This window comes from Litorivivens sp. (assembly GCF_057445395.1).
In genome coordinates this window covers 1-57,671 of record NZ_JBVBUV010000002.1, presented here as the reverse complement: position 1 = coordinate 57,671, position 57,671 = coordinate 1, and the positions used below count along the sequence as shown (strand labels likewise).

54 protein-coding genes (1 of these 54 running past the window's edge) are annotated in these 57,671 nt (G+C 55.0%); 33 read left to right on the top strand and 21 right to left on the bottom strand.

The annotated features are described in order from the left end of the window. A protein-coding gene (locus AC222A_RS01065; RefSeq protein WP_372747810.1) for a glutathione S-transferase family protein crosses the window boundary here: on the top strand, positions 1–480 show its 3' portion. The gene continues 147 nt to the left of window position 1, outside the view; the window shows 480 of its 627 coding nt (coding positions 148–627); the start codon falls outside the window, past its left edge; the stop codon is at positions 478–480. 142 nt (positions 481–622) lie between these two features. On the opposite strand, the gene AC222A_RS01060 is transcribed toward AC222A_RS01065, so the two are convergent. Further along, positions 623–961 carry a hypothetical protein gene (locus tag AC222A_RS01060; RefSeq protein ID WP_372747809.1) on the bottom strand — a complete coding sequence of 113 codons (339 nt, stop codon included), beginning with the start codon at positions 959–961 and terminating at the stop codon, positions 623–625. A gap of 194 nt (positions 962–1,155) precedes the next feature. Between AC222A_RS01060 and AC222A_RS01055 the strand changes: the two genes are divergently transcribed. The 3 genes from AC222A_RS01055 to AC222A_RS01045 are packed head-to-tail and all read left to right on the top strand — an operon-like array spanning position 1,156 to position 5,045. Beyond that, entirely contained in the window at positions 1,156–3,123 is a 1,968-nt protein-coding gene (locus tag AC222A_RS01055) for a DUF3604 domain-containing protein (RefSeq protein ID WP_372747808.1), read from the top strand. 6 nt (positions 3,124–3,129) lie between these two features. Further along, positions 3,130–4,059, top strand: a complete 930-nt coding sequence (locus AC222A_RS01050) for a peptidyl-prolyl cis-trans isomerase (RefSeq protein WP_372747807.1) — start codon at positions 3,130–3,132, stop codon at positions 4,057–4,059. After that, positions 4,056–5,045, top strand: coding sequence for a HupE/UreJ family protein (locus tag AC222A_RS01045; protein ID WP_372747806.1), 990 nt, complete (start codon positions 4,056–4,058; stop codon positions 5,043–5,045). Before AC222A_RS01050 ends, AC222A_RS01045 begins: the two co-directional genes overlap by 4 nt. Here AC222A_RS01045 and AC222A_RS01040 read toward each other — a convergent pair. Then, positions 5,019–6,056, bottom strand: a complete 1,038-nt coding sequence (locus AC222A_RS01040; RefSeq protein ID WP_486774558.1) for a hypothetical protein — start codon at positions 6,054–6,056, stop codon at positions 5,019–5,021. The genes AC222A_RS01045 and AC222A_RS01040 overlap by 27 nt on opposite strands. Before the next feature lie 85 nt (positions 6,057–6,141). On the opposite strand from AC222A_RS01040, the gene AC222A_RS01035 reads away from it, so the two are divergent. Next, a complete protein-coding gene (locus tag AC222A_RS01035; protein ID WP_372747804.1) occupies positions 6,142–6,906 on the top strand; it encodes an alpha/beta fold hydrolase in 765 nt (254 codons plus the stop codon). On the opposite strand, the gene AC222A_RS01030 is transcribed toward AC222A_RS01035, so the two are convergent. Further along, a complete protein-coding gene (locus tag AC222A_RS01030) occupies positions 6,903–7,535 on the bottom strand; it encodes a TetR/AcrR family transcriptional regulator (RefSeq protein ID WP_372747803.1) in 633 nt (210 codons plus the stop codon). The two genes, AC222A_RS01035 and AC222A_RS01030, sit on opposite strands and share 4 nt — an antisense overlap. Positions 7,536–7,644: 109 nt before the next feature. On the opposite strand from AC222A_RS01030, the gene AC222A_RS01025 reads away from it, so the two are divergent. Then, positions 7,645–8,664, top strand: coding sequence for a TIGR03617 family F420-dependent LLM class oxidoreductase (locus AC222A_RS01025; RefSeq protein ID WP_372781061.1), 1,020 nt, complete (start codon positions 7,645–7,647; stop codon positions 8,662–8,664). Between the two features lie 41 nt (positions 8,665–8,705). Here the strand turns inward: AC222A_RS01025 and AC222A_RS01020 are convergent, their stop codons facing one another. From AC222A_RS01020 to AC222A_RS01010, 3 genes are all read right to left on the bottom strand, one after another. Beyond that, on the bottom strand, positions 8,706–9,281 hold the full coding sequence (locus tag AC222A_RS01020; RefSeq protein WP_372809371.1) for an outer membrane beta-barrel protein: 576 nt from the start codon (positions 9,279–9,281) through the stop codon (positions 8,706–8,708). 207 nt (positions 9,282–9,488) lie between these two features. After that, positions 9,489–10,937, bottom strand: coding sequence for a coniferyl aldehyde dehydrogenase (locus AC222A_RS01015; RefSeq protein ID WP_372781057.1), 1,449 nt, complete (start codon positions 10,935–10,937; stop codon positions 9,489–9,491). Positions 10,938–10,942: 5 nt separating this feature from the next. Next, positions 10,943–12,538 carry a GMC family oxidoreductase gene (locus AC222A_RS01010; protein ID WP_486774557.1) on the bottom strand — a complete coding sequence of 532 codons (1,596 nt, stop codon included), beginning with the start codon at positions 12,536–12,538 and terminating at the stop codon, positions 10,943–10,945. A gap of 174 nt (positions 12,539–12,712) precedes the next feature. On the opposite strand from AC222A_RS01010, the gene AC222A_RS01005 reads away from it, so the two are divergent. Next, entirely contained in the window at positions 12,713–13,225 is a 513-nt protein-coding gene (locus tag AC222A_RS01005) for an SRPBCC family protein (RefSeq protein ID WP_486774556.1), read from the top strand. 51 nt (positions 13,226–13,276) lie between these two features. Here the strand turns inward: AC222A_RS01005 and AC222A_RS01000 are convergent, their stop codons facing one another. The 7 genes from AC222A_RS01000 to bioA all read right to left on the bottom strand — a co-directional run bounded on the left by AC222A_RS01000 (position 13,277) and on the right by bioA (position 19,638). Further along, positions 13,277–13,843 carry a YtfJ family protein gene (locus AC222A_RS01000; protein WP_372763615.1) on the bottom strand — a complete coding sequence of 189 codons (567 nt, stop codon included), beginning with the start codon at positions 13,841–13,843 and terminating at the stop codon, positions 13,277–13,279. Positions 13,844–13,972: 129 nt separating this feature from the next. Next, on the bottom strand, positions 13,973–14,380 hold the full coding sequence (locus tag AC222A_RS00995; protein WP_372760271.1) for a secondary thiamine-phosphate synthase enzyme YjbQ: 408 nt from the start codon (positions 14,378–14,380) through the stop codon (positions 13,973–13,975). A gap of 50 nt (positions 14,381–14,430) precedes the next feature. Beyond that, positions 14,431–15,591, bottom strand: a complete 1,161-nt coding sequence (locus AC222A_RS00990; protein WP_372748999.1) for a thrombospondin type 3 repeat-containing protein — start codon at positions 15,589–15,591, stop codon at positions 14,431–14,433. Between the two features lie 12 nt (positions 15,592–15,603). After that, complete coding sequence (locus AC222A_RS00985) at positions 15,604–16,689, bottom strand: OmpA family protein (RefSeq protein WP_372748998.1); 1,086 nt, start codon at positions 16,687–16,689, stop codon at positions 15,604–15,606. Between the two features lie 51 nt (positions 16,690–16,740). Further along, positions 16,741–17,532, bottom strand: coding sequence for a dioxygenase family protein (locus AC222A_RS00980; RefSeq protein WP_372759077.1), 792 nt, complete (start codon positions 17,530–17,532; stop codon positions 16,741–16,743). Then, on the bottom strand, positions 17,529–18,338 hold the full coding sequence (locus AC222A_RS00975; protein ID WP_372748996.1) for an ion transporter: 810 nt from the start codon (positions 18,336–18,338) through the stop codon (positions 17,529–17,531). The genes AC222A_RS00980 and AC222A_RS00975 overlap by 4 nt, the downstream gene beginning before the upstream one ends. 10 nt (positions 18,339–18,348) lie before the next feature. Further along, positions 18,349–19,638, bottom strand: coding sequence for an adenosylmethionine--8-amino-7-oxononanoate transaminase (gene bioA, locus AC222A_RS00970; RefSeq protein ID WP_372759076.1), 1,290 nt, complete (start codon positions 19,636–19,638; stop codon positions 18,349–18,351). Positions 19,639–19,786: 148 nt separating this feature from the next. Here bioA and AC222A_RS00965 point away from each other — a divergent pair, with 148 nt between their 5' ends. Next, positions 19,787–20,041 (top strand): hypothetical protein, encoded by a 255-nt coding sequence (locus AC222A_RS00965; RefSeq protein ID WP_372750310.1) that lies wholly within the window; start codon positions 19,787–19,789, stop codon positions 20,039–20,041. 21 nt (positions 20,042–20,062) lie between these two features. Here the strand turns inward: AC222A_RS00965 and AC222A_RS00960 are convergent, their stop codons facing one another. Both AC222A_RS00960 and AC222A_RS00955 read right to left on the bottom strand, forming a co-directional pair. Next, on the bottom strand, positions 20,063–20,821 hold the full coding sequence (locus AC222A_RS00960) for an SDR family oxidoreductase (RefSeq protein ID WP_372750309.1): 759 nt from the start codon (positions 20,819–20,821) through the stop codon (positions 20,063–20,065). Positions 20,822–20,837: 16 nt separating this feature from the next. After that, positions 20,838–21,758 (bottom strand): sterol desaturase family protein, encoded by a 921-nt coding sequence (locus AC222A_RS00955; RefSeq protein WP_372758433.1) that lies wholly within the window; start codon positions 21,756–21,758, stop codon positions 20,838–20,840. 28 nt (positions 21,759–21,786) lie between these two features. On the opposite strand from AC222A_RS00955, the gene AC222A_RS00950 reads away from it, so the two are divergent. The 3 genes from AC222A_RS00950 to AC222A_RS00940 all read left to right on the top strand — a co-directional run bounded on the left by AC222A_RS00950 (position 21,787) and on the right by AC222A_RS00940 (position 24,848). Next, positions 21,787–22,860, top strand: coding sequence for an AraC family transcriptional regulator (locus AC222A_RS00950; RefSeq protein WP_372758432.1), 1,074 nt, complete (start codon positions 21,787–21,789; stop codon positions 22,858–22,860). A 99-nt stretch (positions 22,861–22,959) separates the two neighbouring features. Further along, on the top strand, positions 22,960–23,433 hold the full coding sequence (locus AC222A_RS00945; protein WP_372758431.1) for a TM2 domain-containing protein: 474 nt from the start codon (positions 22,960–22,962) through the stop codon (positions 23,431–23,433). Between the two features lie 44 nt (positions 23,434–23,477). Next, a complete protein-coding gene (locus AC222A_RS00940) occupies positions 23,478–24,848 on the top strand; it encodes a class II fumarate hydratase (RefSeq protein WP_372748987.1) in 1,371 nt (456 codons plus the stop codon). A gap of 17 nt (positions 24,849–24,865) precedes the next feature. Here AC222A_RS00940 and AC222A_RS00935 read toward each other — a convergent pair whose 3' ends face one another. The 3 genes from AC222A_RS00935 to AC222A_RS00925 form a co-directional block, all read right to left on the bottom strand. Then, entirely contained in the window at positions 24,866–25,876 is a 1,011-nt protein-coding gene (locus AC222A_RS00935) for a hypothetical protein (protein WP_372748986.1), read from the bottom strand. 93 nt (positions 25,877–25,969) lie between these two features. Next, complete coding sequence (locus AC222A_RS00930; RefSeq protein WP_372748985.1) at positions 25,970–26,449, bottom strand: YbhB/YbcL family Raf kinase inhibitor-like protein; 480 nt, start codon at positions 26,447–26,449, stop codon at positions 25,970–25,972. Positions 26,450–26,473: 24 nt separating this feature from the next. Further along, on the bottom strand, positions 26,474–27,769 hold the full coding sequence (locus tag AC222A_RS00925; protein ID WP_372748984.1) for a S8 family peptidase: 1,296 nt from the start codon (positions 27,767–27,769) through the stop codon (positions 26,474–26,476). Between the two features lie 247 nt (positions 27,770–28,016). Here AC222A_RS00925 and AC222A_RS00920 point away from each other — a divergent pair, with 247 nt between their 5' ends. From AC222A_RS00920 to AC222A_RS00910, 3 genes are all read left to right on the top strand, one after another. After that, positions 28,017–29,843, top strand: a complete 1,827-nt coding sequence (locus tag AC222A_RS00920; RefSeq protein WP_372748983.1) for a sensor histidine kinase — start codon at positions 28,017–28,019, stop codon at positions 29,841–29,843. A 354-nt stretch (positions 29,844–30,197) separates the two neighbouring features. Further along, a complete protein-coding gene (locus AC222A_RS00915; protein ID WP_486774555.1) occupies positions 30,198–32,363 on the top strand; it encodes a CFI-box-CTERM domain-containing protein in 2,166 nt (721 codons plus the stop codon). Between the two features lie 19 nt (positions 32,364–32,382). Beyond that, positions 32,383–33,738 carry an alkaline phosphatase PhoX gene (locus AC222A_RS00910; RefSeq protein ID WP_372759465.1) on the top strand — a complete coding sequence of 452 codons (1,356 nt, stop codon included), beginning with the start codon at positions 32,383–32,385 and terminating at the stop codon, positions 33,736–33,738. Here AC222A_RS00910 and AC222A_RS00905 read toward each other — a convergent pair. Then, the gene (locus tag AC222A_RS00905) at positions 33,719–34,603 is read right to left on the bottom strand and encodes a mechanosensitive ion channel family protein (protein WP_372750243.1); all 885 of its coding nucleotides are present in this window, start codon (positions 34,601–34,603) and stop codon (positions 33,719–33,721) included. The genes AC222A_RS00910 and AC222A_RS00905 overlap by 20 nt on opposite strands. A 210-nt stretch (positions 34,604–34,813) precedes the next feature. Between AC222A_RS00905 and AC222A_RS00900 the strand changes: the two genes are divergently transcribed. The 7 genes from AC222A_RS00900 (at position 34,814) to AC222A_RS00870 (ending at position 41,498) form a co-directional block, all read left to right on the top strand. Continuing rightward, a complete protein-coding gene (locus AC222A_RS00900; RefSeq protein WP_372750242.1) occupies positions 34,814–35,323 on the top strand; it encodes a (2Fe-2S)-binding protein in 510 nt (169 codons plus the stop codon). Then, positions 35,320–37,488: a xanthine dehydrogenase family protein molybdopterin-binding subunit gene (locus AC222A_RS00895; protein WP_372759205.1), complete on the top strand. Its 2,169-nt coding sequence runs from the start codon at positions 35,320–35,322 to the stop codon at positions 37,486–37,488. The genes AC222A_RS00900 and AC222A_RS00895 overlap by 4 nt, the downstream gene beginning before the upstream one ends. A 23-nt stretch (positions 37,489–37,511) precedes the next feature. Next, the gene (locus AC222A_RS00890) at positions 37,512–38,600 is read left to right on the top strand and encodes an MBL fold metallo-hydrolase (RefSeq protein ID WP_372763725.1); all 1,089 of its coding nucleotides are present in this window, start codon (positions 37,512–37,514) and stop codon (positions 38,598–38,600) included. Continuing rightward, on the top strand, positions 38,601–39,029 hold the full coding sequence (locus AC222A_RS00885; RefSeq protein ID WP_372759207.1) for an HIT family protein: 429 nt from the start codon (positions 38,601–38,603) through the stop codon (positions 39,027–39,029). After that, positions 39,026–39,490, top strand: a complete 465-nt coding sequence (locus AC222A_RS00880) for a pyridoxamine 5'-phosphate oxidase family protein (protein WP_372747659.1) — start codon at positions 39,026–39,028, stop codon at positions 39,488–39,490. Before AC222A_RS00885 ends, AC222A_RS00880 begins: the two co-directional genes overlap by 4 nt. A gap of 74 nt (positions 39,491–39,564) precedes the next feature. Continuing rightward, positions 39,565–40,485, top strand: coding sequence for a GGDEF domain-containing response regulator (locus AC222A_RS00875; RefSeq protein WP_372747658.1), 921 nt, complete (start codon positions 39,565–39,567; stop codon positions 40,483–40,485). Positions 40,486–40,625: 140 nt separating this feature from the next. Beyond that, positions 40,626–41,498 carry an amidohydrolase family protein gene (locus tag AC222A_RS00870; RefSeq protein ID WP_372747657.1) on the top strand — a complete coding sequence of 291 codons (873 nt, stop codon included), beginning with the start codon at positions 40,626–40,628 and terminating at the stop codon, positions 41,496–41,498. 57 nt (positions 41,499–41,555) lie between these two features. Here the strand turns inward: AC222A_RS00870 and AC222A_RS00865 are convergent, their stop codons facing one another. Next, the gene (locus tag AC222A_RS00865; protein WP_372747656.1) at positions 41,556–42,335 is read right to left on the bottom strand and encodes an SDR family oxidoreductase; all 780 of its coding nucleotides are present in this window, start codon (positions 42,333–42,335) and stop codon (positions 41,556–41,558) included. Between the two features lie 310 nt (positions 42,336–42,645). Between AC222A_RS00865 and npdG the strand changes: the two genes are divergently transcribed. The 6 genes from npdG to AC222A_RS00835 all read left to right on the top strand — a co-directional run bounded on the left by npdG (position 42,646) and on the right by AC222A_RS00835 (position 48,869). Continuing rightward, on the top strand, positions 42,646–43,323 hold the full coding sequence (gene npdG, locus AC222A_RS00860) for an NADPH-dependent F420 reductase (protein ID WP_372747655.1): 678 nt from the start codon (positions 42,646–42,648) through the stop codon (positions 43,321–43,323). Further along, entirely contained in the window at positions 43,320–44,087 is a 768-nt protein-coding gene (cofE, locus tag AC222A_RS00855; RefSeq protein ID WP_372809414.1) for a coenzyme F420-0:L-glutamate ligase, read from the top strand. Before npdG ends, cofE begins: the two co-directional genes overlap by 4 nt. 7 nt (positions 44,088–44,094) lie before the next feature. Beyond that, on the top strand, positions 44,095–45,060 hold the full coding sequence (gene cofD, locus AC222A_RS00850) for a 2-phospho-L-lactate transferase (RefSeq protein WP_372747653.1): 966 nt from the start codon (positions 44,095–44,097) through the stop codon (positions 45,058–45,060). An 11-nt stretch (positions 45,061–45,071) separates the two neighbouring features. After that, complete coding sequence (cofC, locus tag AC222A_RS00845) at positions 45,072–45,797, top strand: 2-phospho-L-lactate guanylyltransferase (protein WP_372782514.1); 726 nt, start codon at positions 45,072–45,074, stop codon at positions 45,795–45,797. Then, complete coding sequence (gene cofH, locus AC222A_RS00840) at positions 45,797–48,286, top strand: 5-amino-6-(D-ribitylamino)uracil--L-tyrosine 4-hydroxyphenyl transferase CofH (RefSeq protein ID WP_372747651.1); 2,490 nt, start codon at positions 45,797–45,799, stop codon at positions 48,284–48,286. Before cofC ends, cofH begins: the two co-directional genes overlap by 1 nt. Before the next feature lie 145 nt (positions 48,287–48,431). Then, on the top strand, positions 48,432–48,869 hold the full coding sequence (locus AC222A_RS00835; RefSeq protein WP_372747650.1) for a nuclear transport factor 2 family protein: 438 nt from the start codon (positions 48,432–48,434) through the stop codon (positions 48,867–48,869). Between the two features lie 70 nt (positions 48,870–48,939). On the opposite strand, the gene AC222A_RS00830 is transcribed toward AC222A_RS00835, so the two are convergent. Next, the gene (locus AC222A_RS00830) at positions 48,940–50,220 is read right to left on the bottom strand and encodes a citrate synthase (protein ID WP_372747649.1); all 1,281 of its coding nucleotides are present in this window, start codon (positions 50,218–50,220) and stop codon (positions 48,940–48,942) included. A 481-nt stretch (positions 50,221–50,701) separates the two neighbouring features. Here AC222A_RS00830 and sdhC point away from each other — a divergent pair, with 481 nt between their 5' ends. From sdhC to AC222A_RS00800, 6 genes are all read left to right on the top strand, one after another. Further along, positions 50,702–51,076, top strand: coding sequence for a succinate dehydrogenase, cytochrome b556 subunit (sdhC, locus tag AC222A_RS00825; protein ID WP_372747648.1), 375 nt, complete (start codon positions 50,702–50,704; stop codon positions 51,074–51,076). After that, a complete protein-coding gene (gene sdhD / locus AC222A_RS00820; protein WP_372747647.1) occupies positions 51,070–51,435 on the top strand; it encodes a succinate dehydrogenase, hydrophobic membrane anchor protein in 366 nt (121 codons plus the stop codon). Before sdhC ends, sdhD begins: the two co-directional genes overlap by 7 nt. Positions 51,436–51,438: 3 nt before the next feature. Further along, on the top strand, positions 51,439–53,211 hold the full coding sequence (sdhA, locus tag AC222A_RS00815) for a succinate dehydrogenase flavoprotein subunit (protein ID WP_372758201.1): 1,773 nt from the start codon (positions 51,439–51,441) through the stop codon (positions 53,209–53,211). Between the two features lie 17 nt (positions 53,212–53,228). Then, positions 53,229–53,936 carry a succinate dehydrogenase iron-sulfur subunit gene (locus tag AC222A_RS00810; protein ID WP_372747884.1) on the top strand — a complete coding sequence of 236 codons (708 nt, stop codon included), beginning with the start codon at positions 53,229–53,231 and terminating at the stop codon, positions 53,934–53,936. Between the two features lie 275 nt (positions 53,937–54,211). Beyond that, positions 54,212–57,055, top strand: a complete 2,844-nt coding sequence (locus AC222A_RS00805) for a 2-oxoglutarate dehydrogenase E1 component (RefSeq protein WP_486774554.1) — start codon at positions 54,212–54,214, stop codon at positions 57,053–57,055. 30 nt (positions 57,056–57,085) lie between these two features. After that, the coding region (locus tag AC222A_RS00800; protein ID WP_486774553.1) for a biotin/lipoyl-containing protein at positions 57,086–57,671 on the top strand (586 nt) is incomplete at its 3' end.

Genomic DNA, 57,671 nt, shown 5'->3' with positions numbered 1-57,671 from the left:
TGTTCGGTACCTGCGCTGGCTCTCGATAGCGGTGACTGTCTGGTCGATGTGGTGGCGATCTGTAGCTATCTCGAAGGGGTGCATCCCGACAAGCCGCTATTGGGTGCCGATAATCTGAAACGCGCGCAGGTACTGGGCTGGATGCATCGCCTGTATTTGAGCGGTTTTATGGCGGTGGCGGATATGCTGCGAAATCAGGGTGATATGTTCAAGGATCGGGCGCTGCCTGGGCCCGACAAAGTAGAGCAAATTCCCGCGCTGGTCAGTCGCGGGCGCGATCGTTTGGCAGGGTTTTTCAGGCAGATGAACAGCATCTGCGAAACGCGCGACTACCTGGTTGGCGACAGTTTGACGCAAGCCGATATCGATCTGCTGGTAGTCTGCGAATTTGCTGCGTGGGTGAAGGAAACCGTCCCGGAATCTTGCGCTGCATTGCTGGCGCACATGGCACGCGTGCGAGCTGCGCTGCCTGCGAGCTAGGTTGATGATAAGGTTTGCTGCTTTCTGAAACCGTTGCTAGGAAAAAGGCCCCGCACTGGCCGGCGGGGCAGCGTTTGGCTCAGGTGAAGCCTGAGCCAGGGAGAACTAAGCCCATCGCATCGCGGCAGGGTTGTGCATGCCTCTAGAACCGCACATTCAGGCTACCGCTCAGCCCATGATTTACCCGCACTCGGGTAGTACTGCGCTCATAGTGATGCTTGCGACGGTATTGATGGGGTCGCTCGTAATAATGATAGCTGTACGAGTAGTGGGGCCGGCTGTGATAGGTATACGTCACGTGACTGCTGTGCCTGTCGTGGCTGTGCGAATGATAGCTGTGGCTGCCATGATAGGTGTGGGTGTTGTGATAATGACGGCCGCTTTCGTGACATACGTATTCGGTGTGGGTGTCGTGCGCTAACGCCCGTTCAGCACCCAGACCCAGAGCTGCAAGGCCACACAGTGCGATGAGGTTTTTCATGCTGTTCTCCAGTGAACGAGTTCCCAGTGTTGATCGCAGTTTGGCATGCGTAAACTGAACAGAAGCTGAAGGCCTGGGCGAAGCCATAATAATTGTGCGCCAATGTCGGCTTGAGCGGGTGACAACATAATGGAATATCCCTATCATTCTGGGCAGTTTTAAAACAGCTGTTTTTATTTGGGGGCAATCGAATAGTGAGATGGGTCTGGATAGTCTGGTGGCTGCTGCTGGCCTTGCCGGCATGGTCGGCGCCGCCGAGTTTCGAGCGCACCGAGGAGCGGCAGCCTTGTCGCCATTACAACGCACTTAAAATCCCGCTGTTTGGCGATACCCACGTGCATACCCGTTACTCGCTCGACGCCAGTACCCAGGATACGCGTACCACGCCCCAGCAGGCCTACCGTTTTGCGCGTGGGGAGCGCATCGGTATTCAACCCTGGAATGACGAGGGAAAAGCGCTCCGTAGCCTGAAACTGGCGCGCCCGCTGGATTTTGCCGTTGTCACCGATCACGCAGAGCTGATTGGTGAAGTGAGCATGTGCAACAGCCCTTCCGTAGACGGCTATAACGCTTGGCAGTGCAAGGTTTATCGCCGGTGGCCGCGGGCGGCTTTCTTTCTGTTTAATACGCGGGCGTCAGCCGGTGGCAGGCTGGGTTTGTGTGGCGACGATGGCAATCGCTGTCTGACCGCTGCGCTGGCGCCGTGGCAGGAAATGCGTGAGGCTGCCGAGCAAAGTTATGATCGCAGTGACAATTGTGATTTCACGAGTTTTGTGGGCTATGAGTGGACCGGGGCCTCGGAAAATCTAGCGAACTTGCATCGCAATGTGATTTTTCGCAACGCAGTGGTACCGGATTTGCCATTCAGTTTTGTCGATAATCCCACGGCGCGAGGGCTATGGCAAAACCTTGAAAGCAGTTGTCTGGATGCCGGCACCGGCTGTGATGCGTTGGTGATTCCGCACAATTCAAACCTGAGCGACGGCTACATGTTCAGTCCGCAGGACGCCGACGGCGTGCTGCTGACAGCAGAAGATCAGGCTAAGCGAAGTCGTCTTGAGCGGCTTGTGGAAGTCATGCAACACAAAGGCAGTTCTGAATGTTTTTTCGGCCCCGGGCAAATGGAGGACGAGCTGTGTGCGTTTGAACAGCTTCCCTATGATAAATTCTCCGGCAAATTCATGAATCTGACCCGGTCGGCGCCAGCAGCGGACGATGGGTTTTTACGCGATGTACTGAATGATGGCCTTAAGCTGAAAAAAGAGCTCGGCTTCAACCCCTACCAAATGGGCTTTATCGCCAGTACAGATACTCATCTCGGTGCGCCGGGGGCTGTGTCTGAAACTGACTTTCCCGGGCATGGCGGGGCAGGGGAGCCAGCGGCAGCCAATAACAAAGGGTTACCGGATGACCTGGAGTTCAACCCTGGTGGGGTGGCGGTTGTCTGGGCCGAGGAAAACAGCCGCGATGCGATTTTCGCCGCCATGCAGCGCCGCGAAACCTATGGTACCAGCGGGCCGCGTATGTCCGTTCGATTTTTTGGCGGCTGGGATCTGGATCGCGAGTTGTGCGAGGCCCCGGATTTTGTTGAACGCTCCTACCTGGGTGGCGTGCCTATGGGCGGGCAGTTGCCGTCCGTGGCGAACCCGGAAGACCCGCGCTTTATCGTCTCTGCGCTGATGGATCCGGGCACCCTTGATTCACCGGGGACAGCACTGCAGCGAATCCAGATCATCAAAGGCTGGATAGATGGCGCAGGTAACAAGCGCCAGCGTGTCTATGAAGTGGCAGGCGATGCCAATAATGGCGCATCGGTTAACCCGCTCACCTGCGAACAATCGGGCGATGGTTTTAAACATCTTTGCCGAGTGTGGACCGATCCCCATTTCGATCCGGCCGAAGATGCGTACTATTACGCGCGTGTGGTGGAGAATCCGAGCTGTCGCTGGAGTCAGCAGATTTGTGTCGCCAATGGGGTTAACTGCGCAAACCCTGGCACAATTCCCCGCGGGCTGGAAGCCTGTTGCAGCGACACGCATCGCCCGGTGATTCAGGAGCGAGCTTGGACCTCTCCCATTTGGTACTCCCCAAACACGGATTCTCTAGCCGGTGACACGCTAAATAATGACACCCCGAGCGAAAAACACTCGAACAAGGATTAGTACGTAATGCGGTTTCTACGGCAGCCATTGCTGCATTTTCTGGTGATTGGAATCGCGCTTTTTGCGCTACAAATGTATCGGGACGCAACTGCGCCGATTGATATTGAAGGGCTTGACGCCGAAACCCGTCTCCAATTACGAGATGATTTCGTGCGACAGACCGGCAGAATGCCGACTCAGATACAGATTGTCGCACTGGAGCGTCAGGAGCTGGATAGCCGTATTTTGTACGCTGAAGCGCTGCGTCGAAATTTTCACCGCGATGATGCGGTCGTGCTGCAGCGACTGCTTCGCGACGCTAACTTCCTCGGCATCGAAGGCAGCGACGACGAAAAGATTCGCACTGCCATCGCGCTGGGCGTGCACGAATCGGATGAGGTGATTCGACGGCGGATGATTCAGCGTATGGAGCGTCTTGGGCGTGGCACGTCCTCGGCTTCACCGACGCGAGATGACCTTGAACAAATCTATGAGAGTGAAACTGACCGCTGGCAAGTGCCGGCCCGTTTGAGTTTTCAGCATGTTTTTTTTAGCGCCGACCGCGACGCAGACCCCGAAGGTCGGGCACAGCAAGCGCTAGAGGAATTGCGGAGCGGAGCCGACTCCGCCGGTTTCGGAGATCCCTTTTTGCACGGACGTGCCTTCCGCGATAAATCCTATCGCGATATGACTTACATGTTTGGCTCTGAATTTAGTGATGCACTGGCGGCGCAACCACCGACTGTGGGGCAGTGGAGTGAACCGGTGCCGTCTGCCTATGGAATGCATCTGGTGCGTGTCACTGATATCGTGCCGGCGACAATCCGCAGTATTGACGATGTTGCTGCCAAGCTGGAACAACTCTGGCGCGATGATCACGAACGTCAGGCCTTGCAGGCTTTTATTGAACAACTGCGACAACGCTACAACGTCGTGGCGCCGGGAGATGACGTATGAAACATCTGTGGTTATTGATGCTGTTCATCTCGTTTAGCCCGGCATGGGGCCATAAATTGGCGCCATCATTGCTCGAGATCGACGGTGAGAGTACGACGACGTTTAACGTATTGTGGCGAACCCCGGCCTTAAGCGCGCAGGTTAGCCCAGAGCCGATTTTCCCCGAGACGTGCACAATGGCCCAGGCGGCACAGCAAGCCGTGGGTACGTCGGTAGAATGGCGCTGGCACATGACGTGTGCCGAAGGCCTTGAAGGTCAAACCCTGCAGGTTCGCGGGTTGACGGCCAGTCGTACTGCCGCGCTGTTGAAAATATCCCTGGTCGATAATCGTCAGTACAGCCAGTTGATGCGGCGCGACAGTCAGACCTTTGAGATTCCCCGCGTACCTTCCACCTGGGCGGTGGTCGGACAGTATTTTGTGCTGGGCGTTGAGCACATACTTATCGGTATAGATCACCTGTTGTTCGTCACCGGTCTGTTACTGCTGGCGGCTTCCTGGCGGCAGCTGCTGGTGACAGTAACAGCTTTCACAGTAGGTCACAGTGTGACGCTGGTGCTGGTGAGCCTCAGAATTATTCCCGAAGTGGCGGTTTGGGTGGAGCTTGCGATTGCAGCCACGATTTTGTATTTGGCTGTTGAGCTGAGCTACAAGGCTTTTGCACAGCGCAGTGGGCGCGTGCGTTGGCCGCTAATCGCCGTGTTTGGGCTGGTACATGGTCTGGGCTTCGCCAGTGTGCTTGAAGAGCTGGGGTTGCCCCAGGGGGATGTTCTGGCGGGTCTGGTAGCCTTTAATGTGGGAATTGAAGCTGGGCAGCTCGTGTTTGTCGCAACGCTAGCCTTGCTGTTCTGGATGTTGCGCTCGCTATCGGCCTCACTGGCGCCGTTGATGCGCACTGCCGCCATCTACACGATGGGTGGGATGGCGGTGTTCTGGTGCCTGGAGCGCAGTTACGCGTTGTTACTCAGCAGCGTCTACTTTTTCTGACGTGCTTTGCGCCGCAGCGTCGCGCTCATTTTTGGGCGTGTCGCTTGTCTTCTCAGCACCGTCGGGTTGGTCGGTGCTATTTTCCTTTTTTGCATTTTCAGTCTCGCCGGCTTCTAAAGGTACTTCTGTGCCAGCGTCGCCGTCGGAACCTTTGTTTTCAGGTTTGTCAGCATCTTCGCGCTTGTCTGACTCTTCGGATTTGTCAGAACTTTTCTCTGCGTCGTCTGCTTCTTCCTCTTTGTCACCTTTTTTCTTGCCGGGGTAGCGATCCATGGGGATCAACGGGTGCAGCGCCAGCGCGACACCCTCTTCAATAAAGCTGGTGTTTTTGAGTACCTTGTCGCGTCTCACAAAGCCCAGATGTGGCTTGCGCATATCGATGGCAGATAGGGTGTCGATGCCACCGCGGCTGGCAAACAGCGGTCGGCCGTTAAGGTCATAGATGGTGACGATCAGGCTTGCTGCCTTGACCGGCTGCGACCAGTTAAAATCTACGGGGACCCCAGAGCCGGCACCTTGCGTGGCAGGCTTACGAGTTACCCCGTACCAGCGCGCGTAATGGTTCATACCGGAGCTGTGTTGTACGTCATGCGCAATCAAGTCGGTAAAAACGACTGCGTCAACACCACCAACCACTTTCAGTGTGGATAGCGTGTTGGCCATGACGGCCTGCCAGTTACGACGGTCAACCTTGCCGGATGTGGGGTCGTAAAAATCACCGTAGGTGTACAGTGCCTGGTTCCAGGCGTTATCAAACAGATGGGTGGGTGCTATCTTGTAGCCCTGACTCTTGAGCCTGTCGAGTACTTCTTCATCGATTTTTGGGGCTGCTTTCCGTAACATTGACAGGGTCGGCTCGCCACTGACATTCACACTGGCGAGTAGCAGCGTTTTGGGCGGGTTTGCCTCTAAAGCCTCCTCATCCATGTGGTAGGGGTAAACGGTTGGGTTGTAAGAAACCGTTGAACAGGCAGCGAGAAGCGCACAGAGCGCCAGCCAGATAAATCGCACAGTGAACTCCCGGTTGAAAAATTAACAGGGGGCGATTCTACCAACCGCCTTGCGCTGTGAGAAGCAAAGGCGGCAAGAGGCAGTTATGCAATTGAATTATAAAGTTTCCGGTGATGGCGACAATGTCGTTTTTCTGTTACATGGACTGTTTGGTTCGGCGAGCAACCTTACGCAGTTGGCCAACGCTATTGAGGGGCGTTTTCGTGTCTATCGCATTGATCTACGCAACCATGGCGAATCATTTCATTTTGATACGATGTCGCTATCAGAGATGGCTGACGATGTTCGACGCCTTGCAGATGCGGAAAACGTTGAAAAATTGGCCTTAGTCGGACATTCGCTGGGCGGCAAGGTGGCAATGCAGTTTGCACTGAGCAATCCAGAACGGGTTTCACATCTGGTGGTTGCCGACATCGCGCCGGTTGCCTATAAACCGCATCACAACGAGACTTTAGCGGCCCTGCGTGCAATCGATCTGCGCGCTCTGAAAAGCCGTGGTGAGGCCGATGGGGTGCTGGCGAAGGTAGAAAGCGAGCTGGGTGTACGGCAATTTTTACTTAAAAATCTCGCTCGGACTGACAGTGGGAGTTGGCGCTGGAAGTTAAATCTGGAAGCTATTGCTCACTGCTACGACGATTTGTGCCAGGCACCGGAAGGGCCCGGCTTTGATGGCGAAACCCTGTTTATCAAGGGGGAGCTGTCAGCCTACATTCAGGACAAGCATCGCGGTGACATATTCCGCTTGTTTCCCCGCGCCGAGCTGGAGGTAATATCCGAAACCGGTCATTGGCTGCATGCGGAGAAACCGGAGGCATTTAATGAATTGGTGGCGCGCTTTCTGGATCGTTAGCGCGGTCTCAGCATCTCCAGTAGCAGGTCTACTGTAGTATCGAGAGATTCATCACTGGTCAGCTTTATGCCGGTGGCGCGTTTAGTGAGTGGCGCCACCAGCAGCAGATACGTCAATGCGCCGGAAATAATATGCAGGATGTGCAATGGCGGACCTGCGGGCAGCAGGCCATGAGCCTGCGCCAGCTCAACAAACCGGGTGCCTTCCTCTATGTCCTTTCGCAAGTGTTGTTCTACCAACCAGTCTAGACGAGGTCCCGGTGTGGAGGCCTCGCGAAACATAATGCCAACCCAATCGGGGTGGTCTTTGGCAAAGCGAATGATTGCGCGGAACACGTCGCGCAGCATTTCTCTCTCCTGCGCCGGTGTGCGTTCGTTGTTCAGGCGGGGTAATTGCGCTTCAAGGCTGTGTAACTGTGCCCAGAGGTGATTGACCGCCTCCTGCCACAATTTGAGTTTGGTTTCGAAATGGTATTGCACGAGGGCCTTTTTCAAGCCTGCGTGACTGGCAATACTGCCCATGGAGGCGGCATCGAAACCCAGCTCAGCAAATACCCTGACAGCCGATTGCAAAATCTTCAGGCGCGTGCGTTCGCGGCGTTGAGCGCGCAGATTACTGGCTTCCGGCAACGGTCTCTCCTCATAGTTCAATAGCAGACTCTACTGTCTAATTGGTAATTTGACAATACGGTTGCATAGTGAAATTATCCTGCCAACCTCGACGCTCAGGAAAATGACAATGAAAATTGACGGCCCATTCTACGCCGATATGGAAAACGCTGTGACTGAGGCGCAACGCTGTGCTGAAGCTGGCTACGATGGGATCTATACATTAGAGGGCAGTCGCGACCCATTTTTTCCGCTGGTGTTGGCCTCGCAGGCCTGTCCCGAGCTCGATATTGCCACGGGGATTGCCGTCGCATTCCCTCGAAACCCTTCGCATATCGCCTACCAGGCCTTTGATCTGCAGCGTTTTTCAAAAGGAAAGTTTCTGTTGGGTATTGGGCCGCAGATAAAAACCCATATCGAAAAGCGTTTCGGCCTTGATTTTGATCCGCCGGCGCCGCGTATGCGGGAGTACATTCAGGCGGTCAAGGCAATCTTTAATTGTTGGCAAAACGGCGAGCGGCTCAATTTCCAGGGAAAGTACTATCGACATACCCTAATGACGCCGATGTTTAACCCAGGGCCGCTGGAGGCTGGTGTGCCGCCGATTTTGCTTGGCGCCTTGGGTCCTAAAATGACGGAAGTGGCGGGTGAAGTTGCCGACGGCCTCATCGTCCATCCATTCAACACACTGCCTTTTGTGCACGACCGACAGTTGCCGGCTGTACAGCGCGGTCTCGAAAAATCGGGCCGTTCGCGCGATGATTTTATCCTGCAGGTGGCAGCCATTTGCGTTACCGGCGCTAATGAAGAGGAGTTTGCCGCTGCGAAAGCGACGGTGAAAGGGCTGTTGGCGTTCTATGGTTCCACGCCGGCTTATGTTCCGCCGATGGAAGCTGTGGGTTGTGCAGATTTACACCCGGAGCTTAATCGCATGTCCAAGCAGGGGCAGTGGCAGGAAATGTCGGAACTAATAGATGACGATTTTCTCAATCATTTCGCGGTGGTAGGGGAACCCGATACCATAGCCCGGCAGCTATATGACAAGTACGGTGCTGACGCGGATCGTCTGAGTATTTATGCGCCGTATCAATCGTCTCCCCACGTGTGGAAAGATATCATCAGCGAGTTGAAATCGTTAAGCGGCCGCTAGGGCCGCTCCGGGGTGATCGCCGTTGGTTTGAGGCCGGTGGCCTAGAGGGTCAGTTCCATAACCACAGACGCCACGTCGTAATCACCAATGTCGGCATCATCTTCTTCATTGGATAGTTTCATCCTGTCGTACTGCAGACGTATTGCGATCTGCTCGCTGATTTCGCCGCGTATGCCTGCGCCATACATCACATCGGTACCATTGGCGTCATCGCGGTCACGCGGCCCAAATACATTGCTGTGGGTTTCTACGTTCCAGTGGTGAAAACCAGCGCGCCCAAAAATACTAAAGCGCTCAGTGAGCGGCAGACCCGCCAGCGCAGAGAGCGAAAGCGAGCGGGTTTCGCCATCTAATGTCGTCAGGCCGTTACTGATGCTGAATTCACCAAGATCGTGATAGCCAAGCTGAAATGCCAGCCCGTCTCCTGCCCGGTAACCGATGAAAGCGTTTGTTGTCGTGTCTTCATCGTCGGTGTCGGCATTGCTGAAATTGCTGCCTTCGTCGAGTTTGAGCTCGCCCTTGCCGGCACCCAGTCCAAGCATCAAGCCGTCCTTAGCCCATGCGCCGGATGCAGCGCCACCGATAATCAGCAAACTCAAAAGCAGTTTTTGTTTCATCGCGAACACTCCTGTTGATTAGGGATTTTCGCGATCATAGTGAGGAGGTGAAGAATGGGGCAATGCAGTTTTGCCAAAAGCTCTCGGTAAAACTGGTGTTAATGCTGTTGTCGAAAGATTGTGGGAAGCTGTTCTCAGGTGATTTTCACAACTGTCGGCCTATCCGTACTGCTGTGCCGCCCTCTCACGCGGCACAGTAGGGTTCTGTTATTTTTTTATCTGTTGAGCCATCATGTTGTCGACTTTTTCACTATAGGGCGGCAAGGTACCAGCCAGCTTCGCCAAATTGACAAAACCCTGCTGATAAACCGCCTTGGCATGGCTGAAGGTGCGGAACCCTTCGAAGCCCCGGTAGTTACCGATGCCGCTGTTACCCACTCCGCCAAAGGGTAGATCGTCACACGACACATGCATGGCGATATCATTGACTGTGACGCCACCGGCAATTGAATTGGCAAGCACGTGTTCACGTTCGATCTTGTCGGTGCCAAAGTAGTACATCGCCAGCGGGCGCGGCCGCTGATTGATAAAATTCAAACACTCGTCAACGGTGCGGTAGGGTTTGATATTCAGGATTGGACCGAAAATTTCATCCTGCATGCAGGTGAGGTCGTCGGCTGGGTCGACAATCAGGTGTAGTGGAATTCGGTGGCGGCTGCGATCGCTCCAATCCTCGTTGGCGGGATTCAGAGCTTCCACGCGTGCACCGGCTTCGCGCGCTTCGTCTATATAGCCTTTGACCCGATCAAAGTGTCGCTCGTTGATAACGGACACAAAATCAGGGTTGTCGTTGATCGTTGGGTAGAGCTCGTTGATCGTATTTTTACAGGCGGTGATGAATGCTTCCAGGCGGCTGGCCGGGACAAAGCAGTAGTCCGGAGAGATGCACAATTGCCCGGCGTTCATGCCTTTACCCGCAATAATTTTCTCGGCGTACTCTTCGATATTCCCGCTGTCCGACACAATCACGGGAGACTTTCCGCCCAGCTCCAGGGTAACCGGAGTGAGATTTTCTGCGGCCGCTTTCATCACCAGTTTGCCGATGCTGGTAGCGCCAGTAAAAATGAGGTGGTCAAAGCGCAGGCTGCTAAACGCTGCGCCTACTTCGGCGCCACCGGTAACAATGCAGATCTCGCTGTCCTCAAAGTATTCTCTGAACAGTCGCTGCATGAGTTCCGCCGTTTTGGGTGTGAACTCGGATGGCTTGATCATTACCCGGTTACCGGCGCCGATGGCATCGGCGAGGGGGCTGAAAATCATGTTCACGGGTACATTCCATGGCGTCATGATGCCGATGACACCTTTAGGCTGGTAGTGCACCCGTGCTTTGGCCCCAAACAGGTTCATGGGGACAGGAACTTTGCGTTTTTCGCCTTTGATCCATTTCTTGAGATTTTTCCGCACAAACTTGAGCGAGCCTACCGAAGTAAAAATGTCGGTCATCAAGGTAACGTGACGGGAGCGTCCGCCAAAGTCTTCGTCTACGGCGGCGCAGATTTCTTTCTGATGGTCTACCAGCATGGCGATGCAACGATTGAGGCGGTCGACGCGGGTTTCCAGTGCGACTTCACCTTCGCGTAAAAACGCATCGCGCTGGGTTTGCAGCGTTTGCTGCAGAGGCTCTATGACGGAGTCCAGAGAGGGTTGCGTGCTCATGATTGTCACTCCTTGTTCAAGATAAAGTCGGCGCAGCGTTCGCCGATCAAAACACAGGTGGCATTGGTATTGCCGGAAAGTATGGTTGGCATAATGGAACCATCGGCGATGCGCAGGTTTTCTACGCCATGGACGCGTAGCCGATCATCGACTACTGCCAGTTCGTCGTGTCCCATCTTGCAAGTGCCCACCGGGTGATAGACTGATTCAGAAATATTGCGGATGTATTCAAGCAGCTTTTCGTCGTTATCAACGTCCGGGCCGGGCATCAATTCGCCACGATGGTATTTTTTTAGGCTCGGTGCTTTAAATATATCGCGTGTCTTCTGCACTGCGGCCAGTGTGTGTTTTACGTCGTGCTCGGTGGACAGGTAATTGGCACGAATCAGAGGGTGAGTTTCCGGATTACGGGCACGCAAGTGAACAGATCCGCGGCTTGTGGGCCGTAGATAGCACACGGTGGCCGTCGTGCCGGGAAGGGGGTTGATCCGACCTTTTTCATCGGGCTCGCCCGCAGCGGGAGTAAAGTGAATCTGAGCGTCCGGGCGCTCAACCTCGTCGGTTGTGCGGAAGAACGCGCCAACTTGCGATGCAGGGTGAATCAGTAACCCTTTGCGTTTGAAGGCGAGCTTGGCAAGGTTTTTCACCATGCCCAGTGGTTTGAGCTCGTCGTGAAATGTCGTGACATCGGTCAGCGAACATTGGGTATTGACGGTGAGGTGATCTTGCAGGTTTTCACCCACACCCGGTAAATGGTGAACGGTCTTGATGCCCATTTTCTGCAGGAACTCACCATCGCCGATGCCCGATAGTTCAAGTAACTGAGGGGAGTTGATCGTGCCGCCACACAGAATGATCTCGCCGCGACATTCGGCGCGCATTTCTTTACCTTTCTGGCGGTATTTGATGGCCGTTGCTTTCTTGCCGTCGAATTCGATGCGAGTGGTCAGGGCATGGGTTTGCAAGTCGAGATTGGGGCGATCAATGCACTGTTTCAGAAAGGTTTTTGCGCTGCTTTGGCGCAGGCCATCCTTGATATTGAGCTGGTAGTAGCCGATGCCTTCTTGGCGTTCGCCGTTGAAATCTTCGTTGTAGGGGATTCCAGATTCAATGCCCGCCTGGATATAAAGCTGGGCGAGCTCCATTTTGTCGGTCGGTTCGTCGACCCAGAGTCCGCCGCCAATGCCGTGATATCGGCTGGCGCCGCGTACGTTGTGTTCCGATCGACGAAAATAGGGCAGCAGATCGTCGTAGCCCCAGCCGCGATTGCCCGCTTTGGCCCAGGCATCGTAATCCTCTTTTTGACCCCGGATGTATACCATGCCATTGATCGAGCTGGAGCCACCCAGGACCTTGCCCCGAGGCCAATCGAGCTCGCGATCATTGAGATGGGGCTCAGGTTCTGTCTTGTAGCACCAGCTTGTTTTGGGGTCTTTCATGGTAAAAGCAAAGCCCAGCGGAATATGCACCATGGGGTTGCTGTCTTTGCCGCCGGCTTCAAGCAGAAGAACGCGGCGGCTGGCTTCCCGGCTTAGGCGATTGGCCAGGGCACAACCTGCCGAACCGGCGCCGACGATGATGTAGTCGTATATCTGGGTCATGGTGCTATCCGAATAGTGATGATTGCAGGTGGGCTCGGGCTGCAGTGTTCAATAGTGCAGGAGCCGGCAATGAATGCGGCATATGGTCGTTAATTACTATACGCTTGTAAAGTGAAATGGGGCGGTGGTAGATTGAATACCCTATTAAATTTTCGACATAAAAACGGGGTTCCCATGACATCTCAAATTCCCTGTACGGCGGTCGGCATGGATTTTTTCGACCAGGCGCCATACTGCTTTACGGCTACCGAGACGGTTAAAGCCACGCCAGAGGCCATTTTTGCGGTATTTGAGGACGCCGATTCCTGGCCCGCCTGGGCCGATCCCATCCAGCATGTAGAGTGGACCTCGCCGCAACCCTTTGGGTTGGGGACAACCCGTACGGTTTCGATGATGGGTGGCTTGATAGGTTGGGAAGAGTTCATTGCCTGGGAGCGGGGCAAGCGCATGGCTTTCTGCTTTACCCACGTAGCGAAAGATAATATCGAATCGTTTGCCGAAGATTATGTCGTTGAAGATCGTGGCGATGGCACGTGTCAGGTGAGTTGGCGCATGGCAATGGCGCCGAAGGGCGCGAGTAAGGTGTTTATGCCCCTGTTCTCACCCGTCATGGGGTTTATGGTGCGGCGAATGTTTCGAAAGTTTCGTCAGTACACCGAAGCGCAAGCGCTTAAGGCTGCGCTGTGATTGCAAGGCGAACCGGCCGTGGCGCCGGTTCGTGCATCGTGTGAGCGGGTGTTATTGCTGCCGTTTGGCTATTTCGCTGTCAATGAGCTTGAGCGTTGACTCGATTTCTTTTTTGTTGAGCTTGCCGTCTTTCAGGTAAAGGATATTGCCATCGCCGCCCAGAACAATCAGCGCTGAGCTCTTCGCAGTCAGGTTCCAAAGCTGAAGACCGTGTCCTTTCATGTCGGCGACCATCGCCGAGGTGGCGTACTCACGCTTGTTCTTTTCCAGCTCCGAGAGTGCCCAGCTGGACATGCCAAAAGTCACATCATCCAGGTTCACAACGGTGGTGACGTGAATCAGCTCTTCGGGAAAACCGGCTTCTTCCAGTCGATCCGTAAAGGGGCGAATCTGCTTTTCCGCCGAGGGGCGTGCAGCCATGTACTGAATAATCTGTACCTCGCCTTTGGTGTCGAGGTTTTTGGTGCTCCAGGGCACATAAACAATGTCGTTCTGGGCGTCGAGTGTCAGCTCGCCCTTGTCCTGGATCATCAGTTCCGGCAGTGGCTGACCAGCACTCAGTGCCAAAGCCTGCAGGGAATAGAAAACTGAAAAAAGTACCGCAACTGGTCGTAACATATTGAGCATCCTGTCTTTTTATGGAGCACCTAAAGAGGCGTTCCGAATGGTATCACAGCCGTTTGGTCAGTGAAGGCCCATTATGTTGCTATCAGATGAATTTAAGCTGAACGGTAATGCGGCGATTCTTTACGATCCGATATGCACGATGACACGGCGCTCGCCGGCAAAGTGCCGGTGTTCCCAGAGATAGATGCCCTGCCATTGCCCCAGTGCGAGCTGCCCGCTCAGTATGGGTATGCCGAGGCTGGTGGCAGTCAACGCGGCTTTGATGTGAGCCGGCATGTCGTCGGGGCCTTCCAGTGTGTGGGTGTAGAGCGGGTCGTTTTCCGGCACCAGTCGATTCAGCCAGTTTTCCAGGTCATATTGGGCGGAAGAGTCGTAGTTTTCCTGAATCAGCAAACTCGCGGAAGTGTGCTGGATAAAAAGGGTGCATAGGCCTTCCTGAATTTTGGCCTCGCGTACCAGCTTCTGCACATGCCCAGTGAAGCTATGCAGCCCCTGGCCGGGTATATTCAATGTCAGTGTTTCTATCATGCTAAACCTAAAAGGGCAGCCGCAGCTGCCCTTGAGTTGTATGACTGCGGCTACGGCTCCTGATTATCAGGGCAACCGTTGTCATTGAGGTCGATGAGGCCTTGAGGGATAGTCGGACAGGCGTCTTCACCATCATTTTTGTTATCGCCGTCCGTGTTGGTGTTGTTTGGGTCGCTCCCCAGACGGGCTTCGTCACCATCACTGAGGCCATCGCCGTCTGAATCCGGGTTGTTGGGATTCGTACCATTAGTGATTTCGTCGCCATCATTGACGCCGTCATCATCCGAATCACTGTCTGCCGGATTGGTCTTAGGTTCAACCGTTACTTCTTCACCATCACTGCGACCATCGGCGTCGGTGTCCGTCTGGTTCGGGTCAGTACCGAAGGCGGCTTCATCGGCATCGCTTAAGCCGTCGCCGTCACTGTCGTCACAGGCGTCGCCTTCGTCATCGGGGCCGCCAACAGTATTGCTCTGATCACTGTTGGGAACCAGCGGGCAGTTGTCGGATTCGTTGGGAACACCGTCGCCGTCTGCGTCACTGTCGCAGGCTTCACCGAAACCATCGCCATCCGTGTCGGCCTGGTTCGGGTTGGGCGTAAACTGACAGTTATCATCGCAGCTGCTGGTGTTGCCACCGGCGCAGAGCGAAAGACGCGCGCCATCGCCGTCACCATCGTCGAGTATATTGTCATTGTCGTCGTCGGGGTCGCAGGCATCGCCCTGACCATCGAGGTCAGTATCACGCTGGTCGGGGTTCAGGATGATTGGACAGTTGTCGACGTCGTCTAGAACCGTGTCTTGATCAGTGTCTTCGCAGGCGTCGCCTTTAGACGTGCCAAAATTGTTTTCTTGCTTGGGATTGGGCGTCACCGGACAGTTGTCGTCGCAGTTCGTGGTGACGCCGTTGGGGCAGGGGGTAAACACCGATTCACTGCCGTCACCTTTGGCTGTCAGGATGCCATCGTTATCAAAATCATCTTCGCAGGCATCACCAACACCGTCATTGTTAACATCGGTCTGGCTATGGTTAGGAGTCCACAGACAGTTGTCGTTGGCGTCCAGCACACCGTCATCATCCCGATCGGGGCCCTCTGGTGAGAGCAGCTCTGCAATGGTGGTGTCGCCCTCGTCAGACTTGCAGCCTTGCAAGGAAAGGGCGAGGCAAAGCGCCAAAAGCAGTGTTATCCAGTTTGCTTTTTTGTGAAGCATTCTACAGTTCCCTTATCTTTGAATTCGAAATTCCACGCGGCGGTTCATGGCGCGTCCAGAGGCCGTACTGTTGGTGGCAACTGGATCGGTTTCACCGTAGCCTCGGGTGCGCATGCGGCTAGCGTCGATGCCGGCACGAACGAGGAAGCTTTTTACGGAGTCTGCGCGCTTCTGTGAGAGATCCATATTGAAGCGTGCCCCGCCCGACGAGTCGGTGTGGCCGGCGATTTCCAGGCGAATTTCTGGTTGGTTCTTGAGGAATGAGGCAATATCGGTGAGGCTCTCAACGGAGTCGCCGGTCAGGTCGGCAGAGCCACTTTTGAAGGTGATGCCCTGCAGGCGCACAACCTGAGCTTTTACAACACAGCCGTATTCGTCAACTTTTGCACTGCGCAGCGTATTGGGGCAGCGGTCAATGCTGTCGACCACACCGTCAAAGTCTGAGTCTGTCGGGGCTACCGGAATTTCGCGAACCACTTCCTTTACTTGGACAACGGTGCGAACAGTTTCCTTGTGACCCAGCGGGATTTCGAAACCCAAGCTCACGTGGGCATCGTTGTAATCTTCCTCAAATTCGCTCGCGACGTAGCGCGCGTCAATGCGAAATTTGAGGCCGATGTCAAACAGCTCAGGTGTTACCAGACCTAAACCCGCGTTGTAAAAAAAGCTGGTGTCGTCGTCGCGGGGAATGCCGGGCAGATCATACACGTCGTCATGCACCGCGCCGATGCCAAGCAAAATAAATGGGCGAAGCTGATCTTTGCCACGAAAGCGATACGCTATGTCAAGGCCGAGATGGCTTTGGTAGTAATCCGTGTAACCACCGATACCGTTTTCCAGCGCGTTGTGTGCGAGGTTTCCTTCCCAGTACCAGCCATCGCGAATTTCACGACCAAACCCCAGGCGAAAGCCGCCACCATCGTCGTCGAATAAGGCACGCTCTGAATCCTGATCTACATAGTAGCCCTGACTAAAAAAGTAGAGCTCGGGTTGGCTGGTATTGCTGTGCGGGGCGCCGGATTTCTCCGCCTGTGCGTTAGAAAGTCCGGCTGTTCCTAACAAAAATGCGGCCAAAGTGGCCCCCATGCGACTTGGCATCGCTGCACTCCTTCTTCAGGTTATTTTGATTCGGCCAAATGGTATCAGTTATTAGTGTCTAGTAGTACTTTCCGAAGTAGACACAAAGGCAAAGGAACGCATGCTGCAGTTTTCGAGAGAAATGGGCGGGTATTCAGTCATTTGTAGTTTGTCGCTGGGGGCAGACATGCCTGCGATGACCAGCGCAGGCAAAAAGTGTTCCGGTGTGGGTACCGCGAGTTCAGCGCCGGGCAACGTTGTGTAATTGGCCAGTGCCGTGAAATCGCGATTTTCCAGCGCATTTGTTGCGGCGCGATCAAAGGCGCGGGCCCAGTCGAAGGGGCCGCCCGGATCACGCATCCATTGTCGAATGTTGTGCACCATGTTGCCACTGCCAATGACTAGCACGGCGTCATCGCGCAGCCAGCGCAGCGAGCGTCCCAGCGCGAGAAATTCTGCTGGGGATTTGCCGCGATCTAGGCTCAGTTGCAGCACAGGAATATTTGCGTTGGGAAATAAATGTACCAATATTGACCAGACGCCGTGATCTAGCCCCCGGTCCGAATTGGGCTCAATGTCGCCCGATGAGTGGTGACAGATGTGATTGGCGAGTTCGGGTTCGCCGGGGCAGGGGTAGCGTATTTCACTCAGTGACTGTGGAAAGCCGGAAAAATCGTGGATTGTGCGGGGATGGTCGGAAGCGGTAATGAACGTGCCAAACGTTTCCCAGTGGGCCGAGATCACTAAAATGGCGCGCGGCGGATGCCTGTCGGCAATAAAACGACGCCAGTCATCGGTAAACTGATTGCCCCTGAGCGCGTTCATGGGGGTGCCATGGGCCAAAAACAGCACGGGTTGGGTCATACCGACTCCGGAAGTTTTGCACTGCAATACTTGCAGTATAGCGCATCTGTTTCGTGTCCTCCCCGGCCGCAGTTGCTGCAGCGAGACGGGCGCCGACTGCGCTGTGATTCCTGAATCAGTTCGGCGCTAAAGATGCCGGTGGGAATGGCAATGATGGCATAGCTGGTGAACATGGCGATGCCGGCGACGAACTGGCCGAGAGGGCTCTGCGGCGTGATATCGCCGTAGCCTACAGTCGTGATGGTGACAATAGCCCAGTAGATGCTCTTGGGGAGGCTGGTAAAGCCGTTTTCTGGGCCTTCTATCAAATACATCAGGGAGCCAAAAATCACGACAACGGTGATTACACTGAAACCGAAAATAATGATTTTGCGTTTGGCGGCTCGCAGGGTTCGGATCAGCAGGTTCGCGTCAGCGAGGTAGCGCAGTAGTTTTAGTACACGGAAGATGCGCAGAACCCGCAACAGACGGATCACCAGCAGCTGCTGTGCGCCGGGAATGAACAGTGCAAGGTAGGTGGGCAAGATCGATAGCAGGTCGACCATGCCGTAAAAACTGAACAGGTAGGCACGGCGGTTAGGTGAGCAGTAAAGCCGGGCGATGAATTCCACAGTAAATGCGATCGTAAACACCCATTCCAGTGTTACCAGGAGTTCGCCAATGCGACTGTGAACCGCGGCCACGGTATCGAGTAGCAAGACGCCGACACTGCAGAGAATCGCGAGAATCAGTATCAGATCGAACAGCTGCCCAGCGCGGCTCTCGGTGCCGAATATTATGTCGTAAAGGCGATTTTTAAATGGCATGGCGGCTCGGTTACAGGATCTGCTGGAGTGTGTTGACCATCGCGCCGGTGAGGGTGGCCAGGTCGTTATCGTTCATGATGTAGGGTGGCATGGTATACACCAGTTTGCCAAAAGGGCGCACCCAGACGCCGTTGTCGACGAATGTTTGCTGATGCCTGCGCAAGTCTAGTGGTTCTTCGAGTTCTATGACGCCGATGGCGCCGAGTGTGCGTACATCGCTCACGCCTGGTAGTTGCCGCGCTGGTTCCAGCCCGCGCGTGAGGCCGGCTTCTATACGCTGTACGTTGCCAGCCCAATCTTGTGACATCAGCAGCTCAATGCTGGCGTTTGCAATGGCGCAGGCTAAAGGGTTGCCCATAAAAGTGGGGCCATGCATAAAGGCACCCGCTTCGCCTTTGCTGATAACGTCACTCACGCGGTTGGTGCACAGCGTTGCTGCCAGCGTTAGGTAGCCGGCGGTAAGGCCCTTGCCCAAGCACAGAATGTCGGGGCTGACGTCGGCGTGTTCGGCAGCGAACAGCTTGCCGCTGCGGCCAAAGCCGGTGGCAATTTCGTCAAAAATCAGCAGTACATTGTAGCGATCGCACAGCTCGCGAAAGGCCGTGAGATAGCCCGGTGAATAAAACCGCATGCCGCCAGCGCCCTGTACCACGGGCTCGACAATCAGGGCGGCAATTTCCTGATGCCGTGTTTCGAGCAGTTTCTCCAGCGCAGCAATATCCTGGGTATTCACGGGTTCGTTAAAGCCGGCCGATGGGGCGGGCACAAAATGGTGCTGTGGCAGATTATTGGCAAACAGGTGATGCATGCCGGTGACGGGGTCACAGATGGCCATCGCGCCCATGGTGTCGCCGTGATAACCATTGCGCAGTGCAATCAGTTTGTGCTTTTCGGCCTTGCCGCAAGAGGCCCAGTACTGCAGTGCCATTTTAACCGCCACTTCGACTGCGACGGAGCCGGAATCGGCGAGGAACACTTTTTCCAGGCCGGCCGGGGTCATCGTTACCAGTTTTTGGCACAGTGATACAGCAGCAGGATGGGTCAGGCCGCCAAACATGACATGCGACATACTGGCCAGCTGATCGGTTGCGGCCTTGTTTAACACCGGGTGGTTGTAACCGTGAATAGCCGACCACCAAGAGGCCATGCCGTCGATGATTTCGCGGCCATCGGCCAGGGTCAGACGGACACCGCTAGCGGACACAACGGGAAATACCGGTGGCGGGTTGTCGAAGGAAGAGTAGGGGTGCCAGATGTGTTCCCTATCCCATTGTGTCCAGTCTGCCTGCCAGTTTGTCATATCCTGCCTTGTATCGGTGATCGTTCGCGTTGTTGCGCATTGTAGCGTAATGCAGGTGTATTGCGTGGTAACTACGTATGTTAGTGGCAGCCGCCTCGGTGTATTTTCGCATCGTGAGGTATACGGTTTACAGTGAAGAGGCGCCACTATGTTGACGAGTAGTACGAGAGAAAGAAGGAAGGGGTTAGACTCAGTACCTAACAGCCTGGAGATCTATCTGAATGCCTCGCAAATAGCGACGCTTCAGCAAGTGGAGCATTTTGGTTGGACGCTTCAGTATGTGCGCAGGCCGCTGTTTATGGAGCCGGTGCCCATCTTGTTTCACCGTGATATGGGTACATACGCAGTACTGGAAATGGACGGTAGTCTGAACCGCAATGTCGATGTAGCCGTGCGGCACTAGCCGCACCACTGCAGTCCCCAATTAGTATCCTGCCAGCGATCGGATCAGCCACGCCGCCAGGCTGTTCGGCAGTAATTTCCGAAGAATACGCATCGTACCGTACTTTATTCCTACCACGTGGTGCACCTTGTCACTGGAAAGTGACTTCAGCACTACCTGAGCAATATCTTCTGCCTTGAGATCGACACCCATACTTTCAATTATTTTGCTGTCGTTGCCTTGCAGCAGGGGTGTGCGCACGAAAGAGGGTTCAACGGCCGTTACATGAATGCCGTGTTGTTTCCACTCAATGTTCAGTGCTTCTGTCATACCCTTTACCCAAAACTTTGTTGCCGAGTAGTTGGCCAGACTGGGTATTCCGTAGACCGACGAGGCCGACGACATTGTGACCGCCCAGGCTTGTTCGCGTTTTTTCAGATGTTCAAATGCAAAGTAAAAACCGTCCAACACCCCGCGTATATTGATATCTATTGCCAGGTGATGCCGCTCTAGGGGGATGGTCTCGAAGGGCGCGATATCCATGATGCCGGCGCAATTGAAAATCGCGTCGAGTTGCCCGACGGAAGCCACATAAGCATCGATCGCTGCTTTAAGTTCGTTTGAACGGGTCACATCGCAGATATGCACCTCACACTGAGCCTCGCCCAAAATTTGGCGCAGGTTCTCCAGCGCTTCGCGGTTAATATCCAGCAGGCCGATATGCCAACCGTGTCGGACCAGCAGTTCTGCGGTTGCACGTCCGATGCCCGAAGCGGCGCCAGTAATGATAATTGTTTTCATTGTTTCACTCCTGCCCTCAGGCAATTTCCATATCCGGTGAGGTCTGTTCGGAAGACGGTCTACGCCATTCCGGGGGCTTCCATAAATGTGCGAGTCGCTGTGACAGGGGGCCGGGACGCAAAACGTCCCGCAACATGTCGCGCCACTCGTGAAAATTTATGGTCAGCAGGTTGTTGCTGACAATCTGGCGGGGAATTCCGTAGTCGACGGGGGTGTCGTCGCGCTCAGCCTGAAAGGTGCCAAACAGACGGTCCCAGATAATCAGAATGCCGCCGTAGTTCTTGTCGATATAGATGGGGTTGCGACCGTGGTGGGCGCGGTGGTGACTGGGGGTGTTAAACAGCCACTCTACCAGAGGTGAACAGCGTCCCACGGCCTCGGTATGCACGAAGTATTGGTAAGCCAGATTGATGGAGTAGGCCACCATTACCGCTGCCGGAGGAAAGCCCAGCAGAATCAGGGGCAACCAGAACAGTTGGCTGAGGTTCAGGGAGTAGGTCATGCTTTGACGCATGGCCGTACTCAGATTCATGTGCTCGCTGGAGTGATGGACCACATGGGCGCACCAGAACCAGCGAATGCGGTGTGATGCGCGGTGAAACCAGTAATAGAAAAACTCCTGGCTGAACAGCAGCACCCCCCACATGGGCAGTGTCATTTCCACAGTGGTAAGGCGAAAATTCCAGACAAAGGCGAACAGCGCACCAAGAAATATGATGTGATATACCATCTCGACGGCCTGATAACTGGCGCCAAGCGAAAAGTTGGTGGCGATGTCTTTTAGCTGAAAATGTTTCAGCTGTCCGCGCCGGCGCATCAGCCAGTATTCAATCCCCAATGTAACGATGAACAGCGGCGTGAGGGTTGCCAACAGAATCTGTTTGGGTTCAGGCTCGTGGCCAATAATGGCAATGTAGAGATCTATCCAGTTAGTCATCGCTGTGCCTCTTACGTGTGGCGCTATAGTGCAACAAAATGATGCGCAGGAATTGACCGGCTCGGACATATTTTTGATAATTGGCGCCATGATGCGCGAATCCTATGTCTCTACTGCCTATGTGGGCCTGCTCTTTGAGTTCCTGCGCCTGCGGGGCCTCGATCCGGTGGTTGTGCTCGGGGAGCCTTGGCCGGATACCCGGAGCGACCCGCTGCGGCGTTTCCCCATGTCAGAATGGCAACGCTTATTGAGCCGCGCGCAGGAGGCCCTGCAAATACCGGCCATGGGGCTGGAGATAGGTCGACTGATCACGCCAGCCCATATCGGTATACTCGGCTATGCTCTGTTGGCCTGTGCCAATCTCGGTGAGGCTTTGACCCGGTTCGAGCGCTACGTTCGACTGGTCTACGACCATGGGCCAATGGATACCCGCTTTAATGGCAATTCGATCGAGCTGGAGTGGGGTGAGGAATGTGTGCACCCGGGGCAGCTAGCCGACGAGTTGGCGATTGCGGCACTGGTGCAATTTGCGCGCAATGTATCGGACCGCCCATTGGCACCCGACTATGTCTGCTTTCTCAATCCGGCACCTGCCGATGTAACACCCTACCGCGAATACTTTGGCTGTGACGTGGCCTTTGAGCAGCGTTCAACTATCGTTCGCTTTCCGCTGGAGCAGTTGGCTCTGCCGCTGCGTCAGGCTGATCCGGCGCTGCTGAGTATATTGGAAGCTCAGGCCGATAAATTGTTGGCCGAGCTGCCTCAAGGGGATGGTTTTGATCAAACAGTGCGGCTGGCCATTTCTCGATTTTGCCGCAGCGCTACTCCCACCCTAAATAATGTTGCCAGTGATCTCAAAATGTCAGGCCGCAGCTTACAGCGCAAGCTGCAGTCGCGGGGTTTGAGCTTCCAGGGGCTGCTGGATGAAACCCGGCTGACCTTGGCCAAAGATTACCTGCGCGACGGCCACTTGCAGTTAACTGAAGTGGCACAGATGCTCGGCTACTCGGAGCAGAGCGCCTTCAATCACGCCTTCCGTCGCTGGACCGGCATTTCGCCCCGCAAGTTTCGGCAGTTGCTAATGGCGGGGCACGCCCCCTGAAAACACGCTAACCCGTACTACAATTACCTGTTTGGTCGACGATTCGTCAGTGGATCATCTATAGTCATTCTGTGAGCGATTCGTTTACGGGAGGCGGGAATGGCTAAAGCGGTCGCAGGCCCCGCGCTGAAAGGCGTTGTGTTGGATTTTGACGAAGACACCAGTCGCGGCATTATTTCTGCGCTGGATAGTCACCGTTATGAATTTGAGGGTAACAACTGGTTGTCGGAGCGTTTCCCTGGCCCCGGTATGCATGTGGACTTTGTGGCAGATGGGGAGCGCGCAACGCAGATTTATATCGACCCCTGCAATCCCAAAAGTGCCTCCAAAAATCGTATGGCGGCGGCGTTGCTGGCATTCTTCTTCGGCTGGCTAGGCTTTCACAAATACTATCTTCACAACAACCAGCCTGCCACCATCATGCTTTGTGTTTCCCTGGGTGGCTTGTTGCTGCTGGGGGTGCCAACCTTGATCATGATGGTGATCGGGTTTGTTGAGTTTATTCTGTACGTTACAACCACCGACGAAGAATTCGAGAAAGTGTATGTCAGCGGCCGCAAGGACTGGTTCTAATCGCGGCTTCGGCAGTATGACCGGGCAGAAGGGTTCATGAGTCTATGACAGAGAAAACACGGATTGAAAAGGACAGCCTTGGCGAGGTTAAGGTGCCAGCGAACGCGCTCTACGGTGCGCAGACACAGCGCGCGGTCGAGAATTTTCCGATCAGTGGTCAGCCTCTGCCCTGGGCTTTTCTTCAAGCGGTCATTCAGATCAAGCGCTGTGCCGCCAAAGCCAATGCCAGAATTGGTAGTCTGGACCGTGATACTGCCGAGGCCATCGTTGAGGCCTGTGACGAGCTTCTCGGTGGAGGTTATGAACAGCAGTTTCCGGTGGATGTCTACCAGACCGGTTCTGGCACTAGCACTAATATGAATGTCAACGAAGTGGTCGCTGCGCTGGCCACTAACGCCCTGGGTCGCGAGGTGTCGGCGAACGACGATGTGAATTGCAGTCAGAGCAGCAACGACGTTATACCGACTGCCATTCATGTGTCGGCCTATATCGAGCTGGATAGCTTGCTCAATAGTCTGGATGCACTGAAAAGCGGCATTGTTGCGCGGGCTCGGGAATGCCATCACCACGTTAAAACTGGTCGTACTCACTTGATGGATGCCATGCCGGTGCGGCTTTCACAGGAGCTTCTGGCTTGGTCCGATCAGCTTGAACATTGCCATACCCGGCTTACTGAACGACGCCAGGATCTACTGCGCCTTGCCCAGGGAGGCACGGCAGTGGGTTCCGGTGTCAATGCCGATGCGGAGTTTGCACCGGCTTTTGTGCGTGAGCTAAGTGAACTGACCGCGGTTGATTGGCTGTCGCCGGTGCGAAAGTTTGCTTTGATCGCGAGCCAGGATAATGCTGTCGCATTGTCCGGTGAGTTGAAAACGCTGGCCGTATCTTTGACCAAAATTGCCAATGACTTGCGCTGGATGAACAGCGGACCGCTGTCTGGACTCGGCGAGATCCAGTTGCCGGTGCTGCAGCCTGGCAGCAGTATCATGCCGGGCAAGGTTAACCCGGTGATTCCTGAATCCGCACTCATGGTGGCCGCCTCTGTGGTTGGCAATGACACCACGATTACGCTTGCCGGACAGTCCGGTAATTTTCAGCTCAACGTCATGCTGCCCGTGATTGCCGCCAAATTGCTGGAGTCAATTCACTTGCTTACTACGACCTGCAGCAACCTGAACAGCAAGGCCATTGCCGGCTTTACGGTTAATGAACAGGCGCTGACCGCCAGCCTGGCAAGAAATCCCGTGCTGGTGACCGCGCTCAATCCGGTGATTGGTTACATGAAAGCTGCTGCGATAGCCAAGCGTGCTTATGCCGAGCAGCGTCCGGTAATTGATGTCGCGCAGGAGATGACGTCGCTGAGCAGAGCGGAGCTGGAAAGCATTCTTGACCCGGCCAAGCTTACGGGAGAGTAGTGGCCGATACGTTTCGCTTAGGCCGTTTGCAGTCGCGACAGGGCTTTATTGTCCGAGACCCGCTCTTTAATCAGGTCGAGCGATTCCAACACAATATCCTCCGCCACGCGATCCATGCCCGAGGATTCTCGCAGTAACAATTCCATGGCAGCCTCCACGACTGTTTCTACCAGCTGCTGGTTGTCTACATGCACCAGGTCGTCAGCTGACTGTTTGAGTACGTTGTAGACGATGTCGCTGATGGTGCGTTCCAGCAATTCCACTGTGTAATCGCCGATCACCGGAACTTTTTCAAGTTTGCCAATATCGTCGCTGGCCTCCATGGCCTCGCGAATCCGATGCAGCAGATAGTTTCGAACGTCTCCGTGATGACGCTCCAGTTGTTGTTCAAGGCCTTGCGTAACGGGTTCTGCTACAGCTTTTGCGATGGCCTGCTTGCGCGGCAATATTACCCGTTGTATCAAATCGCGCATGATCGGTTGGCCGTGCTGTATTTCATCTTCGATGCCGTTGAGTACATTGATAACCACGCGGTCTGCAATGTGTTCCATCAGTACGTCGTAGTTTGCGCGCGCAAAGCGCGCCGGGCGTGTATCGCGCAGATTGATAACGCCGAGCTGCTGCAAGCGATACAGCATCGACACGATGCGCAGCAGGCGCAGGAGTCGAAACCCCGTTAGTGGAATGCAACCCAGTACTTCATACCAGTGAATAAAGGGATACCAGTACCAGCGCGCATAGCGACGGCGACGAACGGCTACCACCCAGCGCACCAGTAGTTCAGCGATAAATACCGAAACGAATATCAGATCGTAGTGCAGATAATCGGGGTGAATGTCGTTAGCGTAAAACCGGTGGAAGCTCGGGGCAACGGCCTGCAGGGCACTGGAAAAAAACTCGAGAGTGAACAACCAGTCAAAGGTTAGCCATATCAGGTTCACCATCAGCAGCCCGAGCATTACAAGGTCGACAGCGAACCAAGTCGCTTCCTGGTTATTGCGCAGTTTTTCTGTGTTGAGATTCAGCATAGGCCTGAATCCTAAGGCGCTGGCAGCGAAGGGCAAGTCGGTGGGTAATACTACCAGAAGCAAATGGCCTGCCGGGCAGGCCGATGAACGCCCTTAGGCGCGCTGATAGGTTCCTACCAAGCGGTTCATGCCAATCACATGGGGTTCAATAGTGTCTAACAGTTGCCAGAGGGTGAGGCCGGCATCGAACTTCTGGTCGGTATTTAACGCAAGAACCCAAAAATAATACTGATGCATGCCATGTCCGGGCGGCGGCATAGGGCCGCCGTAGTTGGTGTTGCCAAAATCGTTTTTTCCGGCCGTACCGGCGTTTGTGCCTTCCTCCAGACTGTTGCAATCTGCGGGCAAATTGTAGAGCACCCAATGAACGTAGCCATAGGTGCCGCCGGGAGAAACCAGTGGCGCGTCGGGGTCGTGACAAATCACCGCAAAGCTTTTGGTGCCCGCGGGTGCGTTTTCCCAGCGTAGTGCCGGCGATACATCTTCGGCCTCGCCGGTATGTTTTTTCGGGATTGCGCCTGCGTTGGCAAAGGCGCTGCTGGTCAGGGTCATGTCAGATAGGGCGAAACCCATAGTTTCCTCCGTGTATTGTGCGAATTATTTGTTGTTGGATATTTGCAGTAGCTTGTTTGGCACACCTTTGTTGTCGCGTATTTTGCCGCTGGCGGTGAGTGTCAGGAGCTGCTTTTCAATGTCGGCGGGGGAGAGCTTGGGGTTTTTCTCCAGTAATAGCGCTACCACGCCGGCCACATGTGGGCTGGCCATTGATGTGCCGCTGATGGTTTTGGTTGCCCGATTGCTATCGATCCAGGCAGAAGTTATGTCTTTACCCGGTGCAAACAGATCGGCGCAGCGGCCATGGTTGGAAAAATCAGCGCGACGATCGGTCTTATCGCTGGCGGCCACGGTAATGGCTGGTTTACTGCGGGCTGGCGAATAATCGCAGGCATCTTTGTTGTCGTTGCCTGCGGCAACGACCACGGTAATGCCTTTTTTGATCAGTTTTTCCACCGCCTCGTCAATGGCGCGCGAAGCGCCACCGCCGAGGCTCATGTTTACGACTGCAGGCTGCTGAACATTTTTCGCAATCCAGTCGAGGCCGCCAATGACGGTGGAATTGGACCCTGCGCCCTGGCAGTTCAGTACACGCACTGCATGTAGGGTAACACCCTTGGCAACGCCCCATTCGCTGCCACCGACGGTGCCGGCGACATGGGTACCGTGGCCGTTACAATCGTTGGTGGGGTCGTCGGGGTTTTCCTTTTCACCAAATAAAATGGCGAAGATCGGGTCCAGCAGGCCTGCCGGCGGTTGTTTGGGATCGTCGCTGGTGTTTTCGCCATTACCCAGCCGGCCAGAAAAATCCTTGTGATCACTTCTTATGCCGGTGTCCACAATATAAGCGTGTACGCCTTTTCCGGCTGCCGAATAGCTGAAGGTTTTATTCAGCGGCAGGTCTTTTTGGTCTATGCGGTCAAGTCCCCAAGTGGCGTTTTTCTGAGACTGTTCGGAGATACGCTGAATTGCGTCTTGTTCAACATATTTGACGGCATTGTCGAGGCTGAGGGCTTTTACCTGAAGCGGGTTCAAATATGCGGCAAAGCCATTTAACACGCTATTGAAGCTAAGGTCCGCCTGGCCGCCGTACCGGCTCATCAGCGCGTCCAGAGTCTGGTTGACCGCGACCCCCTCTTTGAGAACAACAATGTATCGGTTTGGCAGCGCGTCGGCTACGTTCAGAACCTCGCCAGCGTTACCCCCCAGTGCTTTGTTGACCGTTTTTGCCGGTTCACTCAGGGTTTTATCTACGCTATCAAGCAGGCCCGCGTGTACGGAAGTGCTCGCGCCCATTACGGCGACGAGTGTTGCGCGTGTCAGGAGTTTTCTGACCATTCTGCTATCCCTCTGTTTCTCAGTATGTTGGCACGCTGCAGGTGCCAGACCGAGCCATGATAGCAGCCGCTATACGAATGGCTAGCTTGAATAATTTGGAAACTTCAATGTTGAATAATAAGCACATAGATGTCGCAGTAGGTATAAGCCACGGTGGCCGCTCTTGGCGCGGCTTCGTAACCTGCGGTTGGTAGCTCTCCCCGGAGTGTTTATTGCACACCGAGTTCAACCTGGAAGACGTATACCCATGTCCAATTTGATGGAAACCCGACGGTCTGCACACGTACTGGTAGTGGCGTGGGTGTTCGTGGTGGTCTTCTTTTTACTTGATCTACTGATTCCGCCTGATATTGCCTCGGGTACAGCGTATGTCATTGTGGTTTTCATTCTGGCTCGCTATGGCCGCTATGATCAACTTCCCCTGATTGCTTGCACAACCATGGCGCTGGTCGTCGTAGACACGTTTATCAGTGGACCGCAGTTCGTGGACTGGCCCATTCTGTCGAATCGAATCATGACGTTGATGGCTATCGGTATATCAGCGGCGCTGCTGTTGCAGCAACAGCAATTGCGTGAGCAGGATAAAACCAGAGATATTCTGTTTCGTAATTTGCTTGATTCGGCGCCCGACGCGATGGTTATTGTAAACGAGCGAGGGCATATTGAGTTGGCCAACAAGCAGGTAGAAGCGCTGTTTGGCTATAAAAAGTCAGACCTGATCGGCCGGCCTATTGAAGTGTTGATGCCCGAACGTTTTGCCCAGGCTCATGTCGGTTCGCGCAATGGTTATTTCGCGTCACCGGTTACCCGATCTATGGGACAAAATATTGATTTACGTGCGCTCAAGCAAAACGGTCAGGAATTCCCGGTGGAAATCAGTTTAAGTCCACTGGAGACCGATCAGGGCTTGTTGGTGTCGGCCGCTATTCGCGACGTTAGTGAACGACGTGAGGCCGATGCAAAATTCCGTAACTTGCTGGATTCTGCGCCTGATGCGATGGTCATCGTGGGCGACAATGGTGAGATTGTTCTGGCGAACAAGCAGACGGAATCAGTTTTTGGTTATTCCCAGGATGAGCTGGTGGGACAGCCGATAGAAATTCTCATGCCCAAGCGATTTCAGGGTAAACACGCACACCACCGGCAAAGCTTTTTTGTTACTCCGATTGTTCGAGAAATGGGCCGCAACCTTGAATTATTTGGCCAGAAGAAAACCGGCCAGGAATTTCCGGTCGAAATCAGTCTGAGCCCGCTGGAGACAAAAGAAGGTTTGTTGGTGTCTGCCGCGATTCGTGATATTACCGAACGCAAAGACAAGGAGGTTGAGCTTAATCGCTACGCTCAGCAACTGGAGAGTAAAAACCAAGAACTGGAGCAATTTGCCTATATTGCTTCTCACGATTTACAGGAACCAATGCGTACTGTATCGAGCTTCGCCGGTTTACTGCTTGATGAATACCGGGGTCAGCTGGACCAGAATGCGGATACTTATCTGCAATACATTTCTGACTCGTCGCAACGAATGACCTTGTTGATTAAAGGGTTGTTGGATTATTCCCGGATTGGCAGCCAGTCCACCTTGAGCCTGGTCAAATGTGATGACTTGCTCAGTGAGCTGCGCCAGGATCTTGAGGTGATCATTGCCGAACAGCATGCCACCGTACGTCATAGTGGTCTGCCCGAGTTGGTGACCTATGGCAATGAGTTGCGCCAGTTATTGCAGAATCTGTTGTCCAATGCCATCAAGTTTCACAAGCCGGGATGCCCGCCGGAAGTTACCGTGAGTGCAACCAAGCACGAAGCGTTTTGGCAGTTCACTGTGCAAGATAATGGTATCGGTATAGACCCGCTTTATCAGGATCGGGTATTTATGATTTTCCACCGCCTTCACACCACGGATGAGTATGAAGGTACAGGCATCGGGCTGGCTCACTGCAAAAAAATCGTAGAACTGCTTGGCGGAACACTCTGGCTGGATTCGGAACCGGGGGTCGGCAGTCAGTTCCATTTTACGGTGCCGGATCGCTCCGCCGAATACCGCCCGCCTGTAACGCCCCTCGAAACCGTCACATGAAGCTGGTTGCCGTTCGCTAAATCCGCAAACGGTTGCGCCATCGCTGTCTATAATTACCTAAAAGGCGTGATTTAAGACCAATGTCATCCGCTAAACTCCAGTAGAGCGCGTCTCGATACAGAGTTTGCGGGTATTCCCGTATAAAAACGCCGTGTTTGGAGAGCTATAGTGAAGGTGAAGCCTACGCTGTTGGTTATGGTAGGGTAATCACGGACGTTAAACGGTGAGGGTGAAGATAACTTGTTGTTTCAAAAAGTATTGGTGCTGCTAGTTACAGGGTTGTGTGCGCTGCCCGTGGCAGTTTATGGCAATCCAAAGCAATCGCAGTCGCTGGAGCGCTGGGGAAACTCAGTGGTGAGCGCGCGCGCAATGCGCGCGCTTGAGCGGCCGGCGCCGGAGCCGCTCACACGCTTTGCAAGGGGCGCCGCGTCGGCGTCTGTGTTGCTTGAAGTACGCGGCTCGGCTGAAACGCTTGATAGGCTCGAGCACTCCGGGCTCACATTGGCTCACCTTTCCAGGTCCTACGGAAGTGCCATTGTGGCAATTCGTTCGCTGCAGGAGCTGGAGCAACTTTCTCGACTGCCTGGGGTTATCCAGGTTGATGCGCTTGAACCGCGCATTGTTCGTGCGGGTATTGTTAACAGTCGGGCACCAGAGGCGATGCAGGCCAATAGTCCTGATTTCGGCCGCGCCGAGAGCCAGCGCATCGGTGTGATTTCTGACAGTTTTGCGATAACCAATGCCGTACGTGACACCAATACCACACCGGCAGCGGGGCAGGCGGGAAGCTTGCAGGGCAGTCGGCCACAGGATTCCGGCGATCTCCCTGCAGTGGTAAGTATTCTTGAAGAGGGCGCGGCCGGAAACACAGATGAAGGTGCAGCGATGGCGGAGCTGGCCCACGATATGGCACCCGGCGCGTCACTGGTATTTCACGCTGCCGGTGTGTCGCGAGCCTCGTTTGCCGAAGCCATTGATACCTTGTGTGACGCTGGCCAGGCCAGCGTCGTCGTCGATGACATCGGTTTTCTGCTGGAACCTTATTACCAGGATGGGATTGTGGCGCAGGCGGCCCAGCGTTGTGTCGCTAAAGGTATTCCCTTCGTTAGTGCTGCTGGCAATGATGGTGATCAGGCATTTCGACAGCAGTACGTAGATCTCGATCCGGCAGGTGACGACCAGCCAGATCGCAATGCCGCGTTTGCTGCCAGCGGCGCGGATCTCCACGACTGGGGCGGCGGAGATGGCTTTTTGCAGGTCACCGTTCCGGCCGGCGGTGAAGTGTATGCTGTGTTGCAATGGAACCAACCGTCCGCTTCCGTTAACTCGCAGGCAGGCTCGCAGATTGATCTGGATCTGTATGCAACCCGTGCCGATTCAGTACTCGCGTTGAACCCGTCGAACCCCGCTCATGCCGGTCGCAGTATTTCCGCGCAGGGAACAACGGGCCAGCCCCTAGGCGACGCGTCTGAATTTCTACTGCTCACTGGCGCCGCAGTTGATACAACCTATTATCTGGCGATTGAGCATTACCAAGGGTCGCAGGGTGATATTCCGCAGGCCGCCGGCGTGCCGTTAGAGTTTCGGCTGGTCTTGGTAGGCGCTGTGGTGAGCGCGGAATATCCCTACGACGGCCCGGCAATTTGGGGGCATCCGACGGCGGAGGGCGTGATCAGTGTCGGTGCAGTACCCTGGTGGGAGGCACCGCCATTTGCGCCCGCCAGCTATGGCAGTCCGGCCATTGATCCACAACCGTACAGCGCACGGGGAGGGAGTATTCCCATTCAGTTTGACGCTTCCGGTCAGTATCAGTCGGTACAGCGATTTGTACCGACACTTTCCGGTGTAGATGCCAATAACACCTCATTCTTTGGCAGTGATTTTACCGAAGGTGCCAACCCGGGCTATGGCGAGCCCGATGGCTTTCCAAACTTTTTTGGCACCTCAGCAGCAGCGCCGAATATCGCCGCACTCATTGCGCTGCTGCAGGAGCGATTTCCGAGTCTTACGCCGGCCGAAGTAGTGGATGGCCTGATCGCCAGTGCGGTTGATGTGGCAGGCATCCGCGCAGCCTCAGGCACTGACTCCGTCAGTGGCGCAGGGCTGGTATCTGGCGAAGCGGCCTTGGCCTACTTTACTGCGAATCCACCGACCCCCCGCGAGATGGCGCCGCCACCGGCGCAAGCCAGCTCTGGCTCAGGGTCTTCTGGCGGAGGTGGCGGGTGCTTTATTGCGACCGCTGCATGGGGAACCGCCTGGTCTCAGGAAGTGCGACTGTTACGCGAGTTTCGTGATAGACATTTGCGGCGGTATGCCGCCGGTAGATGGTTCATCGGGCAGTATTACCGTTATTCGCCAGCGCTTGCTGACTGGATTACTGAAAGTGAAACCACGAAGCAACTGGCACGCATTGCGTTGGCACCGCTCATCTACAGCATTCGGTACCCCTTGAGCACCTTTGTGTTCAGTGTGGCATTGCTAGGTTTGGCCTGGAACCGGCATACTCGACGTCTCACGTAACGGATATCAGGCTTCCATAATGACTGCGCTGCGCCGGCGTTCGCTTCTCAGACGCGCCTTTTTTGGCTCTCTGGCCCTTAGCACCGTTTCAGGCCGGGCGATAGCCGGTACTTGTCTGCCCGTCAGTGGGCAACGTGAATTGCCGCTGCTGCCAGGCCCACTGAGCAAGGCCGGCATGCTGCGGCCGCCTGATTCGCTGGGCGTTGCGATGCCTGCAGATTTTACCTGCCGATTGCTTGCTGTCGCCGGTGATCGCGTTGCCACGCCAGCCGGTGCTGAACCCATCAGTACCTATCGATGGCATACCTTTCCCGATGGTGGCGCTGTTTTTCCTCGACCCGATGGTGGTTGGATCTATACCTCTAACTCCGAAGTTCCGCTGCTACCCCTAGGCGGTTGCGGTGCGCTGGGTTTCAATCACGGTGGTAAGGTTGATGCGGCCTACAGCATATTGCAGGGCACTACCCAAAACTGTGCTGGCGGTAAGACCCCTTGGGATACGTGGCTTTCCTGTGAAGAAGCCAAGACGGGATTGTGTTACGAGTGTGACCCGTTCCGGCCGGGGCAGGGGGTTGCGAAGCCGGCCTTGGGGCGCTTTGCCCACGAGGCCGCTGCGGTAGATGCTGCCCGTAATACCGTCTATTTGACCGAAGACACGATAGACGGTCGTTTTTATCGTTGGGTGGCAGATTCGGAAGATAAAAAAGCGGAGCGCCTCGGGCTGGAAAAAGGCAGGCTGGAAGTACTTAACCTCGTAGGTTATGCCGACGACTGCTATCCGGAAAGTGATGTGCTGGTACGTCGGCAATTACCTGTGAATTGGGTGCCGGTCAAGTTTCCGAACGAGGCTCAGGGAGAGGTCCGTCAGCAATTGCGCAAGCGGGGTGAGACCGTCCCGGGAACTCGCTTTGCCGGCGGTGAAGGTTTGTGGAGCTACCAGCTGACGCCAGAGGACGCAGCCTTACTGACATCTCCCGAGGCGGTGTTACCAGATACCCTGATCTTTTGGACCACAAAAATAGACAACCGGGTGTGGGTGCTCGATGTGGCCAATCAGGTTGTCGAGTTGATCTTTGATAATGCCAGCATGGATTCCCCACTGCACAGTGTGGACAACCTGACAGTGAGCCCCTGGGGTGACGTGCTGGTCGCAGAAGATCCGGTGAGCAGCGATATTGCGCGTCTGGTCGTGCTGCAGCCAAATGGCGGCGCATCGACTCTACTGGAAATACACCATCCCGGGTCGGAAATATGCGGGCCAGCCTTTTCACCTGATGGCCGGCGCTTGTATTTCAGCTCACAGCGCTATCACAAAGGCGGTGCCACATTCGAGGTGACATTGCCAGAGCGCCTGCTCAAGCTCGCGGCTCTCTGAAATCGCTGACCACGTGCAAATCCCGCTGAGGGAAGGGCACCGAAATGTTGTTCTCGCGGAACGCATCGTCTATAGCACTCAGGTACACCCCGCGAACCAGGCTCGGCCGGTTGGAAAATTCCGGTCTGGTCCAGACCAGCAGCTCAAAATCCAAGCTGGAGTCCCCAAACGCCTTCATTATGACCTGCGGTTGATGCTCAGACGTGTCTGCCAGCGTGATAGATTGGGCCAGTGCTGCCTTGATGACGCACTCATTCATGAGGGTTTTGTCGGTGCCATAGGCCACGCCGAACGGAATGCGCTGTCGGCAGAAATTATCGGTGTGAGTGAAGTTGGTGACCTTGCCGTTCACAAATTCGGCGTTCGGCACCAGAATTTCCGAGTTTTCCGCGGTGGTGATGACGGTGGCCCGCACCCGGATCTCAGTCACTGTGCCCATGACACCACTGTCGAGCTGAACAAAGTCGCCTACCTTCAGTGAGCGCTCAAGCAGAATAATCAGCCCGGACACGAAGTTGCTGACAATAGCCTGCAATCCAAAACCAATGCCCACCGAAAGGGCAGAAACGATCAGTGCCAGCTTGCCGAAATCAACGCCCATGACCGAGACGCCAATGAGTACACCGGCTATCAGCACAAAATAGTGGGAGATGCGTTCGAGTGTGTAAATGGAACTTGGGGTCAGTGCATAGCGGCCCCGGTTCAGTGAGCCGACACTACCTTTGAGCAGCCTGGCCAGATGCAGCGACAGCACAATAACCAGCAGGCCCGCGAATATCGATGCCAGGGTGACCGGCCCTTTACCCAAATCGATCAGGGGGTAGCGCATCACACTAAGTACGCTGGCGATTGAAATATCGAACATGGCGGCCCCCACCTGCATTTCAGTATGGTTATGCTAACCGAGAATCTTTGCGGCGAATACGCTTTTTCTGCGCGGCAGAAGGAAACTGGCGATGGCTTGGCGTATCATGTCGGCACAATGACGAAACCGTAACGCACAGCGGTTCATCCACGGCAGACTATGTCGGTCGCGTACAGATAGCGTAAGTTTTTTGGCATTTTAGGAAGGAAGATGGCAGTTACTACTTTTACACTCAATGGCCAGCAGCAGCGGCTCGATGTTGAACCCGATACGCCCCTGCTGTGGGTTATTCGAGAAGCCTGCGAGCTGACGGGAACCAAGTTCGGCTGTGGCCGAGGATTGTGCGGCGCCTGCACCGTGCATCTGGATGGGTATCCCGTACGGAGTTGCAGTTTTCCGGTGTCATTGGCCGAAGGTAAAACCATTACCACAATAGAGGGAATCGCGCCTTCGGAGGAAGAATTGCATCCGGTACAGCAGGTCTGGATGGAGCAGAGCGTCCCCCAGTGTGGTTACTGCCAATCGGGACAGATTATGGCGGCAGTTGCGCTACTGAAGCAAAACCCGGAGCCCAGTGACGATGCAATTGATTCTGCCATGAGCAATATTTGCCGGTGTGGCACCTATCCCCGTATTCGTACGGCAGTGAAAGAGGCCGCGCAGCGTATTCAAAGCGCGTCGATGGTTACCATCGTCGAGCCACAGGAGGCCGCACTATGACAACACTGAGTCGACGCAGCTTCTTCAAACAGTCTGCGGCACTGGGTGGCGGTATAGCGGTTGCCATCCATTTGGGCGGTTGTGGCTCCGAGCCTGTTTATCCCGGCGATCGCGAGAACGCACTTCAGCCAAACGCCTATCTGCAGGTTACCCCCGATGGCAAGGTAGTGTTCCAATTGCCGCGTGCTGAAATGGGGCAAGGTGTATACACCGGTCTGACAACCTTGGCGGCGGAAGAGCTAAACATGCCCGCCGAGCAGATAGTGGTTGAGCACGCCTACTACCATCCGGAATTTCGCGACCCGGAATTTCAGATGATGATGACCGGCGGCAGCGTTTCACTGCGCAATAACTTTATGCCCATCCGTCAGGCGGCTGCGAACCTGCGGGCCTGGTTGCGCGCGGCAGCTGCGCAGCAATATAAGGTGTCATTGGATGCGGTAGAGCTAAGTAATGGCCAAGTATTGGTGGAAGGTCGTGAGCCAGTGGGCTTTGGCGAACTTATAGAAACAGCGAACTCGCTGCCCGTACCTGAGAAAGCTCCCCTGAAAAGCCCAGCCGATTTCTCGCAGATTGGCCGGCACAGCGTGCGACTTGATGCGCGCGACAAAGTAACCGGTTCAGCCCGGTTTGGTATTGACTGTACGGTGCCGGGTACGCGCACGGCGGTCATGCGTCGCTGCCCGCACCTCGGCGGACGGGTGAAATCCTTTGATGCGAGTGCGGCCAAGGCCGTGAAGGGTGTTGAGGCGGTATTTGAAGTTAACGGCGGTGTCGCGGTGGTGGCATCCGGCTATTGGCCCGCGCGCAAAGCTGCTGATGCCCTCGACATTCAATGGGATAAGGGGCCTCTGGCGGGTCTAGATGACAATACCTTGCGCCAGCGACACGAGAAACTATTGCAGTCCGAAGGGCGTCAGGTAGCAGAAGTGGGCGACGCCGAAGCCGTCGCTGGTGAGCGCATGACAGCGCGCTATCGTGTGCCGATGTTGTCGCACAGCCCGATGGAACCGCCCAACGCGCTGGTTCAGGTGAGCGAGAACCGCGTGGAAGTGTGGACTGGTACCCAGGTACCAGACACGGCTATTGGTGTAGTGGCGGCAGCGCTGGAGCGACCACGTGAGCAGATTATCGTTCACAATCAGATGTTGGGCGGTGGCTTTGGTCGCCGTCTGGTCCCCGATTACATTGTCGAGGGCGCGCGTATTTCGGCGCGAACCGGTCACCCCATCAAGCTGGTGTGGAGCCGCGAGGACGATATACAGCACGACTATTATCGCCCGGCAGCAATGGCCGAGCTGAGTGCAACCGTCGACAACGGCAAAGTAACCAGCTTCAGCGGCAAAACTGTGGTGCCAAGTATTATGGGGCAGATTATGCCGATGTTTGCCGAAGCCGCCATGCCAGAGTGGTTGCCTCCGGCAATCCCGCGTAGTCTTGCGGGCCTGCTCAAGCATGTGGACACCTCCATGACTGAAGGCTTGGGCGATACCAATTATCAGTTCCCCTATAAAAAGATGGAAACGGTTCACGACGATACACCGATACCGGTGGGGTTCTGGCGCTCCGTGGGTCATTCACAGAATGCGTTTTTCACTGAAAGCTTTATCGACGAACTTGCGCATCGCCTCGGGCAGGATCCGGTGGAATTCCGCCTCATGCATATGCCGCACGACTCGCGACGCTATCGTGCACTGAAACTGGTGGCCGAAAAAGCTGGTTGGGGGAGGCCAACACCGGGGCAATTTCAGGGGGTGGCGGCCCACGATGCCTTTCACAGTTCGGTGGCACAGGTGGTGACTGCCTCGGTCGAAGGGACAAATATTCGGGTTCACAAGGTGGTATGTGCGGTGGATTGCGGGCTTGCCGTTAATCCCGACATTGTTATTGCCCAGATGGAGAGCGCGATCGTCTTCGGCCTGACCGCCGCGTTAAAAGCGGGTATTACCCTGGAAGATGGCAAGGTCAAGCAGAGCAACTTCCATGACTACCCCATGCTGTCGCTAGCTGAAACGCCGGAGATCGAAGTCCATATCGTACCCTCCACGGACGCACCGACAGGTGTAGGTGAGCCGGGGTTACCACCGGTCGCGCCAGCGCTGGCCAACGCCGTATTTGCGGCAACAGGACAGCGTTTGCGGGAACTGCCACTCAGGCTTGGCTAGCACCTAAAAACTTAAGGATTACTATGAGAGGTTTGCACTATCCCTTTGAAAATACTCCCATTCCTGGCGAATGGCAGCCCGTTGCGGAAGGTATATACTGGCTGCGGATGTCATTGCCCATGGCGCTCGATCACATCAATCTGTATGTGCTTGAGGATGACGAGGGTTGGTGGATTATCGACACCGGTATGGGGCTGGATAGCACGCAGAAGGCCTGGAATACGCTGTTCGACGGGCCGATGAAGGGTAAGCCGGTGGTGGGTGTCATTGTGACCCACATGCATCCGGACCATGTAGGTCAAGCGGGCTGGCTCTGTGAAAAATGGCGCGCACCGCTCTACATGAGTTTTGGCGAGTATTACAACGCCCGCACATTCTCGACGATGCCTTTTGATAAGGTTCCTTGGACCACACGCGAATACTTTATAGGCGCGGGTGTTGAACAGGATTACATGGACAAAATGCGGGCAAAAATGCGCGGTTTTGGCTCAATCATCGAGCCAATGCCACTGGCTTATCACCGATTGTGCGAGGGTGACGTGTTGTCAATCGGCGGCCGGGATTGGCGGGTCATGATAGGCAGCGGTCATTCCCCTGAACATGTCTGCCTGTTTAACGAGCGCGACCAGCTACTTTTTTCCGGGGACCAGATAATTCCCAGAATAACCAGTAATATCAGTGTGATGCCGTCGGAGCCCCGGGATAATCCGCTGCTACGCTGGATGGCGTCGCTGGATAGATTTCAGAAGGATCTGCCAGCAGAAACGCTGGTCTTTCCAGCTCATAACACGCCATTTACGGGTGTGCACAAACGTTTAAGCTATCTTAGAGAGCACCACGAGGATCATTTGCAGGCGGTAGAAGAGGCCTGTCTCACGCCGCAAACTGCCGTTCAGCTACTGCCGGTGCTTTTTTCCCGCGAGCTTGAGCTCACACAGATGAACCTGGCGCTGGGCGAGGCAATTGCACACATCAATTATCTTGTGGAAGCGGGGCGATTATCCTGCCAAACTGACGAAAAGGGCGTGCATTGGTACAAAACCGTGAGCGCCGAGGTTGCAACCCGCGCCGGGCGTGACCATCACAAAGATCCTGCACCGCTGGAGGTGTGAGTGGCGAGTGAGTGTATCTTCTGCCAGATAGCAGCCGGCAATGCGCCGGCGCATATCGTCTACACTGACAAGCAACTTATTGCTTTTCTCGACCTGTTTCCGGCTCATCGAGGTCATACTCTGATTATCCCGAAGCGACATAGTGACGATATTTTTACCGCTGATTCGGATGATATCGCCGCTGTTGGACGTTTATCGGTGCCGCTGGCGCGGGTTTTGGAGCGTATTACCGGGGCTGATGGTCTCGGTGTACACCAGTTGAACCGAGCGGCGGCTGGCCAGACCGTCTTTCATTATCACCAGCATTTGATCCCGCAGACTGCCGGTGAACCGCTTGCGATCCACGGCCGTAAGATGGGGGAGCAGGCAGAGCTGGCAGCGTTGGCAGCCCTTATCCAGCAAGAGCTGCGTGCGGAGATGAGCGGATGAAGCGCCGAGATTTGATAAGAATGGGCGACCAGGAAATCTGGACGTTTGTTGCTTCCCAGAAAAATGCCCAAGTATCAACTAACGGCAAAGATGGCTGGCCACACCTGACAACCCTCTGGTTTGCCATGGATGAGGGGGACGTCGTATTGGAAACGTTCACCAAGTCCCAGAAAATAAAAAACCTCGAACGGGATAATCGAATTACCGTGTTATTTGAATGCGGTACCGAGTATGAAGAACTCAAGGCGGTGGTGATCTATGGTCGAGCTGAGTTGATTCGCGACCCTGATGAGGTGCACCGATTGCACATGGCGGTATTGTTGCGCAATAACACCAGAGACTACCCTCAGGAGTTGTTGGTCGAGGCTACACGTAGCATGGTGCACAAGAAAACCGCTATCCGGGTCAAAGCGGAGCGCGTCGTCAGTTGGGATCACAGCAAACTGGATGTGCCGTATTAGTCCATGTGTTATACGAGCACAGCCCCGGCTTTGTTGTTAGAATAGTTGGAAATTGCGATTGCCCCTAAGGGTTTATGACAAAAATACTGGCCATAGATGACACGCCGTACAACCTGGATATTCTCAAAAATGGTCTTGAGGATGAAGGTTTTGCCGTTGTGACTGCAGAAAGCGGTCGCAAGGGGCTGGAGTTGATTGATCGCGAGTCACCGGAGCTGGTGCTGCTCGATATTGGTATGCCTGAGATGGACGGCCATCAGGTGTTACAACAAATTCGGCTCAGTGACGAGCACGGCGATTTGCCAGTGATTATTCTCACGGCTAACACCGAAGACAGCAATCTGGCGCGTTGCCTTGAATCAGGCGCCAATGATTACGTAACCAAACCTTTCAGCTTTACCGCGCTCGTTGCCCGTATCAATAACGTGCTGCGCACCCAGAAAGATACCCGCCAACTTAATCGTGATGTTGAAAAACTGAGAGATCTGGCCTATCGCGATGAAATGACCGGGTTGCTCAATCGTCGTGCGTTTTTTGAGCGGGCCAATGCCGAATTTGAAATTTCGAAATCGTCCGGTGAGCCGCTGGCCATTGCGATACTGGATATTGACCACTTTAAGATAATTAATGACACCTTCGGCCACGCTGCCGGCGACGAGGTTTTAAGCGCCTTTGGCAAGCTGCTCAAAAGCTGTTTGCGCCTACACGATATTGTGGGTCGCATTGGTGGCGAAGAATTTGCTGTGTGCTTGCCAAACTCACAAGCCATGCACGCCTACAATATTTTTGAGCGGTTACGCACTACGCTTGCCAAGCAGCAACTGCTTACAAATGATGATGGCACCACACACCAAGTGACCGTTAGTGTGGGAGTGGTCGGACTCACCGATCAGAAAGAGTTGGACAATCTGATGATTCTTGCGGATATGGCACTTTATCGTGCCAAGAATCAGGGGCGTAATCGCACCATTGTCGAAACCGGCGTCACCAACTGAGCCTCCAGTCTGCCGCAACTGACCGGATTTGCGGGTATATCTGACGTAGTTTGCTATTGAGAGAGAATGCTCCGTTGCGCAAGAATACGGGCATTCTTCGCGCACTTGTGCGCTGAAAACCAATAACGAGGACGCAACCTATGCCCATGCCCACCGATTTCCCGATCGTCGACCTGATGCTCAATGTGCCCGGTGAAGATAATAGCCAGTGGTACGAATTCATGAAGCCACTGCTCATGGACAAAGAAAGCCGTGAAATGTTCAAGTTTCCGGCACAGTACATGTTCAAAGATGTTCCTCAGATCGACGGCAAGGATGATTATATTGCCTACACCGTTGAGCAAATGGACAAGCACGGCATCCAGCGCGCTATGCTGGGTATCGACGACCACAATGTTGTGGCGAAAGAAGCGCTAGAGCGCTTTCCTGACCGTTTCTTCTGCTCTTATGAAGCCAACCCCAACAACGGCATGGAAGAAGTGCGCAAGATTGAACGTTTGCACAAAGAGTTTGGTATCAAAGCCGTTACTGCATTTGCTTCTGGTCTGTGTCCGCAAGTTCCATACAATGAGAACAAGTGGTACCCCATCTATGCCAAATTGGTTGAACTGGATCTGCCATTCTGTCCCTGTATCGGCGTGCCGGGACCGCGACTCCCGATGGCGCCGCAGAAGGTGGAATTACTGGACGAGATTTGCTGGTTCTTCCCCGAGCTGAAAGTTGTCATGCGTCACGGCGCTGAGCCCTGGGAGAAGTTGGCTTGGAAACTGATGCTCAAATACCCCAACCTGTACTACATGACCAGCGCCTTTGCACCCAAGCATTACCCGGAAGAAATCGTCAACTTCGCCAACAAGCGCGGCGCGGACAAAATCATGTATGCAGGCTACTTCCCCATGGGACTGTCGCTAGACCGTATCTTTAAGGATATGCCCAGCGTTCCGTTCAAAGATGAGGTGTGGCCCAAGTTCCTTGGTGACAACGCTCGCCGAGTCTTCAAGCTGGAAGACTAATCCATACAAAAAACCGGGGTCGGATCGAGTCTTTATCTCGATCCGACCCCGGTTTTTTTATTTGTCGGTGGCGTTGGCGGCGTCCAGGAAGGCGGGTTTTTCGCCGCCGCCGTGCAAGGTCACGGTTGTACCACTGATATAGGATGAAAGGTCACTCGCCAGGAACAGGCAGGCGTCGCCGATATCCTCAGGTAGCGCCATGCGTCCCAGCGGAATGGTTGAGCCTACAGCCGCAATGCCCGCTTCGTCTCCGTAATGCAGATGCGACTGTTCGGTACGGATCAGGCCGCCGATAATGGCGTTAATGCGCACTTTCGGCGCCCATTCCACTGCCAGAGAGGTACACAGATTAACGAGGCCGGCTTTGGCGGCACCGTAGGCGGCGGTTCCGGGCGAGGGGCGAATTGCCGAAACACTGGCGATATTGATGATAGAGCCGCCGCCTTCCTGTTGTTGCATTACCGCGTTAACACACTGTCCGAAATTCAGCGGCGCCAGCAGGTTAAGGCGAATGATGGATTCTGAAAAGCGCGGGGAAACGGTTGCTGCATCGGCGTAAGGTGCGCCGCCGGCATTGTTGACGAGTACGTCAATGCGGCCGTGTTCGTCCGCAACGCGATTGACAAAACTCTGAATCTGCTCGAAATCTTTTACATCGCAGGGAAGAAACTGGGCGCTGCGGCCATCGGCTTGGGGCAGGGCTTCAGGCTCTGAGCGGCCGCAGATCACTACGTGCGCACCGCAGCTCAAGAAGCGTTCGGTAATCCCCTTGCCTACGCCCTTACCGCCGCCAGTAACGATGACAACCTTGCCGCTGAAGTCGAGTCGATTTTCCATGTAATCCTCTTGGGTAGTGATGCGGTAGCCGCTGATAGTATAAGAGAAAGCCCGCTTGAATATCGGTGGGAGTATGCAGCGCCTGGGTGCCTCCCAGTGCAGGGCTTCCAAAAACCTCGCAAGCCTAGCGATAGCCTGCGAAGATTGTATCGTCCAAACGGGGCATATTGGCTGGCTATAGCGGTCAATTGGCAGCTTTCGTTAAATTTCTCGTCACAATAGGTAGTGGATGGCACTGTTGGCTTTTGAGAGAATGCAACGCGGCTTTTTGCCGTCCGAATAACAGCAGTAACTTACAGGAAGCGATCGAATGACAGATTCAAAACCGGTTTTGGCCATTCTGGGTGGCACAGGTGATCTAGGCACTGGTCTGGCGCGGCGCTGGGCAGAGGCGGGCTATCGGGTAATTATCGGCTCGCGCACTCAGGAAAAGGCGGAAGCTGCCGTTGCTGATCTGCAGCAGGTTATGGCGGAGCGTGGAGTCTCTGGTATCACCGTCGAAGCCATGGAAAACCTCGCGGCCGCGGAAGCTGCCAATATCGTGGCGATGACCGTTCCCTTCGCACACCATACGAGCACGCTGTCGTTGGTTAAACCCGCGCTGAAGGACAAAATCCTGATCGATGTAACGGTACCGCTGGTGCCGCCCAAAGTCGCTCGTGTCCAGTTGCCGGAGCAGGGCTCGGCCGGACAGATCGCGCAGGAATTGCTGGGCGAAGACACTCATGTGGTATCTGCCTTCCAGAATGTTGCGGCGCACCACCTGCAAGAAGGCCAGGGGCTGGATTGCGACGTGCTGGTTTGCGGTGATAAGAAAGATGCCCGCGCCCAGGTTATTGAACTGGTTGAGGCGGCCGGGATGCGCGGTTTCCACGCCGGGAGTATTGCTAATGCGGCAGCCGTCGAGGCTATGACATCGGTACTGATCTTCGTTAATAAGCAGTATAAATGTCATGCCGGTATTAAATTGACTGGTTTGCCGGAGTGAATCCGGATCTTTCACTGACGGTGCTTCCGGACTTTCCCCTGGTAGAGCCAGGGGATGATCTGGCGGATCTGATTATCGCCTGCTGCGAGCGTGCGGGACTCAAACTGCGCGACGGTGACGTACTGGCGCTGGCGCAAAAGATTGTCTCGAAATCTGAAGATCGCTATGCCTACCTTAACGAGGTAACACCGGGGAACGCGGCGGTTCAACTTGCCGCCGAGACCGATAAAGACCCGCGCCAGGTAGAGCTTATCCTGCAGGAATCTAAAGAGGTTGTGCGGCAGCGCAAGGGCGCCATTATCGTTGAGCATCGCGAAGGCTATGTGCATGCCAATGCGGGTATTGATGCGTCTAATATTGCCTCTGAACCGGATAACCCCCGGGTATTGCTACTACCGCTGGACTCCAACGTATCTGCGCGCCGATTGCGCGAAGCGATCAGTCAGCGACTGGGCGTTGATGTGTATGTGCTGATTAATGACAGTGCCGGTCGCGCCTGGCGCAATGGTACTTGCGGTTTTGCCTTAGGCAGCGCCGGATTTGAAGCGCTGGTCAATCGGATTGGTGATGCCGACCTGTTCGGCAGATCGCTTGAGGTAACCCAGATAGCGGTAGCGGACGAGTTGGCGGCTGCGGCATCGTTTCTGATGGGGCAGGCGGATGAAGGTGCGCCGGTCGTGCTGGTTCGCGGCGCAACCCTGCGACCCTCTGCAGCCGGCTGTGAAACCTTGATTCGTTCGAAATCTGAAGACCTTTTTCGATAGCGCCATCATGACAGTAATTAGCGGTAAGCACTCTATCCCTGGAAAAGTTCTCGCGCTAACCGGCGGTGTCGGCGGCGCTAAAATGGCGCGCGGTCTGATCGATTGTCTGGCGCCGGAGCAGCTGTTGATTGTGGCCAATACGGGCGACGATTTTGAGCACCTGGGGCTGACCATTTCTCCCGACCTTGATTCGGTTATGTACGCCCTGGCTGACCGTAACGACACGGAGCGGGGCTGGGGCTTGGCCGGTGAAACCTGGCAAGCTATGGAAGCGCTCGGTGAACTGGGCGGGCCAGACTGGTTTCGCTTGGGTGATCGCGACCTCGCGACCCACCTCAGGCGCAGTGCGTTGCTTGCTGAAGGGCAAAGCCTTACGAGCGTGACGTCGACGTTGTGCCAGTCACTCGGTATCGCCCACCGGTTGGTGCCGATGACGGATGATCGCGTGCGCACCATGGTGACAACGGAGCGCGGTGAGCTGGCGTTCCAGGAATATTTTGTACGCGAGCAGTGTGCGCCAAAGGTGAAGGGGTTTCGCTTTAGCGGTATAGAGCAGGCCTCTCCCTCGGCTGAAATGATGGCGTGGCTCGAGTCACCCGAACTTGCGGCAATTGTTATCTGTCCATCCAACCCCTTTGTGTCCGTTGATCCCATTCTGCAATTGCCGGGTGTGCGACGCGCGGTTGCCGCAGCGAAGGCACCGGTTATCGCGGTGTCGCCCATCGTTGGGGGAATGGCGGTCAAAGGTCCAGCTGCAAAAATGATGGAAGAGTTGGCTATGCCGTCGACAGCCACTGCTGTTGCGCAATGGTATGACACCCTGTTGAGCGGATTTGTTATTGATCTTGTAGATCGATCTCTGGCACCGTCGATGGCAGTTGAAACGCGGGTGGTATCAACCATGATGACCAGCCTGACCAGTAAAAGGCAGTTGGCGCGCGATGTGCTCGACTTTGCTCTAGACCTCAATTAGTGTGGCTTGCCATGTGGGTTTTTATTCCGTTAAAAGATTTTGTTAAGGCCAAGCAGAGATTGTCTGGCTTTCTCAGCCCGTCTGAGCGCCGTTGCCTGTTTCAGGCAATGGTCGAAGATGTGCTCGATGTGCTTACTCAGGTGAGCTCATTGGAGCGTATTATCCTGCTCTCCGACGATCCGGCAGCGACTCTGCTCGCGGAACACTACGGCATCGATTGCTGGAGCGAAAAAGCCCTTGGTGCAACAGGCCTGAACCCTGTGATCAATGCAGCCGTGAACTCCGTGGTCGGGCAGGTGGATGCGGCGATGGTGGTCCACGGTGACCTACCACTGGCCACGCAAGAAGAGTGGGAAGAAGTGCTGGCGGTGCATCGTCAGATCGTAAATCCGAACAAGCTAACATTGGTCACTGATCGGCACTGCGATGGCTCGAATGTTGTGGTCTGCAGTCCGCCGGGCGCATTGGCCTATGAGTATGGGCCGGAGTCCTGCCACCATCATCGGCAGCAGGCTCAGGATAACGGGCTGGTGGTCGAAATTCTGGAGCTTCAGGGTTTGAGTCGCGATGTAGATGACGGTGACGACCTGCTGGAACTGCTGAATCGGGATTGGGGCAGGCGTGGCCCAAAAACCCTGCAATATCTGCGCGAAAACAAACTCGATCTGCGGATCAAGGCGTTGATGACACGCGAAACAAATAGCGCTTTTATCAAAATGAACGCGGTACATAACTAATGGCAGATTGGCAAACCCTAGCGGACAAGGTTCGGCACCAAACAAGACTGAGCCATGCCGAGGCACTGTCGTTGGCAGAACTTTCCAGTGAGCACGATGATGAGCTGCTGGCGCTGGCCGGTAATCTTCGCGACGCCGGTTTTCGTAATGTGGTGACTTACTCGCGCAAAGTATTTCTCCCGTTAACCCACCTTTGTCGCGACGTTTGCCATTACTGCACCTTCGCCAAAACACCCAAACGCATTGATTCGCCGTACCTGAGCGTAGATCAGGTGCTGGACTCAGTGCGAGAAGCCGAAAAGATGGGGTGCAAGGAAGCCTTATTGACCCTGGGGGAAAAACCTGAACTTCGTTACAAGGCTGCCCGCGAGGCGCTGGCTGACATGGGCTTTGCCACTACACTCGAATACGTGGCCCATGTAGCGAAGCGGATTCTTGAAGAAACCAGTTTGCTACCCCACATCAATGCCGGCTGCATGACTGCCGAAGAAATTGCCATGCTACGGCCGGTGTCTGCATCCATGGGGATCATGCTGGAATCGGCGTCAGAACGGCTTGCCGAAAAAGGCATGCCGCACTACGGTTCGCCAGACAAAGACCCGGCCATACGGCTGGAAACCTTGCGTCTGGCGGGGGAAGCCAGGGTGCCATTTACCTCCGGCATACTGATCGGAATCGGTGAAACCCGTCGCGAGCGCATCGAATCGCTGTTGGCCTTGCGCGATGTACATGAGCAGCATGGCCACTTGCAGGAAATCATCGTACAGAATTTTCGCGCCAAACCCGATACGAAAATGGCGCAGGCCCCCGAGCCGGATTTGCAGGAATTGCTCTGGACTATTGCCGTATGTCGATTGATTTTTGGATCTAACATGAGTATCCAGGCGCCGCCGAATCTCAGTCCTGGCGTGCTGGAGAAGATTGTTGGTGCGGGCATTAACGACTGGGGTGGCGTATCGCCATTGACACCTGATTTTGTCAACCCAGAGGCTCCCTGGCCGCACCTGGACGAGCTTTCGCGTGAAACTGCCGTCGCCGGAAAATATCTGCAGGAACGGCTAACGATTTACCCGTCCTACGTTACTCGATTTGCAGATTGGCTGGCACCGGAGCTGCACGAGCACGTGCTATCAATCACCGATGCAGAGGGCTTTCCCAGAGTCGATAGTTGGCTTACCGGGCAGCACACAGAACTGCCGGCGGAAGATCTACGGTGGCTTGGCGCGGATGTTGCCGAAGCGCGGGTTTCGCCTGAAATTAAGGATATTTTAGCGCGTGCCATGGCGGGTGAGGCGCTGCCTGAGGGCGACGTGGTGCGCCTGTTTCAAAGTCGCGGACCAGACTTTTCTGCGGTTATTCGCGCAGCTGACTCAATCCGTCAGGCAGTCTGCGGTGAGCGCGTCAGTTATGTAGTGAACCGCAATATTAATTACACCAATATTTGTTATTTCAAATGTCAGTTTTGCGCATTTTCAAAGGGCAAGCTGAGCGAAAATCTGCGCGGCAAACCCTACGACCTCAGTGCGGAAGAGATTGCGCGACGCTGTAGTGAAGCGTGGGATCGCGGCGCTACTGAAGTGTGCATGCAGGGCGGGATTCATCCGGAATACACGGGCCAAACTTACCTCGATATCCTCGCCACGGTGCGCGCTGCAACGCCGGATATGCATATTCATGCGTTTTCGCCACTGGAAGTCTGGCAGGGCGCCGCAACGCTGGGTCTGGAAGTGGAAACGTTCCTGAAGCAGCTCAAGCAGGCGGGTTTGAACACCCTTCCTGGCACCGCCGCGGAAATTCTCGACGACGAGGTGCGGGCGATCATTTGCCCCGACAAGATTGACACCCAGCAGTGGCTCGGGGTGATGGAAGCGGCCCACAACGTGGGTTTGCGCAGCACGGCTACGATTATGTTCGGGCACGTAGACCGGCTGGAGCATTGGGCTCGCCATTTGCTGCGGGTACGGTCTCTGCAGGCCCGCACTGGGGGCTTCACTGAGTTTGTGCCGCTGCCTTTTGTGGCATCGGAAGCGCCGGTCTACCTGAAAGGCAAGGCGCGCAGAGGGCCTACCTTCCGTGAATCGGTATTGATGCACGCGGTGGCTCGCCTGGTGTTTAACGGTTTGATTAGTAATATTCAGGCGTCGTGGGTGAAATTGGGGCACAACGGTGTCGAGGCCTGCCTCAATGCAGGCGTGAACGACGTGGGTGGTACGCTAATGAACGAAACCATCACCCGTGCTGCCGGTGCCACCCATGGCCAGGAAACATCGCCCCAGCAGATGGATGCGCTGATTCGTGCTATGCAGCGCGAACCGCAGCAGCGCACAACCCTGTATCAGGCTGTGTCGGAAGAGCGTCAGCAGGCAGCTCGTCAGGCGGGTGCGTTGCTCGACGTGGTGAACACTCCGGCCAAAAAGTACGAGCGTGAGCGCGGCCGCAAGAAAGTACTGGTTAAAAATGCGGGCAGTGAACTGATCGCATCTAGTTGATCTGATCTCACTGTTTTGGGCTAGGCGCGGCCCACGTCCCTTGGCATAGAATCCGATAGTTCACGTGCGCCTGCGGGGCTGGCCTATGCTGAGAGAGCGTTCGGCCTGCAGGCGGAGATTACCGTCAATAATAAAGGATTCCTACATGTCCACGACCCCTGATCAGGTTAGAGAAACCATCAATCAGTACGTCCAGGCCTGGGCGACGGGTGACAAAGCCCTGTTGCTCTCCATTTTTGCCGAAGATGCCAGTTGGGAAGATCCAGTTGGTACGCCTGCGTTTATCGGGCATGAGGGGATCGAGCAGTTCTGGAATTTCGCGTACCCGAAGGAGGAGGGCAGATCACTCACCCCGGTGCCGCATCAGATTATTGCTTGTGGCAATGAGGGGATTTTGCGCTTTACCATGCAGGTGCGAGTGCCGGCCGAAAACAAGGGGTTGGATTTGTTGGTGACCGATCATTTTGAGATTAATGATGCTGGAAAAATTCAGCGGGCCAGAGCGTTTTGGGATGAGAGCTGTGTCTCCTGCCCCGACTCAATGGAGATGTTTGTGCCGGATATGAGTGCCGCCCACGGTTGATTTCCTCCCTTTGCGTCAGACGAAAAAAAGGCCGCATTAAGCGGCCTTTTTTTTCAAGCTAATGTTGCAATCAACGCTTTTCGAGATCCACAAAGTCGCGCTGCGCTGGGCCAGTATAAAGCTGGCGTGGGCGGCCAATACGCGAATTGTCTCCGTGCATTTCGTTCCAGTGAGCAATCCAGCCGGGAGTACGACCCAGGGCGAAGATTACAGTGAACATTGAGGTCGGAATGCCCAGAGCCTTCAGGATAATGCCGGAGTAAAAATCGACGTTGGGGTAGAGCTTCTTCTCGATGAAGTAGTCATCTTCCAGCGCAATTTTTTCCAAACGCGTTGCAATTTTCAGCAGCGGATCGTCTATACCCAGTTCGCCCAGAACTTCGTCGGCCACTTTCTTCATCACGCGTGCACGCGGGTCGAAGTTTTTATAAACGCGGTGCCCAAAGCCCATCAGGCGGAACGGGTCGTTCTTGTCTTTGGCGCGGGCAACACATTCATCAACGCGTGACTCGTCGCCGATCTCGTTCAGCATTTCCAGTACGGCTTCGTTGGCACCACCGTGCGATGGTCCCCACAGGGCCGCGATGCCAGCAGAGATACAGGCAAAGGGGTTGGCGCCAGTTGAACCTGCCAGGCGAACAGTCGACGTAGAGGCGTTCTGTTCATGGTCGGCGTGGAGCAGGAAAATGGTGTCCATGGCTTTCGCCAGAATTGGGTTCACCTTGTACTCTTCACAGGGGTTGCCAAACATCATGTACAGGAAGTTCTCAGAATAGGTGAGATCGTTGCGCGGGTACATGAACGGCTGACCAATGGTGTATTTGTAGGTCATGGCCGCTAGAGTGGGCATTTTCGCCATCAGGCGAATGGCAGAAATTTCACGGTGCTCTTCGTCAGAGATGTCGAGCGAATCGTGGTAGAACGCAGACAGTGCGCCGACAACGCCGCACATGATGGCCATCGGGTGGGCGTCGCGACGAAAGCCCTTGAAGAAGGTGCTCATCTGGTCGTTCACCATGGTGTGCATGCGCACATTGTTGGTGAATCGCTCTTTCTCCTGCTTGGAGGGAAGCTCTCCGTACAGCAGCAGGTAGCAGGTTTCCAGAAAATCAGATTTCTCTGCCAGCTGCTCGATGGGGTAGCCGCGGTGCAGCAGCACACCCTTGCCACCATCGATGTAAGTGATTTTGGATTCGCAAGATGCGGTAGACACGAACCCGGGGTCGTAGGTGAAGTAACCTTCGCCCGTCAATGCACTTACTTCGATTACGTCTGGGCCGATAGTACCTGAGTACACGTTCAGGTCGATGGTTTTGCCATCTATCGCCAGACTGGCTTTCTTGTCACTCATTACGACGAGCTCCTGTAAATAATATGTCTTGTGAACGTCCATTATCCGGAGCGACAAATATAGAGCCTCGAATTGTTTTGTCAACGTTGCATACTTTGGCGTTTTAGCGTTTAGAGGTGGTGAAACCGGTTAAAAATTGGTCGTCTTGGCTGCCGAAACGATGGTTTGCTCCGAAATGGGGCAGAATAGCCAAATGTGAGCATTGAATTGCCATATTTTGGCGCCGAAAGTTCGCTAAGCGCTTGAAAAAACATTTTTTTGCACCGCGGAAACGTCCTCCGAAGCGGTTTGTAATTGCCCTGTGATGGCCCTATAATGCGCGGCGTTTCCGCTATGCACGGTATTCACACTATATATAGTGTCTATTGTAGTGTTTCTGCCGTGCTCCGGTATCGCCGTTTGGTCGTACCAATGGGAAAGACGTAGCTCCACATCCTTTTAATCGCCCGCGCAAGCCGGGCCAGAAAAAGTGTGAATAACCGTGAACGATAAACGACCCGTAAACCTTGATATTGGGACGATAGCGCTGCCTGTCACCGCGATCGCGTCCATCCTGCACCGTGCGAGTGGTGCATTTATATTCTTCGCCGTAGCCATCCTCTTTGCCCTTTTGGGTCAAAGCCTTAGCGGCCCTGAAGGCTTTGCCGCCGCCCAGGAGTGTTTAGACTCCTTCATCGGCAAATTCTTAGTGTGGGGTACGCTGGCTGGCATCATTTACCACTCTGCAGCCGGTGTTAAGCACCTGGTGATGGATGCCGGTATCGGTGAATCCATGGAAGGCGGTGTGCGCGGTGCGCAGATCGTGTTCGTCACATCAGCAGTTCTGATCGTTATTGCGGGGTTGTGGGTATGGTAAAGGCAGTGACAAGTTTTGGCCGTAGCGGCCTGTCAGACTGGCTGGTACAACGGGTCAGCGGCGTTATTCTGCTGGTGTTCGCACTGGTTATGGTCTGCAAGCTCGGCTTCGGTGGCGAGCTAACCTACGAAGGCTGGAAAGCCTTTTTTGACAGCATCGCTATACAGGTGCTGACCACGGCGGCGCTGTTGTCGCTGGTAGCTCACGGCTGGATCGGTATGTGGTCAATCTCCACTGACTACTTTACCGAGCGCCTGATGGGGCCCAAAGGCACCGTCATTCGTCTGGCTTTCCAGGCATTGTGTGCTGTTGTGCTGTTTACTTACCTCGTCTGGGGTTTGCGGATTCTGTGGAGCTGATCAATGAGTAAGATTCGAACAATTTCTTTCGACGGCGTGATCGTCGGTGGCGGCGGCGCCGGTATGCGCGCTGCTCTGCAATTGGCCCAGTCCGGCTACAAGACTGCGGTAATTTCCAAGGTATTCCCAACCCGTTCACACACGGTTTCAGCTCAGGGTGGTATCACCTGTGCGATCGCCAGTAACGACCCGAACGACCAGTGGGAATGGCACATGTACGACACCGTCAAGGGCTCCGATTACATCGGTGACCAGGACGCGATCGAATACATGTGTTCCGTGGGCCCTGAAGCTGTATTTGAGCTGGACCATATGGGCTTGCCATTTTCCCGTACTGAGGAAGGCCGTATTTACCAGCGTCCTTTTGGTGGTCAGTCCAAGAATTTTGGTGAGGGCGGTCAGGCTGCCCGTACCTGTGCTGCAGCTGACCGTACCGGTCACGCGCTGTTGCACACCCTGTATCAGGGCAACCTGAAGAACAACACCGTGTTCTTTAATGAGTGGTACGCCACCGATATCGTCAAGAATCAGGACGGTGCCGTTGTCGGCGTTATCGCCATCTGTATTGAAACCGGCGAAGTGGTTTACGTGAAATCGAAAGCCACCGTATTTGCTACCGGCGGTGCTGGTCGTATCTACGCCTCTACCACCAACGCTCACATCAACACCGGTGACGGTATCGGGATGGCGCTGCGCGCAGGCTTCCCGGTGCAGGACATCGAGATGTGGCAGTTCCACCCGACTGGTATTGCCGGCGCGGGCGTTCTGGTTACCGAAGGTTGCCGTGGTGAAGGTGGATACCTGATTAACAAGGACGGCGAGCGTTTCATGGAGCGTTATGCGCCCAACGCCAAGGACTTGGCCGGCCGTGACGTGGTAGCCCGCTCGATGGTTCTTGAGATTCTCGACGGTCGCGGTTGTGGCCCCGAAGGCGATCACGTCTTCCTGAAGCTTGATCACCTGGGTGAAGAGGTTCTGGAAAGCCGTCTGCCCGGTATCTGTGAGCTGAGCCGCACTTTCGCCCACGCTGATCCGGTCAAAGAGCCGATTCCAGTGGTTCCAACCTGTCACTACATGATGGGTGGTATTCCAACGAATATTCACGGCCAGGCCCTGACGCTTGATGCCAATGGCGAAGAGCAGGTTATTCCCGGTCTGTACGCCTGTGGTGAAGTGGCATGTGTATCTGTTCACGGCGCCAACCGTCTCGGCGGCAACTCGCTGCTGGATCTGGTGGTGTTTGGCCGAGCCTCTGGTCTGCATATTGAGAAGTCGCTACGCGAAGGCATTGAAATGCGCGATGCTACCGATACCGATATTCAGGCGGCGGCAGCCCGTATCCATGCGCTGGATAACACGTCTGGTGGCGAGAGTGTTGCAGCACTGCGCAAAGAGCTGCAGAACACCATGCAGAATCACTTCGGCGTATTCCGCAACGAGAAATTCATGCAGGAAGGCATCAAGAAACTGGCCGATCTGCGCGAGCGCATCAACAATGCTCACCTTGAAGATAAGAGCATGGCCTTCAACACGGCCCGTATCGAGGCGCTTGAGCTGCACAACCTGTTTGAAGTGGCTGAAGCGACGGCGGTTGCCGCCGAAGCGCGTAAGGAAAGCCGCGGTGCGCACGCCCGTGAAGACTACACAGAGCGTGACGACGAGAACTGGCTGTGTCACTCCATGTACTTCCCCGGTGAAAAACGTGTGGGTAAACGCGCTGTGAACTTCGCGCCGAAAACCCGCGAAGCGTTTGAACCGAAAACACGTACCTACTAAGTCGGGGAGATCAAAGAATGTTGCAAGTAAGTCTGTACCGCTACAACCCTGAGGTTGATCAAGAGCCGTACATGCAGGACGTTGAGGTCGATACCGGCGGTAAAGATCTGATGGTGCTGGATGTGCTGGAGCTGCTGAAAGCGCAGGATCCAAGCCTTGGCTATCGCCGCTCCTGCCGTGAAGGTGTGTGTGGTTCTGATGGCATGAACATTAATGGCAAGAATGGACTGGCCTGTATCATGCCACTGTCTGAGGCGCTGAAGGGCGGGAACAAGCTGATTCTGCGTCCGCTGCCCGGTTTGCCGGTTATCCGCGACCTGGTTGTCGACATGGCGCTGTTCTACAAGCAGTACGAGAAGGTTAAGCCGTACCTGATCAACGATACCCCGGCGCCGGCCATCGAGCGATTGCAGTCGCCCGAAGATCGCGCCAAGCTCGATGGTTTGTACGAGTGTATTCTCTGTGCGTGCTGTTCTACATCGTGTCCGTCGTTCTGGTGGAACCCGGATCGCTTTATCGGCCCGGCTGGTCTGCTGCAGGCCTACCGTTTCCTGGCTGATAGCCGCGATACGGCCCAGAAGGAGCGATTGGCCAACCTGGATGATCCGTTCAGCGTTTTCCGTTGCCACGGTATCCAGAACTGTGTGAATGTGTGCCCTAAAGGTCTGAACCCGACCCGCGCAATTGGCCATATTCGCAATATGCTGCTGGCTAACGCCACCTGAGTCAGTAGTTAAGTTTGTCAGGTATTTTATTGTAATACTTGAAATTCCGGCCCAGAGTGGCATTGTTGTCTTTGGGCCGGAACGCCTGTCTTGACTGACCTCAGTTGAGCGAGCGCAGTACGTCTACAATAGAAAAGAGGAACCGAATAACCCCAGCGGTTATCTGTATAATTCAGTCGGTTCTCGTGATAGCCCCACCCGCATTCGGGGGAGAGCGGTGGGCGTTGCGCGAAGCGGTTCAAAGCGGATACCGCGTTTGAAGCAGGTGAAAATCCATGCAAAAAGGCTCGATGGAGTTGCTTTGGAGCAGTTCCCATATTTCGGGTGGAAATGCCGAGTACGTCGAACAGATGTACGAAACATTCCTGACAGATCCAAATGCCGTACCAGAGGTATGGCGAAACTATTTTGAAAAACTCCCGCGCGTTACCGAGCAGGTCGTTCGTGACATACCGCATTCGCCGGTACGCGAACATTTTGCCAATCTGGCGAAGGTTAAAGTTCGTCCTTCAGCCGCGGCAGCCAGCCCCGTCTCTGATCACGAGCGCAAGCAGGTTCGTGTTATTCAACTTGTCAGCGCCTACCGTCAGCGCGGCCATCAGAAGGCCAAACTCGACCCGCTGAATCTTTGGCAGCGACCGCCGGTCGCAGACCTTGATCTTCATTACCACCAACTCAGCGACGCTGATCGTGACACCGTGTTTCAGACCGGCAGCCTGTTTATCGGTAAGGATCAGGCAACGCTCGGCGAAATCCATGAGGCTCTGGAGCGTACGTACTGCGGTACCGTGGGCGCGGAGTTCATGCATATCGTCAATACTGAAGAGCGTCAGTGGATTCAGCAGCGTATGGAAAGTGTACGCTCGCGTCCCGAGTACGGATCAGACGTTAAACACCATTTGTTGGAACGCCTGACTGCGGCCGAGGGTCTGGAAAAATCCTTGGGTTCTAAGTTTCCGGGTACCAAGCGCTTTGGTCTAGAGGGCGGTGAAAGCCTGATTCCGATGATGGATGCCATGATCCAGCGTGGTGGCGCCTACGGTAACAAGGAAATTGTTATCGGCATGGCTCACCGTGGTCGCCTTAACGTACTGGTCAACATACTGGGCAAAAACCCCGGTGAACTGTTTGACGAGTTTGAAGGCAAGGCTCGCTACCAGGGTTCGGCCGATGTGAAGTATCACCAGGGCTTTTCCTCCAATGTGATGACCAGTGGTGGCGAAGTGCATCTGGCGCTGGCGTTTAACCCGTCTCATCTGGAAATTGTTTCGCCAGTGGTGGAAGGGTCGGTGCGCGCCCGTCAGGATCGTCGCGACGATGAAGTGGGCGACAGTGTCATGCCGATTGTCATGCATGGTGATGCCGCGTTTGCGGGGCAGGGCGTGGTCATGGAAACCTTCCAGATGTCGCAGACCCGCGCCTACCGCACCGGCGGCACGGTTCATATCGTGATCAACAACCAGGTGGGTTTTACCACCAGTTGTCCGGAAGATGCGCGCTCCACCGAGTACTGTACCGATGTTGCAAAAATGGTGCAGGCACCCATCTTCCATGTGAACGGTGATGATCCCGAAGCGGTATTGTTTGTCAGCCAGCTGGCCGTGGACTTCCGTCAGGAATTCAAAAAAGACGTCGTTATCGATCTGTTGTGCTACCGCCGTCGCGGCCATAATGAGGCCGACGAGCCGTCTGGTACGCAGCCGCTGATGTACGCCCAGATCAAACAACAAAAATCGACACGTGAGCTTTATGCTGCCTCGTTGATTGAGCAGGGCATTGTCGACAAAGAAGGCGTCGACACGATGGAAACCGAATACCGTGCCGCGCTTGACGAAGGTAAGCACGTGGTCAAAAGTCTGGTCATGGAGCCTAACAGCGGCATGTTTGTCGACTGGCGGCCCTTTATTGGACATGACTGGGGTGCACCCGGCGATACCACCTTTGAAGAAAAGCGTCTGCGGGAACTGGCTAACACCATCAACACTATTCCCGAAGGCTTTTCACTGCAGCGTCAGGTCTCCAAGATTTACGAAGATCGTCGCAAAATGGCAGCCGGCGCCACGCCCATCAATTGGGGGTTTGCCGAAACGCTGGCCTACGCCACGTTGCTGGAGCAAGACTACGCCGTGCGTATTACCGGCCAGGACGTAGGGCGCGGTACCTTCTCTCACCGCCACGCGGTGCTGCACAGCCAGAAAGATGGTCAAACCTATACGCCGCTCAAGCACGTTTCTGAAAATCAGCCGCGATTTACCATTTATGACTCGCTGCTGTCGGAAGAGGCGGTACTGGCTTTTGAATACGGTTACGCCACAACCCAGCCCAATACCCTGGTGATCTGGGAAGCCCAGTTTGGCGACTTTGCCAATGGTGCCCAGGTGGTCATTGACCAGTTTATCAGCAGCGGCGAGTTCAAGTGGCAGCGGCTGTGTGGCCTGACCATGCTGTTACCACACGGCTATGAAGGACAGGGCCCCGAGCACTCGTCGGCGCGTCTGGAGCGCTTCATGCAGCTGTGTGCAGAGCACAATATGCAGGTCTGCGTACCTTCCACACCGGCGCAGGTTTATCACATGCTGCGTCGGCAGATGGTTCGGCCTATGCGTCGGCCGCTGATCGTCATGTCGCCGAAAAGTCTGCTCCGTCACAAGGATGCGGTCTCCACGATGGAAGAGCTGGCCAACGGTAGCTTCCAGACGGTCATTGACGAGGTGGATAATCTCGACAAGAGCAAGGTTAAGCGCCTGATTCTGTGCAGCGGCAAGGTCTACTACGACCTGTTGGAAAAGCGCCGCGAGCACGAAAAAAACGATATTGCGATTGTGCGTATGGAGCAGTTGTATCCCTTCCCATACGATCGCCTCAAAGAGGTGATTGGTGGCTACCCGAACCTGAAAAAAGTGGTTTGGTGCCAGGAAGAACCGCGCAACCAGGGGGCCTGGTACAACAGTCGTCACCGGATACTGCGCGTTGTGCACAGTTTCCGCCCGGACAAGAACCTGTTGCTGGGCTACGTGGGGCGCGACCCTTCGGCCTCGCCTGCGGCCGGTTATGCGGCACTCCATTTGGAGCAGCAGACTCGCTTCATACACGAAGCGCTAAGAATAGAAACACACTGACAACCCGGTATTGGTATTTAAGGAATTCTGATGACAACCGAAATCAAGGCACCCACTTTTCCCGAGTCAGTGGCCGATGGCACCATCGCGACCTGGCACAAGCAGCCCGGTGAGGCCTGTAAGCGCGATGAGCTGCTTGTTGATATCGAGACTGACAAAGTTGTGCTGGAAGTGGTTGCTCCAGCTGACGGCGTCGTCGAAGAAATTGTAAAAGCTGAGGGTGAGACTGTCCTGAGCGACGAAGTGATAGGTCGATTCAAGGAAGGGGCCAGCGGCAGTGCATCTGCTGACAAGGCCGAGACCAAGAAAGAAGACGAGCCCAAGACGGAAGAATCTGCGCCGGCAAAATCGGCCGAGGATCTGAAAGTCAGTCCGGCGGCGCGCAAAATGATCGAAGAAAACGGTCTGGACGCTGCGGCTATCACGGCAACAGGCAAGGGCGGTCTGATTACCAAGGAAGACGTTGTTTCCCACATGGAGCAACCCAAGGCGACAGACAAGCCTGAGGCGGCTGCCAAGGCCACGTCCTCGCAAGCGCCGGAAAAAGCCTCACTGGATAATCTGGTGGTGGGTGAGCGCGTCGAAAAACGCGTGCCAATGACCCGGATGCGCGCCC

Coding starts and splice junctions, on each gene's coding strand:
- AC222A_RS01060 (WP_372747809.1), bottom strand. CDS start 961: ATGAAAAACCTCATCGCACTGTGTGGCCTTGCAGCTCTGGGTCTGGGT.
- AC222A_RS01050 (WP_372747807.1), top strand. CDS start 3,130: ATGCGGTTTCTACGGCAGCCATTGCTGCATTTTCTGGTGATTGGAATC.
- AC222A_RS01045 (WP_372747806.1), top strand. CDS start 4,056: ATGAAACATCTGTGGTTATTGATGCTGTTCATCTCGTTTAGCCCGGCA.
- AC222A_RS01035 (WP_372747804.1), top strand. CDS start 6,142: ATGCAATTGAATTATAAAGTTTCCGGTGATGGCGACAATGTCGTTTTT.
- AC222A_RS01025 (WP_372781061.1), top strand. CDS start 7,645: ATGAAAATTGACGGCCCATTCTACGCCGATATGGAAAACGCTGTGACT.
- AC222A_RS01020 (WP_372809371.1), bottom strand. CDS start 9,281: ATGAAACAAAAACTGCTTTTGAGTTTGCTGATTATCGGTGGCGCTGCA.
- AC222A_RS01015 (WP_372781057.1), bottom strand. CDS start 10,937: ATGAGCACGCAACCCTCTCTGGACTCCGTCATAGAGCCTCTGCAGCAA.
- AC222A_RS01010 (WP_486774557.1), bottom strand. CDS start 12,538: ATGACCCAGATATACGACTACATCATCGTCGGCGCCGGTTCGGCAGGT.
- AC222A_RS01005 (WP_486774556.1), top strand. CDS start 12,713: ATGACATCTCAAATTCCCTGTACGGCGGTCGGCATGGATTTTTTCGAC.
- AC222A_RS01000 (WP_372763615.1), bottom strand. CDS start 13,843: ATGTTACGACCAGTTGCGGTACTTTTTTCAGTTTTCTATTCCCTGCAG.
- AC222A_RS00995 (WP_372760271.1), bottom strand. CDS start 14,380: ATGATAGAAACACTGACATTGAATATACCCGGCCAGGGGCTGCATAGC.
- AC222A_RS00990 (WP_372748999.1), bottom strand. CDS start 15,591: ATGCTTCACAAAAAAGCAAACTGGATAACACTGCTTTTGGCGCTTTGC.
- AC222A_RS00985 (WP_372748998.1), bottom strand. CDS start 16,689: ATGCCAAGTCGCATGGGGGCCACTTTGGCCGCATTTTTGTTAGGAACA.
- AC222A_RS00980 (WP_372759077.1), bottom strand. CDS start 17,532: ATGACCCAACCCGTGCTGTTTTTGGCCCATGGCACCCCCATGAACGCG.
- AC222A_RS00975 (WP_372748996.1), bottom strand. CDS start 18,338: ATGCCATTTAAAAATCGCCTTTACGACATAATATTCGGCACCGAGAGC.
- bioA (WP_372759076.1), bottom strand. CDS start 19,638: ATGACAAACTGGCAGGCAGACTGGACACAATGGGATAGGGAACACATC.
- AC222A_RS00965 (WP_372750310.1), top strand. CDS start 19,787: ATGTTGACGAGTAGTACGAGAGAAAGAAGGAAGGGGTTAGACTCAGTA.
- AC222A_RS00960 (WP_372750309.1), bottom strand. CDS start 20,821: ATGAAAACAATTATCATTACTGGCGCCGCTTCGGGCATCGGACGTGCA.
- AC222A_RS00955 (WP_372758433.1), bottom strand. CDS start 21,758: ATGACTAACTGGATAGATCTCTACATTGCCATTATTGGCCACGAGCCT.
- AC222A_RS00945 (WP_372758431.1), top strand. CDS start 22,960: ATGGCTAAAGCGGTCGCAGGCCCCGCGCTGAAAGGCGTTGTGTTGGAT.
- AC222A_RS00940 (WP_372748987.1), top strand. CDS start 23,478: ATGACAGAGAAAACACGGATTGAAAAGGACAGCCTTGGCGAGGTTAAG.
- AC222A_RS00935 (WP_372748986.1), bottom strand. CDS start 25,876: ATGCTGAATCTCAACACAGAAAAACTGCGCAATAACCAGGAAGCGACT.
- AC222A_RS00930 (WP_372748985.1), bottom strand. CDS start 26,449: ATGGGTTTCGCCCTATCTGACATGACCCTGACCAGCAGCGCCTTTGCC.
- AC222A_RS00925 (WP_372748984.1), bottom strand. CDS start 27,769: ATGGTCAGAAAACTCCTGACACGCGCAACACTCGTCGCCGTAATGGGC.
- AC222A_RS00920 (WP_372748983.1), top strand. CDS start 28,017: ATGTCCAATTTGATGGAAACCCGACGGTCTGCACACGTACTGGTAGTG.
- AC222A_RS00910 (WP_372759465.1), top strand. CDS start 32,383: ATGACTGCGCTGCGCCGGCGTTCGCTTCTCAGACGCGCCTTTTTTGGC.
- AC222A_RS00905 (WP_372750243.1), bottom strand. CDS start 34,603: ATGTTCGATATTTCAATCGCCAGCGTACTTAGTGTGATGCGCTACCCC.
- AC222A_RS00900 (WP_372750242.1), top strand. CDS start 34,814: ATGGCAGTTACTACTTTTACACTCAATGGCCAGCAGCAGCGGCTCGAT.
- AC222A_RS00895 (WP_372759205.1), top strand. CDS start 35,320: ATGACAACACTGAGTCGACGCAGCTTCTTCAAACAGTCTGCGGCACTG.
- AC222A_RS00890 (WP_372763725.1), top strand. CDS start 37,512: ATGAGAGGTTTGCACTATCCCTTTGAAAATACTCCCATTCCTGGCGAA.
- AC222A_RS00880 (WP_372747659.1), top strand. CDS start 39,026: ATGAAGCGCCGAGATTTGATAAGAATGGGCGACCAGGAAATCTGGACG.
- AC222A_RS00875 (WP_372747658.1), top strand. CDS start 39,565: ATGACAAAAATACTGGCCATAGATGACACGCCGTACAACCTGGATATT.
- AC222A_RS00870 (WP_372747657.1), top strand. CDS start 40,626: ATGCCCATGCCCACCGATTTCCCGATCGTCGACCTGATGCTCAATGTG.
- AC222A_RS00865 (WP_372747656.1), bottom strand. CDS start 42,335: ATGGAAAATCGACTCGACTTCAGCGGCAAGGTTGTCATCGTTACTGGC.
- npdG (WP_372747655.1), top strand. CDS start 42,646: ATGACAGATTCAAAACCGGTTTTGGCCATTCTGGGTGGCACAGGTGAT.
- cofD (WP_372747653.1), top strand. CDS start 44,095: ATGACAGTAATTAGCGGTAAGCACTCTATCCCTGGAAAAGTTCTCGCG.
- cofC (WP_372782514.1), top strand. CDS start 45,072: ATGTGGGTTTTTATTCCGTTAAAAGATTTTGTTAAGGCCAAGCAGAGA.
- cofH (WP_372747651.1), top strand. CDS start 45,797: ATGGCAGATTGGCAAACCCTAGCGGACAAGGTTCGGCACCAAACAAGA.
- AC222A_RS00835 (WP_372747650.1), top strand. CDS start 48,432: ATGTCCACGACCCCTGATCAGGTTAGAGAAACCATCAATCAGTACGTC.
- AC222A_RS00830 (WP_372747649.1), bottom strand. CDS start 50,220: ATGAGTGACAAGAAAGCCAGTCTGGCGATAGATGGCAAAACCATCGAC.
- sdhD (WP_372747647.1), top strand. CDS start 51,070: ATGGTAAAGGCAGTGACAAGTTTTGGCCGTAGCGGCCTGTCAGACTGG.
- sdhA (WP_372758201.1), top strand. CDS start 51,439: ATGAGTAAGATTCGAACAATTTCTTTCGACGGCGTGATCGTCGGTGGC.
- AC222A_RS00810 (WP_372747884.1), top strand. CDS start 53,229: ATGTTGCAAGTAAGTCTGTACCGCTACAACCCTGAGGTTGATCAAGAG.
- AC222A_RS00805 (WP_486774554.1), top strand. CDS start 54,212: ATGCAAAAAGGCTCGATGGAGTTGCTTTGGAGCAGTTCCCATATTTCG.